The organism is Anaerosporobacter sp. (genome assembly GCF_031551385.1).
Lineage (GTDB): Bacteria > Bacillota > Clostridia > Lachnospirales > Lachnospiraceae > Anaerosporobacter.
In genome coordinates, this window is record NZ_JAVBNS010000090.1 from 1 (window position 1) to 57,671 (window position 57,671).

Sequence of the window (57,671 nt, forward strand, 5' to 3'; positions counted from 1 at the left end):
GTTGCGGAAACTAATCTATGCAGAGTGAAAAATATCAAAAGATTATCACTTCTCTCAATAGAAGATAATATATTAAATTTTCAAGGAACAATATGACAAAGAGGCAGATTTATAATACCTCATTTGTCGGGCAACTCATAAAATGATACAAGGGTCAAAAGGTCATACGTTTCATGCTTGCATGAAAAAGTATGACTTTGAGACCAACATTATAAAATTAATAAGGGAAAGGGAGATAAGAATGAAAAATCATTGTAGATTGCTAAAAGCACTTCTGGCGATTGTTCTATGTATTACAATGCTTCCATTTAATTTAACGCCACAAATTAAAAAAGCAAAAGCAGCTTCCACAGGATTTACAGAGGATGATTTTCTTAAAACAAATGGAACAACGATACGAAATTTATCTGGTCAAGGGGAAACAATTTATCTAAGAGGAACGAATGCAGGTGGTTGGTTAGTACAAGAATCTTGGATGAACCCATCAAATGCATCGGATCAAAAAACAATTATGAATACGTTCAGTAAAAGATTCGGCAACACAGTAAGGGATGAGTTGCTTGCTGTATACGAGGATAACTACTGGACTGAGAAAGACTTTGATAATTGTGCGGAACTAGGAATGAGCGTAATTCGTGTGCCATTCACATATATGAATCTATGTGATGATAACGGCAATTTAAAAGCAAATGCATTCAAAAGATTAGACTGGTTTGTTGAAAACTGCAGTAAAAGAGGAATCTATGTAATCCTTGATTTGCATGGAACATTTGGCTCACAAAATGGTATGGACCATTCAGGCGAGATAAATGATGGATATCAATTATATTGGAATAACTATAATCGATCTAAGACAATATGGCTATGGGAGCAAATAGCAAACCACTATAAAGGTAATCCGGCAGTCGCTGCATATGACTTATTGAATGAGCCAGGAATTAAAGCTGGTACTACATATGATTTACATTGGAATTTATATGATGAAATCTACAAAGCAATTCGTAAGATAGATGCAGATCATATTATCATTATGGAATCTTGTTGGGGAACAAGTAATCTTCCAAAACCAACAACATATGGTTGGGAAAATGTAGTGTATGAATATCATCATTATACTTGGAATTCTGTTAGCGATTATAATGGACAGGTAAATTCATGTAATAGTTTTGTAAATGGTATTAATAACGCAGGCTATAATGTACCAAGTTTTGTTGGAGAATTTACTTGCTTTGCATTATCCAATGCATGGGACTATGTGTTAAACAGTTTTAATAAAAATGGTTTACATTATACTTCTTGGAGTTATAAAGTAACAGGAAACAGCTCGTGGGGAATCTATAATCATAACCCAAGCAAGGTAGATATCTACAATGATAGCGCAGCAACAATTCGTACAAAATGGTCAACGGTAGGTGCAAACCAAGCATGGGCAAACACACAGATTTACAGTGCAATGAAGTCAAAACTTCCAGGAACTGTAACACCATTTAACAAGCAGATAAGCGAATATGTTAGTATACAATCAAGTAGTAATAGCAAATACGTTTGTGCGGAAGATACAGGTGCAAGCCCATTGGTTGCGGATAGAGCAAATGCAGCAGGTTGGGAATCGTTCAAGATTGTTAACAATACAGATGGCACAGTTTCATTCCTATCTTCTGCAAATGGAAAATATCTATGTGCAGTAATTGATGAAAAGAATCAGTTACTTGCTAGAAGCAGCAAGATTAGCACATGGGAAAAATTCAATGTTACAACAACAGGCAATAACGAAGTGGTTCTTCAAGCAATAGCGAATAATAAATATGTTGCAGTGAATGCAAGTGATTCTATACTGTATGCTAATGCGTCTGCAACAACTAGTTCTAATGTGAAGTTTACTGTAAGAAAAATCTCAGATGGAAAAGTATTTTCATTATCGAGTACAGGTAACGAGGCAGTAGTTGTACCTCCAACAGAAGATACAACACCAGATAAATCAAATACAACAAATGCGTTTGATTCCTTTAAGAGAGTTGCATATTTCCCTGATTGGTATGGTGATGTTGTAAACAACGTACAATTCAGTAAGTTGACTCATATTAACTATGCATTTGCTATTCCAACTACAGATGGAAACATTCGTGATTTAGCGAATAAAACGGTAGTGAATAAATTAGTATCAACAGCACATAACAGTGGTGTTAAAGTATTAATTGCTGTAGGTGGTTGGTCTTATAATGGGGTTGAATTAGAGAATACATTTGTTCAAGCGACTAATACAGATGCAAAATGTAAAAAGTTGGCTGATAGTATTCTTGGTGTAGTTGATACATATGGATTTGATGGTGTTGATATCGACTGGGAATATCCAAGATCGAATACAAGTGCACAATATGAAACATTTATGACATACCTCAAGCAAGGGTTAAAGAGCAGAGGAAAGTTATTAACAGCAGCAGTTGTAGGTAACGGTTCTACGGGATATGGTCAAACAGATAAAGTACTTCAGATGTTAGACTGGGTTAACGTAATGGCTTATGATGGCAATGCAGGTTCTGGTCATTCACCATATAATTTTGCAGTTCAATGTGGTGAGTATTGGACAAAAACAAGAGGATTAAGCAAAGATAAAGTTGTGTTAGGTGTTCCATTCTATGAAAGACCAAATTGGGCTTCCTATGCTGACATCGTAGCGAAAAATTCAGAGAATGCATATAAGGATTCTGCAGTAATCAACGGTACAACGGTTTACTATAATGGAATTAATACAATGAAAGATAAGACAACATGGGCATGTAATAATGCTGGTGGTATCATGATTTGGGAGATAACACAGGATTCAAAAAATGCACAGTTTAGTCTACTTAATGCCATCTATGATACAGCAAAAGCATTGCTTGATAAGGAGGCAGAACAACCTTCAAAACCTAGTGAGCCAACACCAGATCCAGAGCCAGAAAAACCATCTACGTATGCAGCATATGATAGTGCTAAAATCTATGTAGCAGGTGATCGAGTAAGCTATAATGGAAAAATATTTGAAGCAAAATGGTGGACACTAGGTGACGCACCAGATGAATCACAACAATGGGGCGTATGGAAAGTAGTTACGAACTAGGTAAAGTAAGAACTAAATAAAAAGAAATAAAATAAAAAGAAATAAAATAAAAGTAATAAAATATTCGTAAGCAAATAAGAAAACAACTTCTCTACTGGTTGAATGAAATAAATTGTGTTTGGGGAACACAGTTATGTCAAAAACCAGAGAGAAGTTGTTTTTTTATTGAAAAGCAAAGAGTTATCAAAGAAATAATCTTCTCCACCGATAGTTATAAAACGACAGATTATTCAAAAATAAGCGCCTTTTTAAAGCTGTACAAGAGAAAAAACAGTGACAGTGCACAAAAATATTGTTATACTAAGAAAAAAGTATTAGAAAATGTATAAGAGGATAACAATGAAAACAGGGGAAAGTGTTGGGAAAATTAAATTTACAAAAAAGCTAAAAAAAGGACTTACAATAAGACGAAAAATGTTTCTTATCTATATTATCGGAGGTTTTTTTCCGATGTTGTTTGTTAGTTTGTATTTGATAAACGGAACGAAAAATATTCTGATACAGCAAAATAAAAGTTCAGAAATATCGGAACTGCAATTAATTGCAGAAGGAATCCTTGAGAATGTTCGGACGATAGCGGAAGCATCACAGCGACTATATTTTATTGAGATTATAGAAAAATTAGGGACGCATTATTATGATGTATCAGAGGAGCTTTTTAATGACTATAATACGTTGAATAAGCGATTGCGTGAAGAATGTTCCATCTATTATAAAAGAGAAATTGAAAATATCTGCTTTTACTTTAATAATCCGTCGTTATCACAGAATCTGAAGGTGGCAATTATTAATGATGAAGTAGCAAGTTTACCGTGGTTTAAGAAGACAATAAATGCAAATGGGCGGTTAATATGCGCATTCCATGAGGACTCTATGAACTATAAGAAGTATCTATCCTTCTCGCGAATAATACGAACGAAGGAAGGTGAGAACGTTGGTATTGCAGTTATTGCAATGAAGGGGGAACGAATTCTGTTTCCGATTCGAGAACATGCAACAGAAACGGTAGTAATATTAAACGATGAGGAGATTATCTACAGGAATTCGAATGATACCAATGATGAGGAGCTACTAAAGATATATAACGAGATGCCGAAGAAAGAAAAGTGTAAGAATGTTATTTACCAAGGGGAAGAGGCAGTTTTGACAGTAATACCGATTACCTATGCGGGTCTTGATGACCATATTTCTGTAGTGAGTATTCATCCGTATGAAGACATTCTAAAAAAGGCGAACCAACAAAGTCAAAAAAGTATAATGATTATTATGGTGAGCTTTGTAATTGCAATTTCGGTTATAACAATATTTGCATGGAATTTTAGTAGTCGTATTAATACATTTAAAAATCAGATGCATAAAGCTTCAAGGGGGCAGTTTGATATTGCAGAAAAGATAGGTGGAGAAGATGAAATCAGTTATCTTTATGAAGATTTAGGATTGATGATAGAGAGTATCGAAACATTAATAACCCAAGTATATGAGGAACAAGTGCAAAAGGAAATGCTATATAGTAGGCAGAAAGAGATGCAGTTTAGTATGCTTGCAAGTCAAATTAATCCACATTTCTAATATAACACATTAGAAACAATTCGTATGAAAGCAAGGTCGAAAGGACAGGAAGAGATTGAAGATATCGTAAAGATGCTTGCTAAGATAATGCGACATAACTTGCAAGTCATGGATAAGCAAGTAACATTGAAAGAAGAGCTTAACATGGTTGAATCGTATCTGCGAATACAGAAGTATCGATTTGAAGATCGAGTTACCTATGCAATTCAAATAAATTGTGATGTGGAGGAAATATATATAATACCACTTATTTTGCAGCCAATTGTAGAGAATGCGATGATACATGGTATAGAGATGAAGAAGGGAATTGGACATATAGCAATTCAAGTAGATGAGATTGACAATACAATCTGCATACAAGTAATTGATAATGGAATTGGAATAAATGAAGAGAAATTAAGCGAGATGAAATCTTGTATCAATTCATCGGCAGAGCTGACAGGAAGTCATATCGGGTTAAGAAATGTAAATCAAAGGATAAAGTTATTGTATGGAGAGGAGTATGGAATTACAATAGAAAGTGAACCGTTAGTGAAAACAATTGTACAAATTGTGATACCAAGAGGAGAGTATCAGGGGTAATTGTTATAGAGGAGAGGGAAAAATGTATAAAGTAGTAATTATTGATGATGAGCAAACGGTTAGAGAGGGAATTCGCACGTTGCTTTCGTGGGAAGAGATGGGATTTACCATAGTGGAAGAAGCATCTGATGGAGAAGATGGATTGGCTGTAGTGCTGAAACGGCAACCTGACATGGTACTTGTGGATGTAAGGATGCCTGCTATGACAGGGTTGGAGCTTATAGAAGCGGCAAGGGAAGCGGGATATAAAGGACATTTTCTTATTCTAACAGGTTATTCTGACTTTGAATATGCAAAATCAGCGATATCATTAGGAGTTAGAGGGTATCTACTAAAACCAATTGATGAGGATGAATTGTATCGATATGTTTGCGATATTAAGAGTGATTTAGATAAAGAAATGGAGAAAAAAGAGAGGGAAGGTTTGGTTCAAGAGGAGAAAGCAAAGAATCGAATAAAGGCAAGACAGAATGTCATATATAATCTGTTGATGAAGCAAGAAACAATTGAGATTATTGAGAAGGAAATTAAGAAGTTTGAATTTGATTATAATTACAAAAAGTTTCATGTTATCATACTTAGTAACGAAAGATTTTATATGGATGAGGATTACAAGGAAAAGACAAGGCTGATACTAGCAGGACTAAATAGATATGAGTATCTTGTGTTAGGTGAGAGAATAGCCCTAATTATAAAGGGAGATACTCTGCAAACGAATGTTGCTAAGCTTGAGGAAAACAATACATATGTAAAAGAAAGATATGGTGAAGGCTTTCTCATAGTAATTGGACAAGAAGTAACTTGTCTGAGAGATATTTGCTATAGTTTTGAATGTGCACAGTACTTGGCAGGACAAAGATTTCTGTATGGTACAAAAAATATTATCTCTATGAGGTTGCTTCAACAGGAGATAGAAAACAAACAGGAAGATACGTTAATAAGTTTGAGTGATTGTATGGAAATTGGTGATTTGACTGGAATAGAAAAGTGCATACATGGTATGTTGGAAAAATGCAGATACCGATTAATGAAGGAATCGCAAATAAAAATAACGGTTATTAATAATACAATTTTACTTCTTAATAATTTAAAGTCTAGCTATGAAAGTCAAATTGAGGGAGTAATTGATATTGATAGTTACACAAAAGAAGTAAATCAAACAAAGTCAATAGCAGAACTGGAATCATTAATTGTTGAGTACAGTAAGAAAATAAGCGAAAAACTAGGTAATGCGGGAACTGATAGTATTGTTAAGAAAATGGATATATTTATCCAGAAGAACTATAGTAAGGATTTAAAATTAGAGGCTATTGCTAAGATGTTTGGCTACAATAGTGCGTATCTTGGAAAGACGTATAAGAAGGTGACGGGAGAAAGTTTTAATACTGCACTTGATAAAGTACGGATAGAGAATGCAAAGAGGCTGTTGCAAGATACAAATCTGAAAGTATACCAAGTATCAGAGAAAGTGGGTTATTATAATATTGATTATTTCTATTCAAAATTCAAAAAGTATGTAGGAATGACACCAAAAGAATTTAAGAAAAATGAAATATAGATGAAAATTGATTGATAAAAAGAGGGTTTCTGAGATGGTTTCAAAGAAATTCTCTTTTTTCTATACAAAAAAACACCTTATAAATCTAACATTGTAAAAACAGGGGGGTGAAAAAATTACAGTTTTTTATTAAAATATGAGGGGTATTTTATTAATTTAAAGTTAGATATAATAACGATAAGTTAATGAAAGGGGCAGGGAAATGAGTAAAAACAATAAGAGTTTAGCTATAAAAAAAGAGAAATTTAGCTTCAAATTGATGTATAAGCAAAGATATCTACTATTAATGTCCGTTCCATTTGTTATTTGGTTGATTATCTTTAAGTACATACCACTGTGGGGGTGGACAATGGCTTTTCAAGATGTTAAGCCGAAAACATTTGCATTATCGGTATGGGAGAGAACGTGGGTTGGTTTAGACCATTTTAAAGCATTATTGCATGATGCGAGCTTCTTTAATGCATTGCGGAATACGCTTGGAATCAGTATTATCGGAATTGTATTAGGATTTGTAACTTCCGTTGGATTCGCGCTCTTGCTAAACGAGTTACGTATGCAGCGTTTTAAGAAAGTAACACAAACAATATCTTATCTACCACACTTTGTTTCTTGGGTTATTATTGCAAGTATAGCAAAAATGGTATTAGGAGATTCTGGTGTGCTTAATGAAGCACTTGGGAAATTAGGCATAGAGCCAATTAAGTTTATGACGACAAATGGACCAGCGTTTTGGGTTATCACTTGCGTAATTAATATATGGAAAGAAACTGGCTGGGATGCGATTATCTATCTTTCTGCGATGACAGGAATTGATCAGGGATTGTATGAAGCAGCGAAGGTAGATGGTGCAGGAAGATTTCGAAGAATGTGGCATATTACACTTCCGGGAATTCGACCTACAATAATTGTGCTAGTAATTATGAGTATCGGTGGTGTACTTGGCGCTGGTATGGAACGTCAGATGTTACTTGGAAATGGTATTGTTCAGGAATATGCAGACGTAGTGTCTTGGTATGCATACCGTTTTGGTATTGGAAATAATAACTATGGTTTTGGTACAGCAGTAGGTGTGTTCCAATCAGTAATCAGTTTGGCGTTATTATTTATCGCAAACAAAGTAGCTAGTAAGTTTAGCGATAGCAAATTAGTGTAGGAGGAGAGTATGAAGAACAAACGTAAGAGTTCACTAAACAAATATACGGGATTTGATATATTTTTGGCTGTTTTCTTTCTAATAATCGTATTCATTACTTTATATCCTTTCCTAAATGTTTTAGCAATTTCATTTAATGATTCATTGGATACGATAAAAGGAGTTAACTTTATTATTCCGCGTAAATTTACATTAGATAACTATAAATATGTATTTGAGAAAAAGGATTTATTATCTCCTTTGACAATGTCGGTAGCAAGAACGGTAGTTGGTACAGTAATAGGTACAATCTGTACAGCAATGTTAGCATATGTATTAAGCCGAAGAGATTTCTATTTTAATAAACTATTTACTATTATGTTTATTATTACAATGTATGTTGGTGGTGGATTGATACCAGACTACTTGTTGATTGGTAGAACATTGAAGATGACAAATAAATTCTCAGTGTATATTATTCCAGGATTGATTGGAGTATTCTTCTTAATCTTGATGCGTTCCTTTATTGAAGGACTTCCAGAAGCATTGCAAGAATCAGCAAGAATCGATGGGGCATCAGATTTTAGAATTTGGTATAAGATTATTCTTCCACTATGTAAACCAGTGTTAGCTACGGTTGCATTATTTATCGCAGTAAGCCAATGGAATTCATTTATGGATACCTACATTTATGCAAGAAAGATGAAGACATTACAGTATGTATTGTATGAAGTATTGAATGAGTCATCAATTAAAGTTTCCAATATTCATGATACAACAAATCTACAAAATGCGATTGGAAACGTAACACCACAGTCGATTCGTATGGCGATTACAATTATTGCAACAATTCCTATCGTAGTTGTATATCCATTCTTACAGAAGTACTTTGTAGGTGGAATGACACTTGGTGCAGTAAAAGATTGATGCATATATGAAGTTGATGTATTATGATTGTTTTACAATCATTAATATATAAGATGTGTTATGAGAGATGTCAAGCAGCGCAAGAAAATTGGATATAGGGGGAAATTAAGTTTATGAAGGTATTGAAAAAAAGAAGAATCGTTTCACTATTAGTAATAATGTGTATGGTAGTATCTATGCTATCAGGGTGTAAGAGTTCAAATTCTAAAAACAAAAATGTAGCAACAGACGCAAACGAAACAAAACAGGATGCAACAGATACAAAGGATACAACAGCAGATGATAAGACTGCAGACACAGTAGATACTGCTGAAGATTTAGAGCCAATTACATTTACATTCTATAATGCAGATGGTTCAAGAGAAGATCCATGGACAGATCCAATAGCACAAGAAATTACAAAACAAACAGGGGTAAAATTAGAAATGGATTATCCAGTAGATGGAGATGATCAAAGAATTTCTCTTATGATTGCTTCAGAAGAATATCCAGATCTTATCTTTGCAAAGGGAGATGTAGATGCTCTTGTTGCAGCAGGCGCTATGATTGATATGTCAGATTTGATTGATCAATATGGCCCTAACATCAAAGCGTTATATGGAGAAGAATACAATAAATTACGTTATACAAAAGACGATCCAGGTATCTATCAATTATGTAGTGCTGGTGTAGGAAATATTCCTTACAGAACAAGCGGTACTGCACAATTACAATACGCAGTATTAGAAGCAAACAACTATGAAATTCCAAAAACATTAGCTCAATATGAGAAGATGATTAAAGATTATAAAGCAGCAAATCCTACTATTGATGGATTAGATACAATTGGTATTACATTATCTTGTTCTGATTGGCACTGGTATATTACATTAGCAAATCCATCTGGATTTATTGCAAATGCTTCACCAGATAATGGTCAATGGATTGTAAATGATGCAAATGGTTACGAAGCTACTTACAAACATGCATCAGAAGGACAAAAAGAATACTATCAATGGTTAAACCGTATGTATCTTGAAGGTATCCTTGATCCGGATTTTGCAACACAAACACATGATGATTATATTGCAAAACTTTCAACAGGTCGTGTACTTGCTATTATGGATGCAGACTGGGATTACGCAGATGCGGAAACAGTATTAAAGTCAGAAGGTAAATCAGAAAGAACATACTGTGGTCTTCCTATCACAATGAATGAAGATCAAAAAGCTCCTTCTCTAATGAACCAAGGTCTTACTGTTGGTTGGGGTGTTGGTATCACAAAAGCATGTAAAGACCCAGTTAGAGCCGTTAAATATTTAAACTGGTTATGCTCTGATGAAGCACAAGTTCTTGTTGGTTGGGGTATTAAAGATGTGAACTATTTTCTTGATGAAGAAGGTCATAGATACAGAACAGCAGAAGAAGAAAAACTTTCTCAAGAGGATACAGAATATAGATACAACACAGGTATTGGTATCCACAACTACCCATTCCCTACATATGGTGATGGTGTTGTAGATCCTACTGGTTCAACATATACAACAAACTCAAAAGAAAATGTTATTAAGAACTATACAGATGCTCAAAAGAAGGCAGTTGATGCATGGGGTGTTGAACTTTTAACTGAAATCTTCCCACAAGCAGATGAATTTGATATTCCAGACTATGCACCAGTTTACAAACAAAACTTAACAGAAGAGTTTAATGCATATGCAACAAAATTAGACGAAATTGCATGGTCAGGTCTTATCTCTTGCGTTATGGCAAAAGAGGGCGGATTTGATAAAGCTTGGGATAAGATGCAAGCTGATTTTGAAAAAGCTGGAGTTGTAAAAGCAAGTGAACTTTTAACTGAACAAATTCAACAACAAGTTGATTTTTGGTCAACTAGCAACTAAGTTGTATCGTTAAACGTATCGTTATTCATAACACAATCAAATAGGTTTAATTAGTTAAGAATCCTCCCATACTACCATAATAAGCAAATTTTATTGAAATAGATATTGCGCTGAATTTCAATAAATGGCTTTTATGGTAGTATTTTTTTGGGCTTCTTGAACGAAATTGGAGTACTTGTGTATCGGAGGTTTATGATGCAAAACTTTTTTGTTTTCTCAGGCTTCTTCGTTGCCGTCCTATAATACGAAACACGCTACACAACTAAGTACTTCTAAGTGTGTATGGATATGTTGTTGATATGTTACGGAAACGCCCTCGATTCGGCATCCTGCCTCACCTAGGGCTGGCTCGGCGTCCATGCCTCGCCTTCCTAGGTTGTGATTATACACACTAAGAAGTACTATAGTTGTTTCGCTATCGTTTCTTAATTATAGGACGGCAACGAAGAAGCTAGGAGAGGTAATGAAGTTTTGCATATTTATGTTGTTGATACACAAGTACGGGGAATTTGTTGGCGAAAAAATACGACCATAATTCAGAGAAGAATACTATTTCAATTGTTAAGACATATGATTCATTTGATGATGTTAAGAAAGCAGGAGAAAAGATATATTATAAAAATAAAGATTTTTCAGGATATTTAGTCTTTCAATCTGCTTATGTGAATTATGCTCCTAATTAAGAAATAACCTGCCTAAGGCATTTGTAGTTGGACAATTCGGTGGTACATACCATGCGTAAGTAGGAATATTCATAGATGCGTGGTATAATTACATCAACAAATTACATTTTTGATTTGGCTTAGGAGGAGAGAAGTGATAATTAAAAATGATAACCAATTTAACATGTTTCCTTCACGTATGGAAATGAGGAAATATGTTTTATATTACAACATCGTATTTCCTAAGGGTGATACATTCATACCACAATACACGCTCATGCCTAATGCTTGTGGAACATTGTCGCTTGCTTTTGACGGAAACTCTATAATTGCTGAACTATGGGGAACATCTCTTACCCCTGTTTTGTTGGGGAGCGAACCTAACAATTATCTTGTCCTGTTACTTATTCAGCTTTCGCCCTATGGTTTATATCAAATCACACGACAAAGTCAGGCGGAGTTTGCGGATAAACGTCTTTTGCTTGCAGATATTGACTATGAACTGTTTCGTTCATTACAACATGCATTTGTAACATCAAAGACGGTAATAGATTTAGTAGATGCTTGTGAGAAAATTTTATATAGACGCATGGAAAAGCAAGTTGTTTCGGCTGCCTTATTGCAGGCGACAGAAGTGATTTCTAATAGTTATGGTCAAGTACTAGTGAGAGAAGTGGCTCGGCAAACCAGTTATAGTGAAAGACAACTAAACCGCTTATTTCTTACACAAATCGGGATGAATATTAAAAATTTTGCTCGGTTAACTCGCTTTAACTATGTGTTGAATAACATTCAGAAATCACCTTGCTTCTTTGCGACGTTGTCACAACAAGCCGGATATTTTGATCAAGCTCATTTTGATAAAGATTTCAAGGCGATTAGTGGTGTTACTCCTCAAAAATATTTGACTACGATGTCGGATTTTTACTATGACGGAATGGATATATATAATACAATATCCTCGAAGGAGTAATAAAATATATAACGGGTGTTATGCCTCGTTTGTGCCAATACATTCTAAAGAATAAGGAGATTGCCTATGAATTGGGAACCATGGACTGGTTGTTACAAAATAAGTGAAGGTTGCACGAATTGTTATTTTTACGGACCACGTGCAAAACGCTATGGTCAAAATGCTATTCAAAAGACAGATAAATTTGACTGGCCAATAAGGACAAATGCAAAAGGCGAATACAATATTAAAGGTAATAAGATTCTTGCGACCTGCTTTGCAACGGATTTTTTTCTTCCCGAAGCGGATGAATGGCGTAAAGAGGTTTGGCTTATGATAAAAGAAAGAACAGATATAGATTTTTTGATTTTAACTAAAAGAATTGACCGTTTTCTTGTATCACTCCCATCAGATTGGGGGGAAGGCTATAACAATGTGAATATCGGTTGTACTGTCGAAAATCAAAAAGAAGCCGATTATAGACTTCCACTTTTTTTATCCTATCCGATAAAGCGTCGTTTCATTGCCTGCGCACCACTTTTAGAACCAATAGATATATCACCGTATCTTCATGGTGTTGACCACGTTACCGTTGGTGGTGAAACGGGACGAGATGCCCGTGAATGTGAATATGATTGGGTGCTTAATATTCGTGAACAATGCATAAAGGCAAATATAACATTTTGGTTCAAAAATACAGGGTCATATTTTAGGCGAGATGGTGTAGTGGAAAAGATAAATCCATTTAAACAAACTGGTGCGGCGAAGGCACTTGGTATAGATATATTAGATGGGAAAAAATTATTTTGATAAAAATGAGGAAGCAGGAAGGTAAAGCGTCATAGTCATGAAGGAGTATACCATTTTGAAGAAAGGTATTTACTATGGCGTGTCTGAAAATTGAGCTTTCAGACCGCTGAGTGGAGAGTGCAGAACATGGCAATGAATTTTCAGACACAACATAGAAAGGGTGATAGAGCTAAATTTAAGTTGGCGAATTTACCAACATAGGTATATTCAACAATTTAAAAGCTTCATATTCCTCTTGCTTTAAGAAAAATGCAATGTTGCGTTCATGCGAGGAAATTGCACATTTTATTTCTTCTCCATTATAAAACACTGGGTCTTCTAACCATTCTAGATTTTTAAATGTGTTAAATTTTATTAAATCTCCTGTATTGTATAAATACGCAATTAAATTTTCATCTAATCGGAAGCGAAATTCCTTATATAAACCACCAAATGTGCAATGTGAGACTTGAGTATATGTACTATCGATGAAACTAGTTTCTGGTAAAATACCTTCATTTTTCACATTAGTGGGTGGAGGTGTAATCGGTTTTTGAATAGAATAAAACCAGCGTAGTTCTTTAATAATACGTTCTTTATCTTTAATAATAGGTTCAGTTTCTTCATAACCATCCAGTTCTTCGTATTTAATTAAAGCCATCTCATTCGATTTTTTTAGTTTTAATAAATGGTCTTGAAATTTCTCTTTATCAACTTCGCCTGTCAAATCTTCAATTGCTTTTGTTAAATCTTCCGCTGTTAAATAGTAATATTGTAGGATTACATAGTAAGTTAACTCCGTACATTTTGGTATTAAAAAATCAAGTATTTTTTTATAATTTGATTTGTCTAACATATCTGAATATTCAATAAAAACTTCATACATTTTTAATGCACTCCTTGCTTTCAGTTTTTGGGATTGCAATTCCGATTGCACTATGCCTGTTTGATTCAAAAAAGTTTCGGTAATTCCGTTGCATCTTTTAAATAGATTCCAATCGGTTTGCCCTTGACGGACGAGATATATCATAATAGTTTGTACCCATTTCTTATGCATTTCTTTAATAAGTATATCATAAAATCATGGGTGCTTCAAAAAATAGTAAATGGCTATCTAAAGACAGCACGACGACATGATGAAGTTCCGTTTCGCCTAGTCCGACGCAGATTGTAAGTAGATAATATAACAAAACGGTGCAACTTAAGTCACACCGTCTTGTTATATTATTTACTTGCTTTGTTATGTCCTGCTTTGGCTTTGCCTTGGATTTCGGGAACTGGTTCTACGTCATTCTTTTTTGTATGCATCTTTTTATTACTTTCTGTTCCGTGTGCTTCTTTGGGATCGGGTCTTCTCATACCTGCTTTTGCCATGGTTAGTATACCTTTCTTGTCTAAAAGTTTTGTCTTATTATCATCTGTTGCCTACGGTATTTTTATACCAATGGATACTATTTCTTTATAAAGTCTTTGTTTGGAGATGGAATTGTGCTGTGTTGCGGCATGAAAAATGTGTTAAATGATACTCTTGGTGATAGAGAATATATGTGCAATGTGATGAGTAGAATTATAAAAGTAAAAATCAGAATAACAAAAATGATAAAAATAAAAATATATATTGAAAAAATATGTGCAATATGCTAAACTGAAAAAAGTTAAAACGTTTCAATTGAAAAACGGGTGTTATTACATTTGTTTTTATAGATTGATTTGTTTAATTTGAAATATATAATTGGGGCTGGAAAATAAAAAAGTTCTTTGTTTATCACATTTTTCTTTTACTGGCTTGCAGAGGAATAATATAATAGCTACAGAAATTATGAAGTTAATACAATTTGAATTAATATAATCAGATACATTTATTAAAACGTTTTAATAAATGTATGCTTTGGAATTAGGATTTTCAACTTAATTATCAATGTTTTCATACTTTTTCACCAATTTGTACCAATAAAGTTAATATGCAAAACTCAACAACCTCTCCTTGCTTATTCGCTAGTGTTCTCTAGCTAAAAAACGATAGCGAAGCACCATAGAACTTCTTAGGTGCATAGCGTGTTTTGTGCTAGAGAACACCAGCGAATAAGCATCGAAAACGTAAAAAGTTTTGCATTGAATACATTAGGAAATTATTATCTGAAAACTTTTCACTTTAGCTATAGAAACCAGTATGGAAGGAGTGAAATTATATATAAAAATGGGGTGTGAAAAAAACAATATCCCTTTATACAATTAGTGAAAAGTTATAAAAAAGAAGGTATAAGAGAGTAAGGAGGATTTCAACAATGAAGTTTGGTAAGCTATTAAAAACGGGGTTAAGTGTTGCATTATGTGTGTCAATGTTAGCAGCAAGTTTTGTACCAAGTCCTAAAAAGACAGAGGCGGCAACAACAGGGTTTACACAAGATGATTTTTTGAAAACGAACGGAACAACAATTCGTAACTTATCTGGACAAGGGGATGTCGTTTATCTAAGAGGAACGAATGCTGGTGGTTGGTTAGTACAGGAAGACTGGATGAATCCAACGAATGCAAAAGATCAAAAAACGATGATGAATACGTTCAAAACTCGTTTTGGAACAACGGTAAGAGATGAATTAATCAATGTTTATGAGAGCAACTATTGGACAACGCAAGATTTTGACAATTGTGCAGCTCTTGGTATGAGTGCAATTCGATTACCATTTACTTATATGAATCTATGTGATGATAATGGGAATCTAAAATCGAATGCATTTGAAAAGTTAGATTGGTTCGTTAATAACTGTAACCAAAGAGGAATGTACGTAATTCTTGATTTACACGGAACATTTGGTTCACAAAATGGTATGGATCATTCCGGTGAAATTAACGATGGTAAGCAATTATATTGGAATAGCTACAATCGTTCAAAGACTGTATGGCTATGGGAAGAGATTGCAAAGCATTACAAAGGAAATCCAGCCGTAGCAGCGTATGACATACTAAATGAGCCAGGAATTAAAGCTGCTAATACATATGATTTACACTGGACTTTATATGATGAAATCTATAAGGCAATTCGTAAAGTGGATTCGGATCATATTGTGATTATGGAATCATGCTGGGGAACAAGTAATCTTCCAAAGCCAACGACATATGGTTGGACAAATGTAATGTATGAATATCATCATTATCCTTGGAATGCAGTTAGTGATTACAACGGACAGGTAAGCGCTTGTAATAACTTTGTAAATAGTGTTAAAAATGCAGGTTATAATGTACCAACTTTCGTTGGAGAATTTACTTGCTTTGAATTAGCAAATGCATGGGATTATGTACTTAATAGCTTCAATTCAAATGGTTTACATTATACTTCATGGGCTTATAAAGCAACTGGAAATAGTTCATGGGGAATCTATAATCATAATCCAAATAAAGTTGATATCTATAATGATAGTGCAGCAACAATTCGTACGAAGTGGTCAACAATTGGGGCAGGTCAGTCATGGGCGAATACAACGATTTACAATGCTATGAAGTCAAAACTTCCAGGAACAGTAACGCCATACAATAAGCAATCTAGTGAATATATTAGTATACAATCAAGTGCAAATGGAAAGTATGTATGTGCAGAAGATGAAGGAGCAAGCCCATTAGTTGCAAATAGAGATTCTGCAGGAGGATGGGAACAGTTTAAAGTAGTGTATAATTCAGATAATACGGTATCCTTCCAGTCAAGTGCTAATGGAAAGTATCTATGCGCAGTCATTGATGAAAGCAATCAATTGTTAGCACGTAGTGCACAAATTGGTACATGGGAAAAATTCAAATGTACAGCCTATGGAAGTAATGAGGTAATTATACAGGCGGTTGCGAATAACAAATACATCTCTGTTAATACGGGAAATTCTATCTTATATGCCGATGGTAGCAATACATCAAGTGCTAATGTAAGATTTACAATGCGTAGTAATGGTGCTATCTATATGCCAACTGGAAATAGTATCCCAGATCCAGTTCGTATCGAAGCAGAATCTTATAGCAATATGTATGGAGTACAGAAAGAAACTTGTTCAGAAGGCGGACAAAATGTTGGATATATTGATGCTGGAGATTGGATGGAGTATAAAGTAGAAGTACCAAAGAACGGTTCTTATATGATACGAGTACGAGGCGCAGCATTAGGTACAACAGGAAATGTTGATATTCTATATAATAATACGTTAATGGATACGGTAACAATTCAGGCAACGGGTGGTTGGCAAACATGGAATACATTTAGCGGTAAAAAGACATTTACATTATCAAAGGGAACATATACAATGCGAGTACAGTCACAAAATGGCGGATGTAATATTAATTGGTTGGAACTTGTATGTGTACAATAGTTTGATAGGGATACAATTAGAATAATATTTATAAATCTGCTCTATGCTAAGTACCAAAATGGAATTAGCATAGAGCTATTTTATGTTTCCATTTATGAACAATCTATGATAGAATGATAATTAGGCTAATCATTTGTTGGTTTTGTAACAACTTTGCATTGCTTGTATTTTAAAAAAAGGATAAATAACTATATATAATCGTGACGAAAGAATATATTCTGAAATCGTCGCAAAAGATTTAGATAGAGAGGTTAACAATGTTTATAATAGTAGGACTAGGAAATCCATCAAGAGAATATACTGCTACAAGACACAATATTGGTTTTGATGCAATTACAAGAATAGCAGACGATTATGATATCTCAGTGGATATGAATAAACACAAAGCAATTTGTGGAACAGGCTATATAGAAGGACAGAAAGTAATTCTAGCAAGACCTCAGACATATATGAATCTAAGTGGAGAGAGTGTGCGTGAATTAGTTGATTATTATAAGATTGATCCAACGGAAGAACTTATTGTAATTTATGATGATATTAGTTTAGATGTAGGGCAATTGAGGATACGAACAAAAGGTAGTGCCGGTGGTCATAATGGGATTAAGAGTATTATATCTCATCTAGGAACACAGGAATTTTTGCGTATTAAAGTAGGTGTAGGTGATAAGCCAAAAGGTTGGGATTTAGCAGATTATGTACTTGGAAGATTTAATAACGAAGAGCAGCCGATTGTTAGGGAAACGCTTGCGCATGTTTCGGAAGCTTGTAAAGAAATTATTACAGAAGATGTTAATAGCGCAATGAATATATATAATAAGAAAAAGTAGCAAGTAGTGATTTATTAAATATAAGAAGATATAGGTGGGATTGAACATGAAGACATTCATGGAACCTTTAGAGGAACTAAAGGAGTACAATAGTATTAGACAAGACCTTGCACTGAAGGAGACACCAATCCATGTAGCTGGTTGTATAGATTCTCAGAAATGTCATCTAATTAGTGGGCTTAGTAAGAGTTACAAATGGAAATTAATCGTAACGTATAATGATATAAAAGCAAAAGAAATCTATGAGGATTACAAATTATACTCAGAGAATGTATGGCTATATCCTGCGAAAGACGTTATTTTCTATAGTGCTGATATCAGAGGAAATGTAATTGTAAAGGATCGTTTAATGGTTCTAAGACAATTGATAGAAGCAGAGGAAGCAACGATAATAACGACGATTGATGCAGGATTTGATCGCATCCTTCCTCTTGAATATATTCGAAAAAGAATCTTAACAATAGAAGCAGCAGCTACCATTGATTTAGAGAAGTTAAAGGTAGAATTAGTGAATCTAGGATATGAGAGATGTGGACAGGTCGGAGGTCCGGGAGAATTTGCGATACGTGGTGGAATTATAGATATATTTCCACTGACAGAGGAGTGTCCATATCGTATTGAGTTATGGGATGATGAAGTAGATACGATTCGTATGTTTGATATTAGCAGTCAACGTTCTATTGAGAATGTAGAAAAGGTTATAATCTATCCAGCAGCAGAAATTATCTTAGATGAACAGACGATACGTGATGGTGTACAAAAGTTAGATGAAGAGACAAAAGAGTACGTACATGGTTTACGTTCTCAGATGAAGACAGAAGAAGCGCATAGAATCAAGCAAATCGTAGAAGAATTTAAGGAAAACTTAGAAGCATATAATGGTTCACTTGGTATTGATAGTTATATCAAATATTTCTATGATAATACGGTGTCTTTATTTGATTATTTTGCAAATCAAGAATCGGTGATTTACTTAGATGAGCCAAATCGATTGATTGAAAAAGGTGAAGCCGTAGATCTTGAATTTAGAGAGAGTATGATTGGAAGAATTGAGAAAGGCTATATCTTACCAAGTCAGGTTGACGTAATCTTTCCATATAAGAGCATACTTGCTAAGTTCAATACAATGCGCTCCGTTTTGCTTAGTACAATGGATTATAAGCTGACATCATTTGCATGTAAACGAAAATATGATTTTAGTGTAAAGTCAGTGAATCCATATAATAATAACTTTGATATTCTTGTTGAAGATTTAAAGAAATGGAAGAGTAAAGGATATCGAGTAATCTTACTATCCAATTCTACGACAAGAGCAAAGAGATTAAGTGAGGATTTAGGAGAAAATGAATTAATTGCATTCTACAGTGAAAATTTAGATCGAGTACTTAAGTCAGGTGAGATTATGGTAGCACGTGGCTATGTTCATCGTGGCTTTGAATATCCATTAATAAAATTAGTTATCATCTCAGAGGGGGATATCTTCGGTGCTGAGAAGAAAAAGAAGCATCGCAAGAAGAAAACATATGAAGGCAATAAGATACAGAATTTTAGTGATCTTAATGTGGGAGATTATGTTGTCCATGAGAATCATGGGCTTGGTATATACCGAGGTATTGAAAAGATTGAAGTAGAACATGTAACGAAGGATTATATTAAGATTGAGTATGCATCAAGTGGAGTTTTGTATATTCTGGCAACAGGGCTGGAAGTTATTCAAAAGTATGCAGGTGCAGAGGCGAAGAAGCCAAAACTTAATAAATTAAATTCCGTTGAGTGGAAGAATACAAAGACAAAAGTAAAAGGTGCTGTTAAGGAAATAGCGAAAGAATTAGTTGAACTATATGCAAAACGTCAGGAAAAGCAAGGATTCCAATTCGGACCAGATACCGTATGGCAGCAGGAATTTGAAGAAATGTTTCCGTATGATGAAACAGATGATCAGCTAAATGCCATTGAAGCTACGAAAAAGGATATGGAAAGCAAGAAGATTATGGATCGCCTTATCTGTGGGGATGTTGGATATGGAAAGACAGAAGTTGCTATCCGTGCAGCATTTAAAGCAGTATCTGAGGGAAAACAAGTTGTATTCCTAGTGCCGACAACGATTCTTGCACAACAACATTACAATACATTTGTACAGCGTTTGATGGATTTTCCAATTGCTATTGATATGATGTCGAGGTTTAAAACGGCATCGGAAATTAAGAAGACAGTCGAGAAAGTAAAGAAAGGTAGTATTGATATATTAATTGGTACTCACCGTGTATTATCAAAAGATGTGCAGTTCAAGGATTTAGGTTTATTAATCGTGGATGAGGAACAGCGATTTGGTGTTGCACATAAGGAGAAGATTAAGCAGATAAAGACAGATGTTGATGTTCTTATGCTTTCTGCTACGCCAATTCCAAGAACGATGCATATGAGTTTAATTGGTATTCGTGATATGAGTGTATTAGAAGAGCCGCCAGTTGATCGTATGCCAATACAGACGTATGTTCTTGAACATAATGAAGAAATTATACGAGAGGCGATTAATCGTGAGTTAGCGAGAAATGGTCAAGTATATTACGTATATAACCGTGTAAATGGTATTGATGAAGTTGCAAATATGGTTGCTAGATTAGTGCCTGAAGCGAATGTAGCATTTGCACATGGCCAGATGAATGAACGAGAATTAGAAAAAATCATGTTTGACTATATCAATGGAGAAATAGATGTTTTAGTATCAACAACAATTATAGAAACAGGGCTTGATATTTCTAATGCGAATACAATGATTATTGATGAAGCAGATAAACTTGGTTTATCCCAGTTGTATCAATTGCGTGGACGTGTTGGAAGATCAAATCGTACTTCCTATGCTTTCTTAATGTATAAGAGAGATAAGATGCTCAAAGAGGTTGCAGAGAAGAGATTACAGGCAATAAAAGAGTTTACAGAACTTGGTTCAGGATTTAAAATTGCTATGAGAGACCTTGAGATTCGAGGTGCTGGTAATCTACTTGGAGCAAAACAGCATGGGCATATGGAAGCAGTAGGATATGACTTATACTGTAAGATGTTGAATGAAGCAGTAAAGGCTCTGAAAGGGGATACCTCAGAGGAAGAGACATTCGATACAACAGTAGATCTTGATGTAGATGCATTTATTCCGTCTACGTATATTCGAAATGAGTTCCTAAAACTGGAGATGTACAAACGTGTTGCGGAGATTGAGAATGAAAATGAATTCTTGGATATGCAAGATGAGATACTAGATCGTTTTGGTGATATACCAAAATCGGTTAATAATCTGCTCAATATTGCATTGATAAAAGCGATTGCACATAAATCTTTTGTAACACAGATTACTCATAAGGAACTGAATGTGAAGATGATTATGTACAATAAGGCAAAGATTAATGTGGCAGGTATTCCATCTGTTGTAGAGAAATTTAGCCCACAATTGACATTTGTACCAGACACCAATCCATACTTTGTATGGAAGATTAAAGAACGTTCCAAGACAGGAAAGATTGATGTTATTGCATTGTTTGATGCATTGAAGAAAATTCTAATAGAATTACAAGGACTTGTTGAATCGTAGAAGAACTTAGCCTGCCAAAGTTTGCAGGTTACGAGAAAGGCATGGTTATTAAGATGAAAAACAAGAGAACGAAATATATAGGAATAATAGTCGTACTGCTTATGCTTACCTTGGTAGCGTGTTCGGGGAAAAAAGATAAGAATGCGAGTAATAATGAAGCAGTTTCGCAGTCAGGGGATGACGATTCTGATAAAGCAAATGATAAAAAAGTAACAGATGCTGTTATATTAACCGTAGGAGATATTAAAGTATCTTATAATGAAGTTATGGTGTATGTATTGTTATTAAGGGAACTATATGAGCCAAACTTCACAGATGTAATTTGGGATTACAAATTGGATACAGGTTCAACATTCGGTGAAATGGCAAAGGAAGAGATTCTCAACCAAATCATACAATTGAAGATTATGAATCTGGAAGCAAAGAATCGTGACATTGTATTGACAGACGACGAATTAATTGAAATTGAGAATTACGCGAATAAATATATTGCAGGAATAACAACGGAAGATCAAGAGAAGTATGGTATTAATTACGATACGGTATTTGGAATCTGTAAGGATAATTATTTAGCAGAGAAAGTCTTCGATGTTGCAACAATGGATGTGGATACTTCTATCTCGGATGAGGAAGCAAAGCAAGTAACTGTTTGGCAAATAGCCGTTCTTACTTCTTCAAAGGATAAGAATGGAGAGGTTATTGCGTTATCTGACGAAGAGAAGGAAGCTGCTCGCAGCAAGGCAAAGGATCTTCTTAAAAAGGTTAAGAAGGAAGAGGATTTCTATACATTTGCTTTGAGTAAGAGTGATGACCCACAAGTTGAATATACAATTGGTAGCGGAGATAAGAGTGATGAGTATGTTGATGCTGCATTTGCACTAAAAGAAGGTAAGCTTAGTAAAGTGATTGAAGATGAGACAGGATTCTATATCTTGTATTGTGTGAATCCTTTTAATGAAGACGCAACTGCTCAGAAGAAAGAAGAGATTATAAGTCAAAGACAAGATGAGGCATTCCAGAAGTTGTATAAAGAATGGTTAGAAAATTATAAAATCAAAATAACACAAGAGAATTGGGATGGGATTCAATTTTAGATTTTGGGAAAAACGTTGTGGTGCAAAACTTGGACGTTTTCGAGGCTTATTCGCTGCTGTTTTCTAGCACAAAACACGCTACGCACCTATGAACTTCTAAGTGTGTACGGGGGAGATATCGAAAAGTTGCGGAACCGCACTCAATTCGGCATCCTGCCCTCGGGCATGTCTGAAAAATCATTGTACTGTTCGGCACCCTCCACTCAGCGGTCTGAAAGCTCAAAATTCAGTCAACGTAGCCCGCTACGCCTCCTGAATTTTGAACTTCCACCCCACTAAGTGGAGTGCACAGCCCAGTACAAGCATTTTTTAGACACACCCTAGCTCGTGCTGGCTCGGCGTCCATGCCTCGCCTTCCTAGCTTACTAATGTACACACTAAGATGTTCTATAGGTGCTTCGCTATCGTTTTTTAGCTAGAAAACAGCGGCGAATAAGCAGGGGAAGGTTATGAAGTTTTGCATATCTACGTTGTTGAAAAATATTGCAATTGATAAAATTGAATTATGAATGGAAGTAGTATTCGAGATGTCGGTCAAGATACTGGTTAGATTGTTGGGGAAGATGAAGAAAAATGGTTAATATAAAATATATTGGTCGAGGATTCCATGGACATTGGGAAATAATAAATTAAATAAGATAATGTATATTTATATACCTCTGAGTGGACTGTTTAGAAAACAGACACTTGGAGGTTTTTCTTTTGGTATAGTTAGCGTGTACTATAGAATCTTTTGCCCTAAGAATGTCGACATTATTTCACCTAAATTTCATATTAAACCTATATAATATAGAAAATAATGGTGACTTGAGGGGCGATGTCTTGAATAGTTGCAAATAATGAGACAAACGAAGGAAGAAGATATGAGAAAATGTTTGAAATGTGGTTTACCAGAGAATTTTCAGGGAATTATAATTCATGAGGACAATGAATGTAATTATTGCAAGTTTTATGAGAAACAGAAGGAGGTTTTGAATGACAATGATTTTCTACATGAACGATTTGTAGAACAGCTTAACCAAGCTAAGGCGAAAGCAAAAGAGAATAATGCAGAGTATGACTGTTTAGTTGGGTTAAGTGGTGGAAAGGATAGTACTTATATTATCTATCAATTGAAACATAGATATAATATGCGTGTGTTAGCATTTACATATGATAATGGTTTTGCGACGGAATACGGAAGAACGAATATTCAGATTGCACTAGATAAATTGAATGTAGACCATATTAGCTTTGCCATGAACAGGGAGAAGTTAAGAAAATATAATCAAATGTGTACATCGTTGTTCAAAAATTTCTGTATGATGTGTTTTCATTTAACACATTATTACAGCCATCAGATAGCAGCAGAGAAGAACATACCGCTTATTGTAAATGGAAGAACGAAAGGGCAGATTTTGCAATTTGCAGATTCTACCCATCTTTTAGAGCCATTTGAATATACAAGTTGTTTTGAAGAGTATGAATACCAGATGTTTAAGAAATCCGCAGAGAAGACGGCTAAGTTATGCAGAGATTTACCAAAGATAGAAGGTGAAGTTCGAGCATTATCGTACTTTATGTATCATGATTATGACCCACAAGAGGTTATGGATTTCTTAGAGGAAAGACTTGGTTGGGTAAAACCCAAAGCTGGTGTGGCACACGCAGATTGTTGGGCGCATCCAGTTGCAGAACAGTTGCAGATGGGTGCAAAAGCATATCCAATTATGACAGGTGAGCTTGCTTATATGGTGCGTTCCGGTGAAATCAGCAAGGAAGAGGCACAAAGGAGAATAGAGAAAGAGAGTGTAACTGGAAAAACAGTAGATAATAAGATTACAGAACGATTTAATAAAGAGATGAAAATGCAGACGAAGGAGGAAGATAATGCAAAGGAATGTACTAGAGTATCTTGAGGCAGCGGTAGAAAAATGGCCTGAGAAGATAGCATTTAGTGATGTGAATACATCAATTAGTTTTCGGAAGCTATATTCTAAAACACAAGCGATTGCAAAAGGGCTTCTAAGGCAAGCAGGTGTTTCGAAGAAAAATCAACCAGTTGTTGTATTGATTGATCGTAATGTAGATAGTATTGTGGCTATGTTAGGTGTTGTTTATACAGGATGTTTCTATGTGCCAATTGATAGAACACTTCCAGTAGAGCGAATCACCAAAATCATAGATAACTTGAAACCAATGGCGATTATTACAATGGATAAGGAAAGTTTGAGCTTTCCTGAATATAAAAAATGTACCTATACAATAAATGAGTTATTGCAGGAAGAAAATGTGGAATATGATTTAGAGATAATTCGGAATCAAGTAATTGATACAGACCCACTCTATGCAATATTTACATCTGGTTCAACAGGTGACCCGAAAGGTGTTTTAGTTAGCCATCGTTCGGTTATCGATTTGATTGATAATTTTAAAGAGGAATTTCATCTAAATGAGGAGACGGTATTAGCTAATCAAGCACCTTTTGATTTCGATGTTTCGGTTAAGGATATCTATTCTACTTTGAAAAATGGTGCAACAATGCATATCGTACCAAAGATATTGTTTGTATCTCCGGCAAATCTGATACCTTATCTGAATGAATGCAAGGTAAATACAATTATATGGGCAGTATCGGCTTTGAGAATAATAGAGAACTTTAAAATATTTGGAGAGATGCTTCCTGAGTACCTTCACACGGTGATGTTTTCGGGAGAAGTAATGCCAAATCGAGTACTTAATTATTGGCGTAGATATCTTCCTGATGTAGCGTATATTAATCTATATGGACCAACAGAAATCACTTGTAACTGTACATTCTATAAGGTAGATAGAGATTACAAAGATGAGGACAAGCTTCCGATAGGAAAACCATTTAAAAATACGGATGTATTTATCTTAAATGAAGAAAATGCGTTGGCACAATCAGGTGAACTTGGCGAAATCTGCGTTAGAGGGACTTCTCTTGCATTGGGATATTACAATAATCCAGAGAGAACAGAAGAAGCCTTTTGCCAAAATCCATTGAATCCATATTATCCAGAGAAGATATATCGAACTGGGGATATTGGTTATATGGATGAAGAGGGGCTTGCCTATTATGTTTCAAGAAAAGATTATCAGATTAAGCATATGGGACATAGAATTGAGCTTGGTGAAATTGAAAATCTAGTTAGTGCTGTACCTGTGATTGATGCATGTTGTTGCTTATATAATCAAGCAAAAGAAAAAATCGTGTTATGCTACCAAGCAAATAAGAAATGTGAACAGGAGATTTTACAGTCACTTGGGAAACAACTGCCGAAATATATGTTTCCCAATAAATTTATTCAAGTTGATACATTTCCGATAAACAAAAACGGGAAGATTGACAGAAATGAATTGAAGGAAAGATATCTTGTAAAATGAGTATAGGAACAGAAGAATATATTGGATATGATAATGTAATATTGGTTGGTGGCAGTACGCTGATGGAACATTGTATTAGGGTAATTCGTAAGAGCTATGATAGACAAATTACACTGTTAGATATTGATGCAGATCGTGGGCAAAGAATAATAAAGCTATGTGAAGAATACCAAGTTATTCATACTAAGGCAGATAAAATGCGTGTTATGAAGACTCTGCTAGAGCAGAAATCGAGAACGTTGGTATTTAGCATTATGTCACCATATATATTTACGAAGGAAGTTGTGGATAATAAGAATCTAACGATTATAAACCTTCATCATGCATTGCTCCCAGGGCATAGAGGACGTAATGCGACGGCTTGGGCAATCTATTATCAAGAGAAGTACGCAGGGATATCATGGTGTATTGTTGATGAGGGTGTGGATACAGGTGGAGTACTTTGCAAGAAAGAGATAGAGATTGTGGATAATGTGACCTCAATTAAATTATTTCAGCTACAGAATACGTTGGCGGTATCTGCACTTGAGGAACATATAGAGGAGTGGCTTGCAGGTAGAATAGAACCTATGGAATATGAGCAAGGGCAAGATTATCTGCATCTAAGTAAGGACGTTCCGAATAACGGAGAATTAAATCTGGAATGGGACATTCAAAAGCAGAGTGCCTTCTTGAGCGCGATGGATTACGGAATTATGAAGACTTTGGGCGATGTGTTCTTTCGATTAGAGGGGAATACTTATATAGTGAAGTCTTATAAAATCAGGCAAAGTCAAGAAGAGGGTTCGTATTGCAGGCTTGTTGAAAATGCTCTTTTAATTAATAAAGAAGGATATAGGATAGAAATAAAATGTAAGTAGTAGGGTATTAAAAATATGTTTAAATAGAGGAGAAAGATGAATATGAGAGAACAGGTATTAGAAATAGTAACAGGGATAAGACCAGACGTAGATTTTTCAGTGGATGCGAAACTTGTTACAGATGGTGTGTTAGATTCGTTTGATATTGTAACATTAATTAGTGAATTAAATGATGTGTTTGAAATAGAAATTGGAGTGAAGGAATTAGTTCCAGAGAATTTCGATTCTATTACAAGTATGGTTGTGCTAATTGAGAGATTAAGGGACGAAGAAGAATGAGTATCGTTTCCGCAGCATTTGTAATATTTATTACGGTAGTATTCTTACTATATTTTATCGTTCCGAAAAGATGGCAGTGGAAAGTGCTATTAATAGCTAGTTATTGTTTTTACAGTTTCTCGGACTTTCGATATATTGTATTTCTTCTTTTGACAACCATGTCAACCTACGTATTAGCTCGTTATCTTGAACGAATTGCGATAGAGGGAAAGGCATATATAAAGGAAAACAAATCTACATTAAGTAAAGAAGAACGAAAAGAGTATAAGGATACGATTAAGAAGAGAAAGCAAAAAACAGTTTTGATAGCGGTAGTATTTAATTTACTAATATTAATTGTATTAAAATATGGAAATTTCATATTATTAAATTCTGTTTCTGTTCTTAAATTACTATGGCCAACCTTAAAAGTATATCGTCTTAATCTGTTTGTTCCACTAGGAATCTCTTTCTATACATTACAAGCGATTGGTTATGTTGTTGATGTGTATAAAGAACAGATAGAAGCAGATAAAAACTTTTTTCAGTATGCATTGTTTTTATCGTATTTTCCACAGATTATTCAAGGGCCAATTAGCAGACATAACCAGCTTGCGCACCAGTTATATGAAAGCCATAGTATAGATTATGACCGTATGACAAAAGGGATACAGTTAATTATATGGGGATTTATTAAGAAGCTTGTAATTGCTGATCGAATTGGAATTATTGTTGATGAGATATTCAAACATTGGACAGTTTATTCTGGAGCATATCTATTCTTTGGAGTTGCGGCGTTTGGTATGCAACTGTATTGTGATTTCTCTGGTGGTATGGATATTGCAAGAGGAGTATCGCAAGTACTTGGAATTGAGTTGACGCTTAACTTTAGACGACCTTATTTTTCATGTTCTTTGGAGGAATTTTGGAGAAGATGGCATATTACATTGGGTGCATTTATGCGAGAATATATATTCTATCCCGTGTCATTGTCAAAAGCGAGTGGTCGCCTTGGTAAGAAGGCAAGGAATATATTTGGCAATTATATAGGCAAAAAGCTACCGACTTTTCTTGCGATGTTTCTTGTATTTATATTAGTAGGAATATGGCATGGCCCACAATGGAAATATATCGGATATGGATTATATAATGGTGCAATTATCGTAAGCAGTATCTTACTAGAACCTATATATGAGAGCGTTGCAGCACGATTACACATAGATAGGGAAAGTAAAGGTTGGCGTTTGTTTCGGATGGTTCGAACATTTGCAATCTGTAGTATGGGACGTTTCTTTTCAAGGGCAAAATCATTTAAAATTGCTATTAAGATGATGTTAGCTACCGTATTACATTTTAATATGCCATCGCAAACATTGTCTCTAACAGAACTTGGTATCGTGAGAGAAGATGTGATTATGCTTATTGTAATGCTTTGTATTTTATTAATCGTAGGAATTCTACAGGAAAAAGAAATCCGTATAAGAGATAGCATTGCAAGCAAGAATATTGTCTTTCGTTGGACTATCTACATCGGAGCAATCCTTCTTGTTGCATTATATGGAATGTATGGGCCTGGAAATTCTGGAGAGGGATTTATATATGAGCAGTTTTAGGAGGAAATATGACAAAGAAACAGATAGTTAAAGCGATAGGATTTCTAATTCTTCTTTCTACTGTACTTTATATAGTAAACAAGATTTACAGTATACCAGAGGAGTATGCGATTAATAAATTACGATATCAGACAATGTACACTGAAGAGGAGAATACATGGGATGCTATTTTAATAGGTACAAGTGTAGTAGACCGTGCATGGGCAGCACCATTAGCATATAATCAAACAGGATTAACAATGTACCCATTATCTTCAGATAGTCAGCCAATTGCTCTTACGACCTACATAATTGAGGAGGCAAAAAAGAGTCAGGATATACAATTGGTGGTAGTTGATTTACATGGTATTCGAAGTAATAGTATGAATATGAAAGATAGTAGCCTTCGCAGAGTTGTTGATACTATGAAATTATCTGCGAATAAGGTAGACGCAATCCAATATGCTTTTGAGTACTCAAAAAATCTGGGTGGAAAAGAAGACAAGCTTCGAAATAAAAGTATATGGGATTACTATGTTCCATTCTTTAAATATCACGAGAGAAGAGATATACAATTAAGTGATATCCTAAAAGAGGAAGACGTTATGAAAGGTGTCAATACAAGAGGTGCTTTTAAATCTAAGAAGCAGGTGAAACCAATCTTAACGACAACATCAGGAGTATTGAGTGAATTGCAGAAAGAGATTCTTACGAACATTATTGATTATTGTGAAGAGAATGATATAGAGCTATTGTTCATGTCTGTACCGTCCTATTTAACAATTATGGAGCAGTATGAGATTAATGCCGCTTTTGATTTTGTGAAGGAAATGGGTTGCGATACACTGAATATGAATACAAAGGAAGCCTATGAGGAATTAAAAATCAATTATAACAAAGATTTTTATAACGACATTCATATGAATTCAAAAGGAGCACGTAAGGTAACAAAATATTTAGCAAGTTATATTGATGAATTATATGAATATGCTGACCATAGGGAAGATGAAAGGTATGTGGATTGGGAAGAGGCATATAAGAGTTATGAAGTGTATTATGAGGAAGGTTGGAAATAGGTGACCTTGTAGAAGAAAAGGATAGGTATTGTGATAAATAAAATCACGATATCTATCCTTTTTTTTGTTAATAAATGTACGATAAACCAGTACAAATGGATGATTGACAGTTATATACTGGAAAGATAAAATATGGTAAACAGGGAGAATGAGAGAAGATGAGGGATAAATTAGTTGAAATAGAATGAAAAATTGGAATTTTTTTCTTTGCGGTGTCGTCTAATGTATATAAGGTTAGGAAATTAGGGAGGATAATATTATATGCTGCATGGCCAAAGTTTATACTACCCAATGTAATAGATGATTTAAATAAGAATAGCGAGATTCTATATAATTTTGGAACACCGATGATAAACTATACTATTGATATAGCGTGGTTGGATCTTTGCGATGAAGAATCTTTTTACGTTAAAATAGGTGAGAATGATACATATGGATTTTATGGATATCCAAATGATGCTTCAACATTTAAATTTTCATATTACTCTACAAGTGTTCCTAAAAGATCTCTTTTTAGGTTTAAAGTCGGTGATAGTATGAAAAAGGCAGATAAGCAACTTGGAAAACATGGATATAAATGTAAAGAGATTAATCGGGATTGTGCAGTATATCAAAGAAGACAAGTTACAATTCGGATTTATATGCAGAAAACACAAGATTGTTACAATAAAAGAGAATATATTAGGAATGGGGTAGTATCAGGGTATACTGTTGAGTTAAAGAAACGGATTAATATCATAAAGGTTATAAATAGAATAATGAAAAATATTACAAGTAACACATAGAATAACAGTTGGATAAAAGCGTGTTATGTATAATGGGAGGAATAAGAATTGACAGAGAATAAGTCTGGAATAGAAAAGAAAGTAGGCAATACACAAAAAAAGAAACAAAGCATAAGATTAATGTTTATATTATTGATGGTGTTGACAATGGTATATGTAGTGGTATGGTCTATTAAAACACCATCAGCAATAGAAGATTTAAATAATAATATTGATTTGCCATATAAATTTACTGCATTAATGGCGGAATATGATATTGATAAGAAGTGGATTGATCTTGGTGATGAACATGCTATTTATGTTGAAACACAAAAGAGAGAGAGGTATGGTTTTTATGGATATCCAGACTATTCTTCATCATTTAAGTTTGCATACTATTCTACAAGTGATTCAAAAAAGGCATTGTTTGGTTTTGAAGTAGGGGATAGCATGGAGAAAGCGGATAAGCAACTTAGGGAGCATGGTTACAGATGCTGGGAGATAGATTGGGATTGTGCAAGGTATAAGAGAGGACAAGTAGATATCAGGGTTGATATGCAACAAACAAAAGAAAGTAACAATAAGAGTGGATATATTAGGAATGGGGTGGTGCAGGGGTATATTATACAACTAGAACGTACAGATAAATATCATAAAGGATATTATAAATAGATATATAGAAAAACGGGTTGCTAAAAGAGTGCTATGTATAACGAGGGAGGAATAAGAATTGACAGAGAATAAGTCTGGAATAGAAAAGAAAGCATGCAATACACAAAAAAAGAAAAAAAGCATAAGATTAATGTTTATATTATTGATGGTGTTGACAATGGTATATGTAGTGGTATGGTCTATTAAAACGCCATCTGCAATAGAAGATTTAAATAATAATATTGATTTACCATATAAATTTACTACACCAATGAGTGAATGCGATATTGTTGAGAAAAAGATTGAAGATGAGTATGAGTATGGTGTTTATGTTGAGACATATAATGGAGATTCGTATAGATTTTCGGGATATCCAGATATGTCATCTTCTTATAAACTTACATCTTACTATACAAAGAACACAAAAGTATCTTTGTTTGGATTTAAGGTAGGAGATTCGCTAAATGAAGCAAATAAGTTGCTCAGAAAGCATGGATACATATCTCGTGATAAAGATACATGCTATTATGAATATAGGAACGGAGGAATTGTTGTATTAATTACAGTGAAGCACGGAGACGGTAGTAGTAATGATTATTTTAAAGATGGAGTCATAGTTAATTATATGATTAAATTAGAAAGCACAGATAAGAAACATATAGGGTATTATAAATAGTCTGAAGACAATATTGATAAGAAGTGGATTGACCGTGGGTATACTATTAAAGGATAGCATACTAATTGAAATGCAAGAAAATTGTATAAAATAATGTATATATATTGAAAAATCAAGTTGTTTTATTGACAATTATATACTGAAAAGATAAAATATGTTAGTATAGGGGAAATAAAAAAGAAAAATGGAGTTATATATAAGCAAGTGAGTTTAAAATCTATGCAAAATAATAAAGAAGGGGAGGCATGAGGTGGAACTAAAAATGTAGATATACTACATTAAAAAAATTGCAAATAACACATAGAAAAACGGGTGGATAAAAGAGTGTTATGTATAACAGGGAGGAATAAGAATTGACAGAGAATAATTTGGAAGTAGATGAGAGGGAAGAGGTAATTAAAAAACGGAGAAAGAAGTTTAAAATATCAATAGGAGTAATAGCAGTAGTGTTGTTAGTAATAGCTACGCTATATACATTTGTGCGGTCGCATTATAAATTGCCAAATGAAATAGATGATTTGAATAATAATATTGATTTACCATTTAAATTTAATACGCCCATATCGGAATACGATATTGATGAGGAGCATATTGAAGATGTCGAAGAAGGTGTTATCTGGGTTGAGTTAAATGGTCAGAAATATGGATTTTTTAGCTGTTTAGACGAGGATTCTTCAACATATAAATTTGCATATTATTTTACAGATATGCCTAAAACCTCCTTATTTGGATTTAAGGTAGGGGATAGTATGGAGAAAGCGGATAAGTTGCTGACTGAACATGGTTATAGTTGTGAAGATGTGGATTCAAATTATATTATCTATAAAAGAGGACGAGTTACTATTTTGGTTTATATAAGTTGGAAAAAAAATGGGAAAAATGAGAGGCACTATATTACAAATAGGGAAGTTGAAGGATATTTTATTGATTTAGAATCAACAGATGAAATGCAAGGATACATATATTAAATATAAATAAATAAAGGAGATAGTAATGAAGATAAAAAAAGAAAAAATAGTTTTTTTGATAATAATATGCTTATTAGTACAAATACTAAATCCTGCTTTTATTACTGTGCAAGGTAAAGGTGGTAATAAATTAGTTGTAAAGGGGAAAATAAAAGTAGAAATAAAGAGTTTTTATAGTCAGGGTACAAAGCTAATAGAACAGGAGTTAGAAAATTATCCAGCGACTATATATTATCTAGATGATAACGGAGTAAAAAAACATGAGGATATCATGACAGATAACTTAGGTAACTACAAAGTGTCACTGCCATCACAATCAGGGATAAAAAAGGTATGGTTAGAAGTAGAGGCTGATAATGAGGCATGTACAGTATATTCAGCCTATAAGAGTGGAAAATGGTGTGGAGAATATAAATACAAAAATAAGGAAGTTATAGTTGACCTTGCTAAACAAAGCAATATTACAATGGATTATACGATTACAGGCAATGATGCAGGGGCAATTAATATAGCAAGAGTCGTTAATAATGCAAGAGCTTATATGAAAGAGGCTTGTGGTTTAATTGTTTCCAAGACACCAAAGGCTACGATTCAGTGGTTATGTGGGCAAGGAAGTAACTCCTATAATGGGACAAGAGGCGGAAATGAATTCATATTTATAAATGGAGGAAATCAAAGGGAGTTTAGTGATTCTGTAATTTGTCATGAGTACGGGCATTGGATATATAATGGTTTTCGTGAAGGAAATCTAAAAGGAGGAAAACATTCCCATGAAAAAGATTTAGATGTTCGATTAGCTTATTCAGAAGGATTGGCTACATATTTTGGACAAATGGCTATCAATTCGCCTAGATATATGGCTGGTGGCAATGCTAATGGGAAAAATATTACATATTCGATTGAAAATCCTGGGATTAATTATCAAGGTAAGGATGGAAAACTAAATGAACTCTATGTAGCAGCATCATTTTGGGATATTACAGATAAATATAGTTCAAATGAATCATGGGACAAACTCAATGATAAAGCAGAACAAGTTTTTTTATGCAATCGAGATGTAGTAATGGAGGCTGATTTGGAGAATGGAATTTTTGATTGTACTATAGAAGACTTCTACAATAAATATATAGAAATGCATGTTCAAAAAAACAGTGAACGAGCATATGATTTTTGGAGGGTATTTAAAGAAAATCATATGGAATTTGACAATGAACCCCCCCAAATAATAAACGCGCTTTCAAATAAACAATTAAATATTAGACTCTATGACAATGTAAAAGTTTCTAAAGTGGAAATATATATTAATGGTAAAAAAGAGTATACAAAGAATAATCCACCTGATAATGTTTCTTACACAATTTCAGATAATAAACTTCAAATAGGACGTAATTGCATAGCAATTAAGGCATATGATTATGCAGGAAATGATGTTTTACTAGGAATGTTAAAATCTGATATAAAATCAAATAATACTAGTAAATCAACAATCGGTGCATTCACCCAACCCTACACCGTATCCTACTGCGACTACTACTACGAAGGCGACGAAACTACAACAGACGAACCCCTAATAACTGCACTCTCTACAAATCGCATAGACTTAGAATCATTTGAGGATTTAGAATCATTAGAAGATCCTGATTCCCTAATAGATGAAGTAGACACAGAAGCCACAATTATAGAAGAACTAGCCAATCTATATGAGTTAGTTTATCAAGATAGTAAGTGCGGAACATTAGGAGACGAGGAAACATCAGAGCTTCGAGAGTTAACGATTGCAGATGGAACAGATTTTTCGTTACTACTTAATGATACATTAGGTGATTATGAGATAGCACTGACAGATCCAGAGGGCAATATATACACGAATTATGAAGTGACAGATGAAGATATCGCAAATGAAATAGCAGAAGACGAGTTGCTTGAAGAAGAATTATACGGAGCAATGGGCGATGCAGTAATAGACAAAAATCAAAGTCGTCAAAATGTCTTAAACCTTGGAACAAGGGGTCTGACAATATTCTATCCAACTGCTGGAACGTGGACATATACAATAAGAAACAAAGGAACAGAAGGCGACTATCAATTGGGTGTGTATACGAAGTTGTCAGCTCCAATCATTAACAATGAAGAAGCATTGACAATGCTACAAGATGGAACTGCTGTTACGGTAAATGCTTCCGTTGCAGTATCTGGAAGTGCTATTACAATAAATGCAAATGCAGATACCTATGCTTATGCAAAACCGGCAGAAGTACATATTGAACTACAGGACAACCAAGGAGAAGTTCTAATCGAGGATACAATCAAAGATGGAATTAATGAGACTGGAGACTTCTTATATACATTTAACAACTTAGAAGACGGTCATTATAATCTGGAATTGTACTCCGTAGCATCCGATGGAACAAGAAGCTTTACAAGAACAAGCGAAATGGTTGTAAATTCACGAGAGCCAGAGATAGAGATGAGTGATGATTGTGAATACTATATCTATTCCCAAGAAGCAATGTTAGATGGACGAATCACGAATGCAGACAGGGTTGAGATTCTAGTCAATGGGGAAGAAGTACCTTATGATGTGGGATGTGGCAGTTGCGATGATACATTTGGCTTTGGATGTTATGCGGAACTGAAGGATGGAGATAATACCGTAAGAATAACATCAGAGTCGGAAACAGGGAAAACAGTGGTGAAAGAGTTTGTATTACACTCGATACCAGAGGAAGAGTATGATCAAGAGAAACATCAACCAGAGATAGAAAGTGTGACATTTGACGGAAAAGAAGAACCAGTAGTTAATAAGCGTTCTACTGTTGAGGTGAAACTTACCGATAAGAATGCAGCAGATTATAAAGTGTATGCAGTATGTAATGATACAATCTATGATTTTACGCCTGCAGGTGATTGCTTCACGTTAGATTTTAATCCTACTGATTACTATAATGATAATTATGAATTTGTAGTATGTGTTATAAGTAGATGGCAATTTTATTCTGAGAAAGCATTAGATATCGAGGTTACAGGTGTTAAAGATGGCATTCGTATAAAGAATGACCCACAAACTATGTTTCTAAATGTAGGTGATACAGCAACGTTGGATATCAGTAGTATCATTGATGGCGATGATTGCAGCGTAGAAGTGAATTGTGGAACAATTAAGGACGGAATTTGGAGTTTTACATCAAGTGAACCAGGTGATTTTGAGATTATACTGAGATTTACGAAAGGTGATATAGAAAAAGAGGTTACATTTGATACTGTGTATGAATACTCAAAAGAGCATAAACTTACATTTGTAACAGATGGCGATGAGCTGGAGGAACAAGAGTATTCTGTTTGTGAGGATGAGGAATATGGTGAATTACCGCTACCGACAAAGAAGGGTTATGAATTTGTAGGTTGGTTTGACAAGGAAGAGGGAGGCAATCAAATCTTAGAGGATACAATTGCGAAAAAAGATGATTCCTTTACTCTATATGCACGTTGGAAAAGTAAAACCTTAACGATTACATTTAACCCGAATGGTGGAAGTGTAGAAAATAAAAGTAAGGAAGTAACATATGGCAAGAAGTATGGAGAACTTCCAGTGCCAACATGGGCAAACGCAGAGTTTCTTGGTTGGTATAGCGGAATAGATGGCGGACTTAAGATAACGGCAGAAAGTATTGTTAAGGAAGAAGAGCCCCAGACATTATATGCACAATGGTCTACTAGAAGATATCGAGTTATGTTGGATTCAAATGGTGGAGAGCTAGATGAATATACTTTTTTCTTGTATAAAGGTGATAAGTATCTAGAAATGCCAACACCTACTAGAGAAGGTTACACATTCAAAGGCTGGTATACGGGAAGTGCAGGTGGAACGAGGATTATGCCTGGTTCAGTAGTGACAGTATTAGGAAACCATTATTTATATGCCAATTGGGAACCTAACAAGTATACGGTACATTTTGACTTTGCTGGTGGATCAATAAAAGGGACAAAAGAAATCTACGAACAGGATATTGATTTCCCTTATGAGAGTGCATATGGTTGGATGCCAACTCCTCAAAAAGCAGGCTGTGTGTTCCAAGGCTGGTACACGGAAGAGACGGGCGGAACATTAATTACAGGAAGTGATATTCTCAAAGTAAGGCATAATCAGACGTTTTATGCACATTGGAAATATGCAGAGTATCAAGTAACATTTGTAACAAATGGTAATGCTATAGATGTGAAGAATAAGAAAGTAACCTATATGAGCGAATATGGCGAATTGCCAGTACCGACAAAGGCAAACTATGATTTTGTAGGCTGGTCAACTGCGAATGTAAATGGAACGATGGTTGATTCAACATCACAGGTAGCAATAGCAGGAGCACATACCTTGTATGGTATATGGAAAGGTAAGACATTGGAGGTAAGCTTTGATGCCAATGGCGGAGAAGTGATTGATGAGAAGAAAACTGTTTTTTATACTGAGGCATATGGCGAACTGCCAGTTGCAGTAAGAGAAGGATATACGTTTGCGTATTGGAGCTATACTCCAACAGGAACAAGCGTAGCTTCAACAACGAAAGTAAGTTTGACAAGCGATCATACATTATATGCTCGTTGGAATACAAATGCGTATAAGACAATATTTGTCCCAAATGGTGGAAAGATTGTTGTATCAAAAACAGAATATAACGATAGTAATCTTTACGCTGTTAATTTTTTCTATGATAATCCTTATAGAACTCTGCCAACCCCTACAAAGGCAGGTTGTGAATTTACTGGCTGGTATACCGAAAAAGAAGGCGGCGAGTTAATAACGGTTAACTCTATTGTAGATGTAGCAGAGGAACAAAGACTATATGCACATTGGAAATACAACGAGTATCAGATAACATTTGTAACAAATGGCGATGTTATGGATGTGAAGAACAAGAAAGTAACCTACATGGGCGAATATGGCGAACTGCCAGTACCGACAAAGGCAAACTATGATTTTGTCGGGTGGTCAACTGCGAATGTAAATGGAACGATGGTTGATGCAACATCGCAAGTGACAATTGCAGGAGGGCATACCTTATATGGTATGTGGAAAGGCAAGACGTTGGAAGTAAGCTTTGATGCCAATGGTGGAAAAGAGATTGACGAGAAGAAAAGTGTTGTTTACTATGATGCATACGGAGTGCTACCTGTTGCAGAACGGGAAGGATATCGATTTGCTTACTGGAGCTATAAACCAACAGGAGGTTCGAATATAAATGCATCTACGAGGGTAGTTACGGCAGAGGATCATACTCTATATGCCTATTGGTCGCCAAACAACTATAAGACATTATTATACCCGAATGGTGGCAAAATTGTTTTATCAAAAGTAGAATATAACGACAATAATCCTTACTGGTTTAATGCTACGTATGATAGCACATACATGAGTTTGTACACCCCTTCGAGAGCTGGATGTGAATTTCTTGGTTGGTATACCGAGAAAGAGGGCGGTGAGTTAGTAACGCCTGCTACTATTGTGAAGATAACAGAGGAACTAAAATTGTATGCACATTGGAAATGCAATGAATTCCCAATATATTTTAGTACAAATGGTAATCCGATTGATCTAAAGAGTAAGAATGTAACGTATCTTGGCGAATATGGTGAATTACCAGTCCCTACGAAAGAAAACTATGTATTTTTGGGGTGGTCAAGTCATAATTCGAAGGAATCTATGATTGATGCTACCTCTCAGGTAACAGTAACTGGTGCACATTATATATATGGAATGTGGGAAGGCGAAAAATCTGAAGTAAGTTTCAATGCGAATGGTGGAGGAGAGATTAACGAGAAGAAAACGGTTACTTATAGTGAAACATATGGAGTACTACCAGTGCCAGTAAGAGAAGGTTATACTTTTTCGTGGTGGTGCTTGGGTTCGGAGACAGGAACTCCCGTAGGGTCAACTACAAAAGTAACGTTAGCAAGTGACCATACCTTGTATGCACGTTGGAGTGCTATACGATGTAGAAGACTGCTTGATCCAGTCGGTGGGAAAATTGTAGTGGCGAAGACAGAGTATAACAGCACAAATCTTTACTATACTGCTCCCGATTATGGTACTCCATATCGTAATTTGCCAACACCTACAAAAGCAGGATACGAATTTCTTGGCTGGTATACTGAGAAAGAGGGGGGCGAGCAGATAACGGTTGATACAATTTTACGTGATACAGAAGAACGGACAATATATGCGCATTGGAAACCAGCAAAGATTAAAGTTCTTTTTTATGGCTACGGAGGAACTGTTCCGATTAGCGAGAAGGAAGTGCTATACACAGGAACATATGGTGATTTACCAATAGCAAATCGAGAAGGGTATTCTTTTGTAACATGGCGAGCCACAGCTCCTAATGGTGTGGTGATTACACCTGAAAGTGAAGTGACGATAGCTACTACACATTATCTGTATGCAGAATGGAAGGGAAATACGTATACCATATCGTTTGATACAGAAGGCGGTGACTTCTTACCAGAGAAAAGGGAAGTTACATACGGCAGCGCATATGGGAAATTGCCGGTTCCAACAAGGACAGGCTATGTATTTTCATGTTGGGTTAATCGAGAACCAGGAAAAGGAAATGTACTTGAGACGACGATAGTGTCTACAGCAAAAAATCATACGCTTTATGCTACATGGTCACCACTGCTCTACACAACAACATTTGACTGTACTGGTGGAAGCTATAATAATTATAGCCGATACGATGGCAGATATTATTTTGAGAAACAATACGGTACATTAAATGTACCTAGAAAGCTAGGATATGATTTTGTTGGTTGGTTCACACAGGAGTATGGTGGAAAAGAAATAACCAATACAAGCATTGTCGATGTAGCTGGTGAACGAACATTATATGCACACTGGAAACCTTCCACGTATACGGTATATTTTAACGCTAATGGAGGTACGATTAGTGGAAGTAATTCCAAGACAGTTACGTATAAGGAGTCTTATGGAACGTTACCAGTTCCAACACGTGATCGATATGAGTTTGAGGGCTGGTATACGCAGTCCACTGGTGGTACAAGGGTAACATCATTAACGCAGGTGGAAATTACGGGAAACCAGACTTTATATGCAAGATGGAATGGGAAAAAGTATAATGTAACCTTTAATGCAAACGGTGGAAGTTGTTACACTAGTAGCACGGTGGTTACATACTATGAGAAATATGGAGAACTACCAACACCATCGAAGACGGGATATAGTTTTGCGGGCTGGTATACGGATATAACAGGAGGGTATCTTATTACGAAGGATACAACAGTAACAATAGATAAAAATCAAGTATTATATGCTAGATGGAATGCTAATTATTTTACAGTAACGTTTGTTACAAATGGAGGAACTGTAGCATATAGTAGTAAGCAAGTTCTTCTTGATGAGAAGTATGGTTCTTTACCGACTCCTTATCGTGCAGGATACACATTTATGTATTGGTACAGAACGAGTGATAATGGAACAATAGAAATCGTTAATGAAAATTCAATTGTGCCACGAGATGGTAGCCATTATAGATATCTGTACGCAAGATGGTATTAAAATTAATTAAGAGAATAGTACCTAATAACGTAGAATAGCTAAGAATCCAGCCCCTTCGCCAAAGGCGAATTTTAAATGGGCTGGATTCTGTTGCTGTGACCTTTTGACCCTCGTATTATGGATAATTGTAAAATATAACAATTCACTATTGACATGAAATAGAAAAGATGCTATCATCAATGTATCGAGTGACGATATAACGACAAAAGATATATCGAGTGATAATATAGTAAGCTCGGATAAATTATTTATATACCTTGGAATATGGTGATGAAGGGAGGAATCATATGGCTAAAAGTAATGAGCCATTAACAGAAAGTTATTTTTATATATTACTTTGCCTCTTTAACGGACCGAACCATGGTTATGCCATAATGCAAGAAACAGCTACACTAACAGGTGGTCGTGTCAAGATAGGCGCAGGTACCATGTATGGTGCATTTACCAACTTGTTAAAGAAAGAATATATTGTTGAATATTCAGGTGTGGAGAATGAAGATAGGCGTAAATTATATGAATTGACTGACTTAGGTAGGGAGATTCTGCAAGGTGAGATTCAAAGATTAAAGCAATTGACACAGAATGCAATAGAAGTAATGAGTAAAGAGGAGGATTTATAATGATTGAAATTAATAATTTAACCAAAATCTATAAGCTATCAAAGAAGCAAATGCAAGAACAAAAAACAAAGAAGAATATGAAAAAGGCAGCAGACAGCATTTCTTTAACTGCACAGCCAGGACAAATCTACGGTTTACTTGGACCAAACGGTGCAGGTAAAACAACAACACTTCGTTGTGTTGCTACTTTATTAAAACCAACAGAAGGTGATATCAAAGTATGTGGTTTTGATACTGTAAAACAAGGCGAGAAGGTTAGAGATAATATCGCATTTTTAACAAATGAAATTAAACTAGATCCACATTTTTCATCGAAATATATGTTCACATTCTTTGGACATTTGCATGGAATGAGTGATGCAAAGATTAATGAGAGAAGAGAAAAATTATTCGATTATTTTGGAATTACAGATTTCCAAGATAAGAAGATAGAAGAATTATCAACTGGTATGAAACAAAAGGCAGCAATTGCGGTAAGTTTAGTACATGATCCTAAAGTAGTAATCTTTGATGAACCAACAAATGGTCTTGATATTGTAACAGCAAGAAGTGTTACAGATTATCTAAAAGTATTGCGTGATGAAGGGAAACTAGTAATTATCTCAACACATATCTTATCGGATGCAGAAAAATTATGTGATAACATTGGTATCATTATCAAGGGTAAGAAAGTAATTGAAGGTACATTAAAAGACATTCTTACTAAGACAAATACAACAGATTTAGAAGATGCGTTCTTTGAACTATATAAAGAATATAATGTAGAGGAGGATTAGGAATGAGAGGAGCAAGAGAAATAATCAAGAAAGAAATGGTTCGTGTGTTTGGTGATAAGAAATTAATCTTTAGTTTATTCATATTGCCAGTAGCACTTGTCGTTGGTATGTGTTTCTTAATGGGAAATCTTATGGAGACTATGGAGAATGATGTAGATGCACATATTCCTAGTGTTTATATACAGAATGCACCAGAAGGAATTGAAAATGTAATTGAAGCAGCAGGGTTCCAAGGAGACATCACGTATCTAAAAGCAGGAGAATCCCTTGATATAATTAAGGATGATATTGTAGATGGAAAAAAAGATTTATTAGTATATTTTGAAGAAGGGTTTGTAGAATCGATTCAAAACTATACAGAAGGAAGCGCAATTCCGGAAGTGAAGACGTATTATAATCCTTCAGAAGATTATTCGGCAACAGCACGTAATATCTTTGTTGCAACAGTACTTGAGCCAATGAGACAAGCATTGCTTACAAGCCGTATTGGAAATTTAGATAATATTACAGTGTTCAATATAGATTTAAACTATGAAGAGTCTCGTTTGATGGATACACAAAAAGCTTCTGGTAAAGCGCTTGGTATGATGATGCCTTACTTTATTGTAATGATGCTGTTCGCTGGTGTTATGTCAGTTGGAGTAGATGCAATTACAGGAGAAAAGGAAAGAGGAACACTTGCAAGTATGTTAGTATCACCAGTGAAGAGAGTTGATATTGTAATTGGTAAGATAACATCTATAGCAATTTTATCGTCAATATCTGCAGTTATCTATGCAATAAGTATGGTGTTTGCTCTACCTCAAATGATGGGTGAAATGGCAGGCGAAATTTCGATTTCGTTATCTCCATTACAAATCATACAATTGCTTGTAGTTATGTTATCACTTGTGTTCTTATACGTTGCTCTAGTGTCAATCGTATCGGTATTTGCTAAGACAATGAAGGAAGCGAACACATATGTTACACCAATGTATATTGTTGTAATTGTAGTTGGTATGATTACAATGCTTAGTGGAAACTCAAAACCAGACACAACAATGTTTGCAATCCCAGTATATGGGAATGCGTTATGTATCCAGAATATCTTAACAGGTGAACTGCTTATGCCACAGTTTCTATTAGCAATCGGTGGTACAGTACTAGTGGGAGCTATCGTAACAGCAGGAATTGTAAAAGCATTTAATAGCGAAAAGGTAATGTTTAATGCATAGAAGGAATATTCGATTTCATGTTTCCTATGATGGAACGAGATATCTTGGGTGGCAACGCCTAGGAGGTAACCAAAAGGACTTGTCCATACAAGGATTGATTGAGGGTGTATTATCCAATCTTCTGAATGAAAATATAAAAATCATGGGCTCTGGCAGAACAGATGCTGGGGTCCATGCCTTTGCGCAAGTAGCGAATTTCTATACACACACGAATGATTCTATACATGAGTTGACAAAGAAACTTGGGGATTCTATGCCTGAGGATATCGTAATCTATAATATAGAAGAAGTGCCTGAGGATTTTCACAGCCGATTTAGTGCAGTAGGTAAAGTGTACGAGTACTATATTGATAATGTAGAACGTGAAAATGTTTTTACAAGAAAATATGCATATCATGTGGAGAAAAAACTTGATATAGAGAAAATGAGAGAAGCGGCTTCCTATCTAGTAGGTACACATGATTTCTATTCATTCTCGACAGATAGAGGGAAGGACGATACCGTTCGAACGTTATATGCAATAGATATTGAGGAAACACCATTTTCTTTGGGTTCTGCCGATGAATCAAGAGATGAGAAACAGGCATTACTAAGAATTCGTTTGCATGGAGATGGTTTCTTATATAATATGGTTCGGATTATTGTAGGTACTTTACTTGAGGTAGGAGCAGGTGAAAGAAAGATAGACTCTATACAGATAGCAATAGACAATAAAAAGCGTGACTTGGCAGGGATAACAGTCCCACCGCAGGGGTTGTTTTTGAAGTCAGTTGAATATAAGTTCTAGTTTGGAATAGGGAATGTTCCAATAATTTAGACAAACAAAAATTTCAACAAACAAAGAGGAGAGGTAAACAAGATGATTCTTGCGTACCTCTCCTTTTTTGTTATTCTTCTGTCTCATCCTCAGAAGTTTCATCTTCATTACTATCTACTTCTACAGAAGTGTCAGAAGAGTCAGATGCCTCTGGCATAGTCAAAGTTACATAACCTCTTGTATCGGAAGAAGAGTTATCGTCTCTCTCTTCGTCAGTATCGTCATCTTCGATGTCATCAAATTCGTCATCAAAATCATCAAAGTCATCTGTAGAATCTTTGTCAACAACGTTTTTTAAGAAGTAAATCACACCGCCTACTAAAGCTACTACGGAAAGTGTTCCAGCTATAAATTTACCAAATTTCTTCATGATACCGTCATCCTTTCTTACTTATATTATGACCTCATTTTAATATTATAATTCGAAATGAATAAAAAGAAAAGAAAATTTTATTTTAAAGGATATCTAGTAACCTGTATACATTATATTATTGGTAGTATAATAGTATTACTTTAAAAAAAGGAAAAAGTTTGTTATAATGTGACTTATGGAAAACAACGAAGTGATTTTTCTGGTATGTTTTTCAGGGATTGAAACTTAATTACAATGGTAAAAATGAGGAGGAACATATGCAGGTATCTACGTGTCTAGAACGCAGTGGAAGTATTAAACAGGACATATTAAACGCAAAGGGGAAGTTAAGAAATATACATTTTTTGATTTTTGCGTGTAGCTATGACCAAATTGAGGAATATACAGCGGAGATAAAGAAAGAGTTTTCAGACGTAAAATTCATTGGAACTACAGGGATCGGGTTCCTAGATAAAGAGTCATATCAAAAAGGCATTGGATTTATTGGTTTTGGTGAAGGAATAAAAGTAGAGACAGGGCTTATCAGAAATCTATCTACTTGTCCTCTTTCAAGTATAATGGAACTAGATCGTGCAGTGAGAAATGTGAATCCTAGCAGGGATAATACAATTTGTCTTGAATATTGTACAGGCCATGAAGAACGTTTAGTGTCAACAATGAATGTAGTTTTAGAGAAGCAACAAATTCCTTTAGTTGGAGGAACAACAGGAAATACACCAGAGAATAAGAATAAAGTGGTTGTATGTGATGGTGAAGTTGTTGAAGATGCAGCAGTATTTGCAGTGATTAAGAATGTAAATGGAAAGATTGCGGTTATTAAGGAGAATATATTCAGCCCTAGAAAGACACAATATACTGCAACAAAAGTTGATGAAAAGAACAGAAAAGTGATTGAACTGAATAATAGAAAAGCATCTGAGGTTTGTGCAGAGGCATTAGGAATTCGTGAAAACCAAATTGCAGATCATGCACTTACAAATCCTTTATGTAGAACAGTTGGAAAAGAAAATTATATCTGTGCAATTAAGAACGTTAACTCAGATGGAAGTTTGTCTACATATAAGATTATACAGAAGAATGATATCGTACAAATAATGGATATTGATGAGAATGTTAAAGCGCATGTGTTAGAAACAATTAGAGAACAGAGAAATAAAGGTAGAAAGATAGAAGCAATTGTATCAGTTAACTGTATTCTGCGATATCTGTATTTTGAGCAGACCGCATTTACAAAGGAGTATGCAGGAATCTTAGCAGATGTAGCACCTCACTTTGGAATTGTAGGTGATGGAGAACAGTTTATAAACCAACACGTTAATCAAACAATGGTATGTGCAGTATTTACCAACTAGAAGTAGGAGGATTTTATGTTCGGAAGAAAAAAGAATGTGGAGTTAGTGACTGCACAAGAGACTAGAAATGTTCGACAAGACGATACATATGATATTATTAAAAAGTCGGTAGATTTTTTAGAATTACAAACAAACAATTTGTTAGAAGAAGAATCTATGACAGTAAAGGAAACGAAATTGATTCATAATGCAGCGGCAACAATGAAAAAGCAAACAGAGCACATTATGGAAAACATGGAACTCTTCGAAGAGCAATTAGCGGAAATTACAAAGATAGAAGATGATTTTAAGAAATCTACTATCTATATGAAGGATACTGTAAAAGAAGGACGAGAAGAGATAACAAATCTTAATCAAGTTTCTGAGCAGATGAAGAAGAATTTTGATACGATGCAAGATGTTATTAATAATTTTAAAACAGCATTTGATGAGATTAAAGAATATACGGTAGGAATTATCGATATCGCATCACAAACAAATCTTTTGGCTTTAAATGCATCGATTGAAGCAGCAAGAGCAGGCGAAGCAGGAAGAGGATTTGCTGTTGTTGCAGAACAGATAACAAAATTAGCAGAAGGAACGAAGGGATTAGTTGATAATATTAACGGAACACTAGGGACAGCGCAGAAACAATCCGATAATCTAAGTAATAGCTTTAAAGCAGTTCTGGATTCTGCGAGTCAAAACAGTGAGCAAGTTGAAAAAACAGGTGTCGTATTAGAAAGTTTTACGAAAGTTGCTGAGAAGATTGAGAGAAAATCACAAGAATATTCAGAAGCAATTCAGGATACTGCGAATAAAGCGAATTCATTAAAGCTTGAATTGGATAAATCCAATGGATGCTGTGATAATGTATTTAATAATGTAGAAGCATTACAAGAGCAGATTACAAACAAGGGAATTATCTATGAGAATATAGAGAATATCTTGGAACAGTTTAAACCGTTAGTAGAGCAAAATAACAGATAATATCGTTTGAAGAAAGTTGGAGGTATATGCCATGAAACACAATAGACAAGATAATAATAGTTATGATAGATATAGAAAGTATATACCCTTTGTTATCTTGGTAGCTATGATGGCATTAATAATTTCTGTGATTACTGGTGAAGCTGATTCGAATAAAGGAAACAAGAAGTCGGCAGGTACAGTTGGAGCAGCGGGTTTAGCAGAGAAAGAGCAGGTTACGTATGATCGAAAGATCGTTGCCGTAGTGAAGGCAATTGATATGAAGAAAAAGAGTATTACATTATATAATATAGATGGAAATAATGAGATTATATTATATTATGATGGTGCAACAGATGTTAGGGATAACTATAATCAAGTAATTACGATGCCACAATTAGATGTGGGCGAAATTGTAGATGTATATTATATGCTTGATAATAATATAGTAGGAATTCGTATATCACAAGATGCATGGGAATACAAAAAAGTAAGTAACTTAGTTATTAATAATGAAAAGAAAATGATGAGCATTTCCTCAAGGAATTATCAATTTACAGGAGATCTTATTATAGCAAGTGAAAATCAGTTGATTAACTTAATTGATATGAGCGAAAAAGACGAGTTAACATTAAAAGGAATTGGAAGTAAAGTATATTCGGTTATCGTGACAAAAGGGCATGGTTACATTCGATTTTCAAATTACAGTGATTTTGTAGGTGGAAATCTTGAGATTGGTAATGAGAATATGATAGCCATATCAGAGGATATGCTTGTAGTTGTCAGGGAAGGTGACTATAAGCTTACGATGGAAAATAAGGGACTAGTAGGAAGTAAGTTAGTTCGAGTATTAAGAAATCAAGAAATCCTTGTTGATATGGGTGAGTTTAGAAAAGAAGCTCCACAAGTGGGAAAAGTAGAATTTACAGTAATCCCAGATGGTGCTGACTTAACTGTCGATGGAAAAGAGATTGACTATTCAAAACCAATTGAGTTGAAATATGGTGACCATGCAGTTACAGTTACATTAAGTGGATATGAAGAATATACAGGGACAATTACCGTTGATGAGTCAAGTATGCAGTTCTTTATAACATTAGTAGAGCCAGTAAAGACAGAAGATGATTCAACTTCAACGGATACATCAAACGCGAATACTAATTCAAACGATAGTTCAAACGATACTTCGGGTGATTCTTCTACCACAAGTGATGATGAGAGTCTGGAAGAGGAAGTCAAGAACGCAGATACAAGCAATAATTCGGTGGATTCGGAACACAAGATTTACGTACAGACTCCAATCGGTGTTGCTGTGTACTGGGATGGCGAACTTATGGGTACAGCACCAGTTAATTTTACAAAACAAGTAGGAAGCTATACGATTTCTTTAGCAGCAGATGGTTATGAAACAGTAAGTTATCCTGTAATAATTGCAGACGATGGCGAAGATGTTTATTTGAATTTTCCAGTGTTAACAGCAAAATAAATATTTTAATAAAAAATAGAAAGTTTTAGTAGAGTAAAAAAATGATACCATCTTATTAAAAAAATCGAAATTTGTGTATGGAAAAGCGATAAAAAACGTGATATAATCATGATGATTCGAAAATTTTTCGAAAAAACGTGTATAATGTCGATAACGACTAAAATAATGATTCTTGCAATGATAAGAATTTCTTGTTACTATACTGTTAATAGTTTTATGAATTTATAGGAGGATGGATATGGACTACAAAAAGTTATATGAAGAATGGTTAAGCAACCCTTACTTTGATGAAACAACAAAAGAAGAGTTACTTGCAATTAAAGAGGATGAGAAAGAGATTAAGGAAAGATTCTATACAGACTTAGAATTTGGTACTGCTGGTTTACGTGGAGTTATCGGTGCTGGTACAAACAGAATGAATATGTATACAGTTCGTAAAGCAACACAAGGTTTAGCAAACTATATTATTAAAGCTGGATTTGCTAATATGGGAGTTGCAATTGCGTATGATTCAAGACGTATGTCACCAGAGTTTGCAGATGAAGCAGCATTATGTTTATGTGCAAACGGAATTAAAGCGTATGTATTTGAATCATTAAGACCTACTCCAGAATTATCATTTGCTGTTAGAAAATTAAGCTGTATCGCTGGTATTAACATTACAGCAAGCCATAATCCACCAGAATATAATGGTTATAAAGTATACTGGCAAGATGGCGCACAAATCACACCTCCACATGACAATGGTATTATGGATGAAGTAAAAGCGGTAGTAGACTATAGTACAGTTAAGACTATGGAGAAAGAAGCAGCAATGGAAGCTGGATTATATGAAGTAATCGGAGCTGAAATTGACGATGCCTATATCGCTGAATTAAAGACACAAGTAATTCATGAAGATTGCATTAAGCAAGTAGCTGACCAAATTAAAATCGTATACACACCTTTACATGGAACAGGAAATATTCCAGCGAGACGTGTATTAAAAGAAATTGGTTTTGATAACGTATATGTTGTACCAGAACAAGAATTACCAGATGGTGAATTCCCTACAGTAAGTTATCCAAATCCGGAAGCAGAAGAAGCATTTACGTTAGCATTAAAGCTTGCAAAAGAAAAAGATGCAGACCTTGTACTTGCAACTGATCCAGATGCTGACCGTTTGGGAGTATACGTAAAAGATACAAAATCAGGCGAATATATTCCAATGACAGGTAATATGTCAGGCTGTTTACTTGCTGATTATGAAATCAGTCAAAGAAAAGAGAGAGATGGTTCTCTTCCAGCAGATGGTGCATTAATTAAGACAATTGTAACTTCTAATATGGCAGATGCAATTGCAAAGCACTATGATGTAAAATTAATTGAAGTATTAACTGGTTTTAAATTCATTGGTCAACAAATTCTTGGATTTGAAAATAATAACAATGGGACATACCTATTCGGTTTTGAAGAAAGTTATGGTTGTCTAATCGGTACTCATGCTAGAGATAAGGATGCAATTGTGGCAACAATGGCACTTTGTGAAGCAGCAGCTTACTATAAGACAAAGAACATGACCCTTTGGGATGCATTAGTTGAACTATATGACCGTTATGGTTACTACAAAGATGATGTACAATCTGTAACTATGAAGGGTATTGAAGGATTAGAGAAGATTCAACAAATCCTTAATACATTAAGAACAAATCCACCTACACAAGTTGGTGACTATAAAGTATTATCAGCAAGAGACTACAAATTAGATACAATCAAAGATTTAGCAACAGGAGAAGTAAAACCAACTGGACTTCCTTCTTCTAACGTATTGTATTATGATTTGAGTGATAATGCTTGGCTTTGTGTAAGACCATCGGGAACAGAGCCAAAAGTTAAATTCTACTATGGAATCGTAGGAACTTCATTAGAAGATGCAAATGCAAAATCAGCAGCACTTGGTAAAGAAGTATTAGCTATGATTGATCGTATGTAATCAAGATAATAAAATAGATAACATCAAAAAACTCTTTGACGGGACAAGTCAAGGAGTTTTTTTGGTATGTTTTTTGCGAAGCAAACATAATATATAATAAGTGTAATTATTCAGAAGGTAGTAACGCAATGTGTTTTCTGTGAGTGAAAGTCACAGAAAATCCGGGGGTAACAGCGCCAAATCTAGGAGATAATCTATGAGGACATGGTTGAAAGGAAAGCAGTGTAGAGGTGTGTTAATGAAACGATTAGGGATAGTAGCAATGTGTCTAATTACAATTATGTTAGCAGGTTGTAAATCGGAGAAAGCAGACATTAAGAAGATTAAAGACCTAGAATTTACAGTTGTTGAAGATGCCTATGTGCCAGAAGAACTAATGACTATGATTAATGAGAAAAAAACAGATGCATTTAAGATGACATTCAAGAGTGGCGAATATTTCTACATAATTGTTGGATATGGAGCAAAGCCAACAGGAGGATACAGTATTGCAGTAAATGAAGTGTTCTTGACAAGTAATGCAATCTACTTTGATACAGATTTGATTGGCCCAGAGAAAGCGGAATCCGTCTCAGAAGTTGTAACGTATCCCTATATAGTCGTTAAGTTGGAAGAGCTGGGTAAGCGGGTTGTGTTTAAATAGTAGATAACTATTCAGGATTACGTCCTTCAAGTTACAATAATAGTTATAAAAATACATAAGCGAAGAGGTTATATTATAAATGTTGATAACATATGTTAGTGATAGAAGGCAAGGAGGGATTATTTGTGGAGCTACTAAAAAAGAATATCCATATGAATAAATTAAAATGTAAAAGTAGTGTACAATTAACATTGGACGATGATTTTAACGTTCCAGATGTAAAGCCAGATATTTCGAGTATGATTAAAGAGCAGGGAAATATAATAATTTATGAGATTAAGCCCATGAACGGCAAATTAGCGGTTAAAGGTGCTTTGCAGTTTAATGTTCTCTATATTAGTGAAGAAGATACAAGACCTGTTCACCATCTTTCTGGAGAGATTCCATTTGAGGAAAGCATCAACATGGATGACGCTTGCGCAGAAGATAATATTATTGTGAAATGGGAATTAGAAGATTTAAATACAGGCCTTATTAATTCGAGAAAGGTAAGTGTTAAAGCAATCGCTTCTTTTTCATTTGCAGCGGAAGATGTGTACGATGAGGAAACAGCAGTTGCAGTAGAAGGTGACGATAATCTGCAGAGTAAGACAAAGCAGATGAATATAACACAACTTGCAGTAAATAAAAAGGATACATTTCGTATCAAGGATGAGGTATCAATTCCATCGAATAAGCCAAATATATTCGAAATCCTATATAGTGAAGTGGATTTAAGGAATACAGATATCCGTATGCAGGATGAGAAGATTAGTTTGAAGGGAGAGCTGATGCTATTCGTTCTATATGCTTCTGAGGACGAAGAACACCCAATTCAGTACATAGAAACAGAAGTTCCGTACAACGGGACAGTTGATTGCAATGGTTGCTTGGAAGAGATGATACCAGATATTGATATTACAATTAATAGCAAGGACATTGAAGTGAAGCCAGATACCGATGGAGAGGAAAGAGTTGTAGATGTAGAAGTTGTTCTTAATATGGATATTAAGGCTTATGAGGAAGATGAACTTGAGATATTATGTGACGTTTATTCTACAGCAAAAGATGTAATACCGACTTATAAAGAAGCGTTCTATGAGAATTTACTTGTTAAGAATAACAGCAAAGCCAGAATTACGGATCGTATCAAGAAATCGGATACGCAGCCAGGCATTATGCAGATATGCAATGCATATGGTAGTGTAAAAGTTGATGAAATGCAGATTGTAGATGGAGGAATTGAAGTAGATGGTGTAATTGAAGTTCAGGTGATGTATATCACAGATGAAGACCGTAGACCATTGAGTTCGATAAAAGGTATGATTCCATTTACGCAAACAATAGAAGTGAAGCAGATTAATGAAAACAGTTCCTTTGATGTTAAGCCAAATCTGGAATCGATTAGTGTGATTCTTCTTGATAGTGATGAGATTGAAGTTAAGACAGGTGTTAATCTAGCTACAATTGTATTCGATCGTATTGCAGAGCCTATTATCACGGAAGTTGCAGAACAGGATATTGATTTTGCAAAGTTACAGGAGATGCCAAGTATTGTAGGATACACTGTAAAACCAAATGATTCGCTGTGGTCAATTGCGAAGAAGTATTATACAACAGTTGATACAATTAAGGAAATCAATCAATTAGAGCAAGAGAGCATTAGAGTAGGAGAAAAGGTTTTGATTGTAAAGGCTGTAGACGCTATTCTATAAGAAGAGATAACAAAGGCTTTTAGATACGGTGGTTAAAACCGATATCTAAAAGCCTTTGTATGTTCTTAATTTAGAATGTCTGACGAATTCTGAGATGTTACAGAAAACTATTCAGTAGTTCCGTTTTTCCACTTATTAAATTTCTCGATTGTAGCATCATAAGTACGTTGGCAGATATCAGGAAGTTTGTCTCCCCATGCCTTTGTAGCTTGTTTAAACCCTTTCATAAAGGCATTCATCATTTCGTCTGCTTTGTCAGGATCTCCACCAGATAATGCTTGTGCAAAAGAAACGATTCTGTCAGAAGTTTGTTCAACTCCCCAGTATCCATCTTCTGCAATATCTTTTTTCGCTTGTGCAGCAGTTTGAGCATCTACTTCGACTTTACCTTCACGTAATAGTTTGTACATGTCCTCTTCGTTGGCGATTGAATAAGTACTACCTTGTTTTAATAGTAACTTTTCTACAAGAGAACGAAGTTGTGATGTGCGGTTTTCCGCATCTGCTTTCATCTTAGCAACCATTTCGGTGTTAGGAGTATACGTTGTTTTTTTTGTACTTGATGATTTCTCGTATACGGCAGCAGAGTCAGTTGATTTGCTTGTTTTTGCGCTGCTATCTTTCTTGCTTTCTGTAGAAGCAGTAGAAGTTGATGTAGCAGCGTATGTTTGTGATGATGTTGTAATTCCATTTACACTCATGACAGTTCCTCCTTGATTTTGAAATTAATACAATTAGTTATCTATTAACTATATCGGCATATTTTACTATTATATAAAGGGTATTTGATGATACTTGCAATTTTATTATCTGATGTGTATAATATTATGTATACAAGATACAAGTGTAAGAAATGGATTGGTAGTGTCGCAAAACAATATGTTTGAAAATGCGAAAGAGACGCTTAGGAGAGATATGAATACGATAATGTTAAAGGCTTACGCGAAGATAAATTTAGGGTTAGATGTCCTTGGGAAACGAGAGGATGGCTATCATGAAGTGCGTATGATTATGCAAAACATTCGCCTATATGATAAGCTCACTATGAAGAGGATAAATGAAGATAAAATTATACTTAAAACGAATCTTACGTATTTGCCGACGAATGAAAATAATTTGGTGTATCGAGCAATTCAATTGCTTAAAGAGGAATTTCATATTAAGCAAGGTGTGCATGTAGAGTTACAAAAGCATATCCCTGTGGCAGCAGGTTTAGCAGGGGGAAGTTCAGATGCAGCAGCAACCCTTATTGGAATGAACCGATTGTTTCATCTTAAACTATCAAAGAATGATTTGATGGAGCGAGCAGTAAAGCTTGGAGCAGATATTCCGTACTGCATTCTTGGAGGAACGGCATTATCAGAAGGAATTGGAGAGGTGCTTACCCCATTAGCACCTATGCCAAATGCATATGTTTTAATAGCGAAGCCACCTATTAATGTATCAACAAAATATGTGTATGAAAATCTAAAACTTGATGAGCAAACAAAACATCCAGACATTGATGGAATTATAAAGGCTATTGATTCGAAGGATTTACATGGGGTTACAGAACGATTAAATAACGTACTAGAAAGCGTGACAATAGAGAAATATCCAGTAATACAGGAAATAAAAGAAACAATGATTCAATTTGGTGCGATGAATGCACTTATGAGTGGAAGCGGGCCAACAGTTTTTGGCATTTTCGAGGATTTAAATTTAGCAAGAAAAGCTTTTTATCAATTAAAGATAGAGGGAAAAGCGAAGCAGATTTATTTGACGGACATATTTAATAGAAAAAGGGGGTAAATCCAAGTGAACGATTTGAAAGTTACGATGAATGAATACCTACCACTTAGAGATGTGGTATTCAATACATTAAGACAGGCAATATTAAAGGGCGAGTTAGAACCAGGGGAAAGATTAATGGAGATTCAACTTGCAGAGCGTCTGGGCGTTAGTAGAACACCGATTCGTGAAGCAATCCGTAAGCTTGAATTAGAGGGACTTGTAATTATGGTACCTAGAAAAGGTGCTGAAGTTGCAAGAATTACAGAAAAAGATCTAAACGATGTACTTGAAGTACGTTGTGCGCTTGAAGAGCTTGCAGTAGAGTTAGCTTGCAAGAAGATATCAAAAGAACAAATTGAAGAATTAGAGTCTACGTTAGTGACGTTCAAAGAAGCGATTCGTGGAAAGAATCTAACAGAGATGGCAGAGATGGATGAAAAATTCCATATGGTAATCTTTGAAGCAACAGGAAATGCAAGATTAATGCAAATATTAAACAATCTACGTGAACAGATGTATCGTTACCGCGTGGAATACTTAAAAGACAAAGAAGTATATGATAAACTTGTGGAAGAACATGAATCCATTGCGAAGAATATAATAGAATCAAATGTAGAATCTGCTAAGGATGATATTAAAAAACATATCTATAACCAAGCAATGACAATAAGCAAAAACATTAATTCTTCTGTGGAATAAAGATAGGTAAAAATTGGTAAACTGCGTATAATGTTTTTAAAAAAGGTAATACTCTGAATATGAAAATCATAGGAGGAGTATTATGAACAAGAAACAACAAAAACAGAAAGCAGTGGTTAAAAAATATATGATACGAATTCTTTTGTGCTATGTAGCATTTCTTATAATTGATTTCTCAATACATGCGACAAGTGCAAGTGAGATTACAAAAGGAATTTCGGAAAAGATAATTCGTTTGCATGTATTAGCAAATAGTGATGATAAATCGGATCAAGCACTAAAACTTAAGGTAAAGGATGCCGTTGTAGAGAGATTTGGGGCTGTATTAGCAAGTGCAAAGAATAGAGAAGAAGCAGAAGAACTGGTACAAGAGAATTTAGATAATATACATAGAGTGGCACTTGATGTCATAAAAGCGGAAGGATATAATTATGGTGTGAATGTATATCTCACAAATTGTATGTTTCCAACGAAAGTATATAAAGATTTAACGTTCCCTGCAGGAATGTATGAAGCGCTGCGAATTGATATTGGAACAGCAGAGGGAAAGAATTGGTGGTGTGTGATGTATCCGCCATTATGTTTTGTAGATCAGACGTATTCTATTGTTCCAGATGATTCTAAGAAGCAATTAGAAGATTTGCTGACAACAAGAGAATATGAATCTTTATTTACAGATGGGTCTACGAAGATTTCATATCGTTTTAAAATAGTAGAGATAATTGAAGATATGTTTCGTATCGGAGATTGAAAGAATTAAGAAGAAGAAGGGGTCAGGCATATGAGTAAGAAAAGCATAGCAATAATTTTTGGCGGAAAATCTTCAGAGCATGAAGTATCTTGTGTATCAGTAGTAACAGTTATTGAAAATATTGATACAGATGCCTACAATCTTGTATTAATAGGAATAACAAAAGAAGGAAAGTGGTTAAAAGTAGATTCTGCTAAGCAGATAACATCTGGTGAGTGGTATAACAGCAAAGAAAGTGCAATTTTATCACCAGATTCTTCACATAAAGGGATTTTAATTATCAAAGATAATAAAGTAGAGAAAGTTGCAGTTGATGTAATATTTCCGGTATTACACGGACTTAATGGAGAAGATGGTACAATTCAAGGTTTGTTTGAACTGTCTGGAATCCCATATGTAGGTTGTGGAGTACTATCGTCTAGTATCTCTATGGATAAATTATACACAAAAATAGTAGTTGATACATTGGATATTCGCCAAGCAAAATATGTTGCTGTATTAAAGAGTGACATGAAAAATATTGATGAAGTAACAAAAAGAGTTGAGGAATCTCTTGACTATCCAGTATTCGTAAAGCCTTCTAATGCGGGCTCTTCACAAGGGGTGTCGAAAGCGCATAACCGGGAAGAATTGGTAGTAGGTCTACAAGAAGCGATGAAGCATGATAGAAAAGTATTGGTAGAAGAGACGATTGTTGGAAGAGAGATTGAATGTGCAATTCTTGGAGGAAATGAACCAAAAGCTTCAGGTGTAGGTGAAATTCTTGCAGCAGCAGATTTCTATGATTATGAAGCAAAGTATCATAATGCAGAATCAAAGACTGTTCTTTCACCAGATCTTCCAAAAGAAGTAGAAGATAAGATTCGTAAATCAGCGGTTAACATATTTAAGGCAGTTGATGGATATGGATTATCCAGAGTTGATTTCTTTGTTGAGAATGGAACAAACGATGTTGTCTTCAATGAAATTAATACATTACCAGGATTCACTGGAATTAGTATGTATCCAATGCTATGGGAAGCAAAGGGTATTAGCAAGAAAACGTTAATTGAAAAAATCATTCAATCTGCTTATTCAAGAAAAGGAGAATAGGAGGAACAATCATGGATAAGAATGCTCCAATAGGCGTCTTTGATTCTGGTGTTGGTGGATTGACTGTAGCACGTGAGATAATGAAACAATTGCCCAATGAGAGAATCGTTTATTTTGGCGATACAGCTCGTGTTCCTTATGGTAGTAAATCAAAAGAAACGGTTATAACGTATGCGAGACAGATTACGAAGTTTTTACAGACAAAAGAGGTGAAAGCCATTGTTATTGCATGTAATACAGCATGTGCATTAGCTTTTGATACAGTAAAAGAGGAAAGTGATATTCCTGTAATTGGTGTAGTAAAACCAGGAGCGAAAGCGGCAGTAGCTTCAACGAAGAACGGAAGAATTGGTATTATTGCAACAGAAGCGACGATACAAAGTGGAATCTATGAAGAATTCTTGAGTCAGAGAAATCCAGAAGTGCAGGTATATGGTAAGGCTTGTCCTCTAATTGTACCATTAGTAGAAGAAGGATTGCTAGACGACAGCGTTACAATAGAAATTGCAAGTAGATATCTACAACCTTTAAAAGAGTATAATATAGATACATTAGTGCTTGGCTGTACACATTATCCGCTGATTCGCGATACATTACAAAAAGTAGCTGGTGATGAGGTTGTTCTTGTTAATCCAGCATTTGAAACAGCGAAATC

At 34.9% G+C, this 57,671-nt stretch carries 45 protein-coding genes and 1 pseudogene (1 of these 46 running past the window's edge); 41 read left to right on the plus strand and 5 right to left on the minus strand.

Annotated elements, in window-relative coordinates:
* Positions 1 to 241: 241 nt before the first annotated feature.
* From RMR19_RS08240 to RMR19_RS08275, 8 genes and pseudogenes are all read left to right on the plus strand, one after another.
* Entirely contained in the window at positions 242 to 3,100 is a 2,859-nt protein-coding gene (locus RMR19_RS08240; RefSeq protein WP_310603013.1) for a glycosyl hydrolase family 18 protein, read from the plus strand.
* Positions 3,101 to 3,439: 339 nt separating this feature from the next.
* Entirely contained in the window at positions 3,440 to 4,669 is a 1,230-nt protein-coding gene (locus tag RMR19_RS08245; RefSeq protein WP_310603014.1) for a cache domain-containing sensor histidine kinase, read from the plus strand.
* Between the two features lie 12 nt (positions 4,670 to 4,681).
* A pseudogene (locus RMR19_RS08250) lies at positions 4,682 to 4,852 on the plus strand (sensor histidine kinase); the annotation flags it as partial.
* Positions 4,835 to 5,251: a sensor histidine kinase gene (locus RMR19_RS08255; protein ID WP_442871532.1), complete on the plus strand. Its 417-nt coding sequence runs from the start codon at positions 4,835 to 4,837 to the stop codon at positions 5,249 to 5,251. The pseudogene RMR19_RS08250 and the gene RMR19_RS08255, both read left to right, overlap by 18 nt.
* Positions 5,252 to 5,273: 22 nt before the next feature.
* Positions 5,274 to 6,809 (plus strand): response regulator transcription factor, encoded by a 1,536-nt coding sequence (locus RMR19_RS08260; RefSeq protein WP_310603015.1) that lies wholly within the window; start codon positions 5,274 to 5,276, stop codon positions 6,807 to 6,809.
* 202 nt (positions 6,810 to 7,011) lie between these two features.
* Positions 7,012 to 7,962, plus strand: coding sequence for an ABC transporter permease (locus tag RMR19_RS08265; protein ID WP_310603016.1), 951 nt, complete (start codon positions 7,012 to 7,014; stop codon positions 7,960 to 7,962).
* Between the two features lie 9 nt (positions 7,963 to 7,971).
* On the plus strand, positions 7,972 to 8,868 hold the full coding sequence (locus RMR19_RS08270) for a carbohydrate ABC transporter permease (protein ID WP_310603017.1): 897 nt from the start codon (positions 7,972 to 7,974) through the stop codon (positions 8,866 to 8,868).
* A gap of 113 nt (positions 8,869 to 8,981) precedes the next feature.
* Complete coding sequence (locus tag RMR19_RS08275) at positions 8,982 to 10,748, plus strand: extracellular solute-binding protein (protein ID WP_310603018.1); 1,767 nt, start codon at positions 8,982 to 8,984, stop codon at positions 10,746 to 10,748.
* Positions 10,749 to 10,985: 237 nt separating this feature from the next.
* Here RMR19_RS08275 and RMR19_RS08280 read toward each other — a convergent pair whose 3' ends face one another.
* Positions 10,986 to 11,108 carry a hypothetical protein gene (locus RMR19_RS08280; protein WP_310603019.1) on the minus strand — a complete coding sequence of 41 codons (123 nt, stop codon included), beginning with the start codon at positions 11,106 to 11,108 and terminating at the stop codon, positions 10,986 to 10,988.
* Between the two features lie 152 nt (positions 11,109 to 11,260).
* Between RMR19_RS08280 and RMR19_RS08285 the strand changes: the two genes are divergently transcribed.
* The 3 genes from RMR19_RS08285 (at position 11,261) to RMR19_RS08295 (ending at position 13,172) form a co-directional block, all read left to right on the plus strand.
* A complete protein-coding gene (locus RMR19_RS08285) occupies positions 11,261 to 11,431 on the plus strand; it encodes a hypothetical protein (RefSeq protein WP_310603020.1) in 171 nt (56 codons plus the stop codon).
* A 133-nt stretch (positions 11,432 to 11,564) separates the two neighbouring features.
* Positions 11,565 to 12,383, plus strand: a complete 819-nt coding sequence (locus RMR19_RS08290) for a helix-turn-helix domain-containing protein (RefSeq protein WP_310603021.1) — start codon at positions 11,565 to 11,567, stop codon at positions 12,381 to 12,383.
* A 66-nt stretch (positions 12,384 to 12,449) separates the two neighbouring features.
* Positions 12,450 to 13,172 carry a DUF5131 family protein gene (locus RMR19_RS08295; RefSeq protein ID WP_310603022.1) on the plus strand — a complete coding sequence of 241 codons (723 nt, stop codon included), beginning with the start codon at positions 12,450 to 12,452 and terminating at the stop codon, positions 13,170 to 13,172.
* 175 nt (positions 13,173 to 13,347) lie between these two features.
* Here RMR19_RS08295 and RMR19_RS08300 read toward each other — a convergent pair whose 3' ends face one another.
* Positions 13,348 to 14,208, minus strand: coding sequence for a histidine phosphatase family protein (locus RMR19_RS08300; RefSeq protein ID WP_310603023.1), 861 nt, complete (start codon positions 14,206 to 14,208; stop codon positions 13,348 to 13,350).
* Between the two features lie 167 nt (positions 14,209 to 14,375).
* Entirely contained in the window at positions 14,376 to 14,525 is a 150-nt protein-coding gene (locus RMR19_RS08305) for a hypothetical protein (protein WP_310603024.1), read from the minus strand.
* A 911-nt stretch (positions 14,526 to 15,436) separates the two neighbouring features.
* Between RMR19_RS08305 and RMR19_RS08310 the strand changes: the two genes are divergently transcribed.
* From RMR19_RS08310 to truA, 19 genes are all read left to right on the plus strand, one after another.
* Positions 15,437 to 17,500: a cellulase family glycosylhydrolase gene (locus RMR19_RS08310; protein ID WP_310603025.1), complete on the plus strand. Its 2,064-nt coding sequence runs from the start codon at positions 15,437 to 15,439 to the stop codon at positions 17,498 to 17,500.
* Positions 17,501 to 17,757: 257 nt separating this feature from the next.
* Positions 17,758 to 18,327: an aminoacyl-tRNA hydrolase gene (pth, locus tag RMR19_RS08315; protein ID WP_310603026.1), complete on the plus strand. Its 570-nt coding sequence runs from the start codon at positions 17,758 to 17,760 to the stop codon at positions 18,325 to 18,327.
* Between the two features lie 46 nt (positions 18,328 to 18,373).
* Positions 18,374 to 21,913 (plus strand): transcription-repair coupling factor, encoded by a 3,540-nt coding sequence (gene mfd, locus RMR19_RS08320; protein WP_331654678.1) that lies wholly within the window; start codon positions 18,374 to 18,376, stop codon positions 21,911 to 21,913.
* Between the two features lie 53 nt (positions 21,914 to 21,966).
* Complete coding sequence (locus RMR19_RS08325; RefSeq protein ID WP_310603027.1) at positions 21,967 to 23,007, plus strand: peptidylprolyl isomerase; 1,041 nt, start codon at positions 21,967 to 21,969, stop codon at positions 23,005 to 23,007.
* An 839-nt stretch (positions 23,008 to 23,846) separates the two neighbouring features.
* Positions 23,847 to 24,905: a hypothetical protein gene (locus tag RMR19_RS08330; RefSeq protein ID WP_310603028.1), complete on the plus strand. Its 1,059-nt coding sequence runs from the start codon at positions 23,847 to 23,849 to the stop codon at positions 24,903 to 24,905.
* Positions 24,877 to 26,394, plus strand: a complete 1,518-nt coding sequence (locus RMR19_RS08335; RefSeq protein WP_310603029.1) for an amino acid adenylation domain-containing protein — start codon at positions 24,877 to 24,879, stop codon at positions 26,392 to 26,394. Before RMR19_RS08330 ends, RMR19_RS08335 begins: the two co-directional genes overlap by 29 nt.
* Complete coding sequence (locus RMR19_RS08340; protein WP_310603030.1) at positions 26,391 to 27,254, plus strand: formyltransferase family protein; 864 nt, start codon at positions 26,391 to 26,393, stop codon at positions 27,252 to 27,254. The genes RMR19_RS08335 and RMR19_RS08340 overlap by 4 nt, the downstream gene beginning before the upstream one ends.
* A 42-nt stretch (positions 27,255 to 27,296) precedes the next feature.
* Positions 27,297 to 27,533, plus strand: a complete 237-nt coding sequence (locus tag RMR19_RS08345; protein ID WP_310603031.1) for an acyl carrier protein — start codon at positions 27,297 to 27,299, stop codon at positions 27,531 to 27,533.
* Entirely contained in the window at positions 27,530 to 29,125 is a 1,596-nt protein-coding gene (locus tag RMR19_RS08350) for an MBOAT family O-acyltransferase (RefSeq protein ID WP_310603032.1), read from the plus strand. Before RMR19_RS08345 ends, RMR19_RS08350 begins: the two co-directional genes overlap by 4 nt.
* Before the next feature lie 8 nt (positions 29,126 to 29,133).
* A complete protein-coding gene (locus RMR19_RS08355; protein WP_310603033.1) occupies positions 29,134 to 30,180 on the plus strand; it encodes a hypothetical protein in 1,047 nt (348 codons plus the stop codon).
* A 212-nt stretch (positions 30,181 to 30,392) separates the two neighbouring features.
* The gene (locus RMR19_RS08360) at positions 30,393 to 30,965 is read left to right on the plus strand and encodes a hypothetical protein (RefSeq protein WP_310603034.1); all 573 of its coding nucleotides are present in this window, start codon (positions 30,393 to 30,395) and stop codon (positions 30,963 to 30,965) included.
* A gap of 48 nt (positions 30,966 to 31,013) precedes the next feature.
* The gene (locus tag RMR19_RS08365) at positions 31,014 to 31,616 is read left to right on the plus strand and encodes a hypothetical protein (RefSeq protein WP_310603035.1); all 603 of its coding nucleotides are present in this window, start codon (positions 31,014 to 31,016) and stop codon (positions 31,614 to 31,616) included.
* Positions 31,617 to 31,674: 58 nt separating this feature from the next.
* On the plus strand, positions 31,675 to 32,271 hold the full coding sequence (locus tag RMR19_RS08370; protein WP_310603036.1) for a hypothetical protein: 597 nt from the start codon (positions 31,675 to 31,677) through the stop codon (positions 32,269 to 32,271).
* A 353-nt stretch (positions 32,272 to 32,624) separates the two neighbouring features.
* On the plus strand, positions 32,625 to 33,239 hold the full coding sequence (locus tag RMR19_RS08375) for a hypothetical protein (protein ID WP_310603037.1): 615 nt from the start codon (positions 32,625 to 32,627) through the stop codon (positions 33,237 to 33,239).
* Between the two features lie 25 nt (positions 33,240 to 33,264).
* Entirely contained in the window at positions 33,265 to 40,806 is a 7,542-nt protein-coding gene (locus RMR19_RS08380) for an InlB B-repeat-containing protein (protein ID WP_310603038.1), read from the plus strand.
* 287 nt (positions 40,807 to 41,093) lie between these two features.
* On the plus strand, positions 41,094 to 41,426 hold the full coding sequence (locus RMR19_RS08385; RefSeq protein ID WP_310603039.1) for a PadR family transcriptional regulator: 333 nt from the start codon (positions 41,094 to 41,096) through the stop codon (positions 41,424 to 41,426).
* Positions 41,426 to 42,202 (plus strand): ABC transporter ATP-binding protein, encoded by a 777-nt coding sequence (locus RMR19_RS08390; RefSeq protein WP_310603040.1) that lies wholly within the window; start codon positions 41,426 to 41,428, stop codon positions 42,200 to 42,202. The genes RMR19_RS08385 and RMR19_RS08390 overlap by 1 nt, the downstream gene beginning before the upstream one ends.
* Before the next feature lie 2 nt (positions 42,203 to 42,204).
* Complete coding sequence (locus RMR19_RS08395; protein WP_310603041.1) at positions 42,205 to 43,416, plus strand: ABC transporter permease; 1,212 nt, start codon at positions 42,205 to 42,207, stop codon at positions 43,414 to 43,416.
* Positions 43,409 to 44,203: a tRNA pseudouridine(38-40) synthase TruA gene (gene truA, locus RMR19_RS08400; RefSeq protein ID WP_310603042.1), complete on the plus strand. Its 795-nt coding sequence runs from the start codon at positions 43,409 to 43,411 to the stop codon at positions 44,201 to 44,203. The genes RMR19_RS08395 and truA overlap by 8 nt, the downstream gene beginning before the upstream one ends.
* Before the next feature lie 100 nt (positions 44,204 to 44,303).
* Here the strand turns inward: truA and RMR19_RS08405 are convergent, their stop codons facing one another.
* Positions 44,304 to 44,603 (minus strand): hypothetical protein, encoded by a 300-nt coding sequence (locus tag RMR19_RS08405; protein WP_310603043.1) that lies wholly within the window; start codon positions 44,601 to 44,603, stop codon positions 44,304 to 44,306.
* A 260-nt stretch (positions 44,604 to 44,863) separates the two neighbouring features.
* Between RMR19_RS08405 and RMR19_RS08410 the strand changes: the two genes are divergently transcribed.
* The 6 genes from RMR19_RS08410 to RMR19_RS08435 all read left to right on the plus strand — a co-directional run bounded on the left by RMR19_RS08410 (position 44,864) and on the right by RMR19_RS08435 (position 52,701).
* Positions 44,864 to 45,958 carry an FIST signal transduction protein gene (locus RMR19_RS08410; RefSeq protein ID WP_310603044.1) on the plus strand — a complete coding sequence of 365 codons (1,095 nt, stop codon included), beginning with the start codon at positions 44,864 to 44,866 and terminating at the stop codon, positions 45,956 to 45,958.
* A gap of 15 nt (positions 45,959 to 45,973) precedes the next feature.
* Complete coding sequence (locus RMR19_RS08415) at positions 45,974 to 46,927, plus strand: methyl-accepting chemotaxis protein (RefSeq protein WP_310603045.1); 954 nt, start codon at positions 45,974 to 45,976, stop codon at positions 46,925 to 46,927.
* Positions 46,928 to 46,958: 31 nt separating this feature from the next.
* Complete coding sequence (locus tag RMR19_RS08420) at positions 46,959 to 48,392, plus strand: PEGA domain-containing protein (protein WP_310603046.1); 1,434 nt, start codon at positions 46,959 to 46,961, stop codon at positions 48,390 to 48,392.
* A gap of 238 nt (positions 48,393 to 48,630) precedes the next feature.
* Positions 48,631 to 50,364: a phospho-sugar mutase gene (locus RMR19_RS08425; RefSeq protein WP_310603047.1), complete on the plus strand. Its 1,734-nt coding sequence runs from the start codon at positions 48,631 to 48,633 to the stop codon at positions 50,362 to 50,364.
* 196 nt (positions 50,365 to 50,560) lie between these two features.
* Positions 50,561 to 51,007 carry a protease complex subunit PrcB family protein gene (locus tag RMR19_RS08430; RefSeq protein WP_310603048.1) on the plus strand — a complete coding sequence of 149 codons (447 nt, stop codon included), beginning with the start codon at positions 50,561 to 50,563 and terminating at the stop codon, positions 51,005 to 51,007.
* Between the two features lie 125 nt (positions 51,008 to 51,132).
* Positions 51,133 to 52,701: a DUF3794 and LysM peptidoglycan-binding domain-containing protein gene (locus RMR19_RS08435; RefSeq protein ID WP_310603049.1), complete on the plus strand. Its 1,569-nt coding sequence runs from the start codon at positions 51,133 to 51,135 to the stop codon at positions 52,699 to 52,701.
* Positions 52,702 to 52,808: 107 nt separating this feature from the next.
* Here the strand turns inward: RMR19_RS08435 and RMR19_RS08440 are convergent, their stop codons facing one another.
* Positions 52,809 to 53,402, minus strand: a complete 594-nt coding sequence (locus tag RMR19_RS08440) for a hypothetical protein (protein ID WP_310603050.1) — start codon at positions 53,400 to 53,402, stop codon at positions 52,809 to 52,811.
* A 214-nt stretch (positions 53,403 to 53,616) separates the two neighbouring features.
* On the opposite strand from RMR19_RS08440, the gene ispE reads away from it, so the two are divergent.
* The 5 genes from ispE to murI form a co-directional block, all read left to right on the plus strand.
* Positions 53,617 to 54,492, plus strand: coding sequence for a 4-(cytidine 5'-diphospho)-2-C-methyl-D-erythritol kinase (gene ispE / locus RMR19_RS08445; RefSeq protein WP_310603065.1), 876 nt, complete (start codon positions 53,617 to 53,619; stop codon positions 54,490 to 54,492).
* 27 nt (positions 54,493 to 54,519) lie between these two features.
* Positions 54,520 to 55,173 carry a GntR family transcriptional regulator gene (locus RMR19_RS08450; protein ID WP_310603066.1) on the plus strand — a complete coding sequence of 218 codons (654 nt, stop codon included), beginning with the start codon at positions 54,520 to 54,522 and terminating at the stop codon, positions 55,171 to 55,173.
* 82 nt (positions 55,174 to 55,255) lie between these two features.
* Entirely contained in the window at positions 55,256 to 55,924 is a 669-nt protein-coding gene (gene spoIIR, locus RMR19_RS08455) for a stage II sporulation protein R (protein ID WP_310603051.1), read from the plus strand.
* A gap of 30 nt (positions 55,925 to 55,954) precedes the next feature.
* Complete coding sequence (locus RMR19_RS08460; RefSeq protein ID WP_310603052.1) at positions 55,955 to 57,016, plus strand: D-alanine--D-alanine ligase family protein; 1,062 nt, start codon at positions 55,955 to 55,957, stop codon at positions 57,014 to 57,016.
* Positions 57,017 to 57,027: 11 nt separating this feature from the next.
* On the plus strand, positions 57,028 to 57,671 hold the 5' portion of the coding sequence (gene murI / locus RMR19_RS08465) for a glutamate racemase (protein ID WP_310603053.1). 169 nt of this gene lie beyond the right edge of the window; only the first 644 of its 813 coding nucleotides appear in the window; its start codon is at positions 57,028 to 57,030; its stop codon lies off the right edge, out of view.

Bases quoted from the DNA above. Each gene is read 5' to 3' on its own strand.
- RMR19_RS08450 (WP_310603066.1), top strand. From the start codon at position 54,520: ATGAATGAATACCTACCACTTAGAGATGTGGTATTCAATACATTAAGA.
- RMR19_RS08390 (WP_310603040.1), top strand. From the start codon at position 41,426: ATGATTGAAATTAATAATTTAACCAAAATCTATAAGCTATCAAAGAAG.
- RMR19_RS08340 (WP_310603030.1), top strand. From the start codon at position 26,391: ATGAGTATAGGAACAGAAGAATATATTGGATATGATAATGTAATATTG.
- RMR19_RS08415 (WP_310603045.1), top strand. From the start codon at position 45,974: ATGTTCGGAAGAAAAAAGAATGTGGAGTTAGTGACTGCACAAGAGACT.
- RMR19_RS08385 (WP_310603039.1), top strand. From the start codon at position 41,094: ATGGCTAAAAGTAATGAGCCATTAACAGAAAGTTATTTTTATATATTA.
- RMR19_RS08460 (WP_310603052.1), top strand. From the start codon at position 55,955: ATGAGTAAGAAAAGCATAGCAATAATTTTTGGCGGAAAATCTTCAGAG.
- spoIIR (WP_310603051.1), top strand. From the start codon at position 55,256: ATGAACAAGAAACAACAAAAACAGAAAGCAGTGGTTAAAAAATATATG.
- RMR19_RS08240 (WP_310603013.1), top strand. From the start codon at position 242: ATGAAAAATCATTGTAGATTGCTAAAAGCACTTCTGGCGATTGTTCTA.
- pth (WP_310603026.1), top strand. From the start codon at position 17,758: ATGTTTATAATAGTAGGACTAGGAAATCCATCAAGAGAATATACTGCT.
- RMR19_RS08305 (WP_310603024.1), bottom strand. From the start codon at position 14,525: ATGGCAAAAGCAGGTATGAGAAGACCCGATCCCAAAGAAGCACACGGA.
- RMR19_RS08425 (WP_310603047.1), top strand. From the start codon at position 48,631: ATGGACTACAAAAAGTTATATGAAGAATGGTTAAGCAACCCTTACTTT.
- RMR19_RS08300 (WP_310603023.1), bottom strand. From the start codon at position 14,208: ATGCATAAGAAATGGGTACAAACTATTATGATATATCTCGTCCGTCAA.
- mfd (WP_331654678.1), top strand. From the start codon at position 18,374: ATGAAGACATTCATGGAACCTTTAGAGGAACTAAAGGAGTACAATAGT.
- RMR19_RS08310 (WP_310603025.1), top strand. From the start codon at position 15,437: ATGAAGTTTGGTAAGCTATTAAAAACGGGGTTAAGTGTTGCATTATGT.
- RMR19_RS08345 (WP_310603031.1), top strand. From the start codon at position 27,297: ATGAGAGAACAGGTATTAGAAATAGTAACAGGGATAAGACCAGACGTA.
- RMR19_RS08295 (WP_310603022.1), top strand. From the start codon at position 12,450: ATGAATTGGGAACCATGGACTGGTTGTTACAAAATAAGTGAAGGTTGC.
- RMR19_RS08335 (WP_310603029.1), top strand. From the start codon at position 24,877: ATGCAAAGGAATGTACTAGAGTATCTTGAGGCAGCGGTAGAAAAATGG.
- RMR19_RS08260 (WP_310603015.1), top strand. From the start codon at position 5,274: ATGTATAAAGTAGTAATTATTGATGATGAGCAAACGGTTAGAGAGGGA.
- RMR19_RS08270 (WP_310603017.1), top strand. From the start codon at position 7,972: ATGAAGAACAAACGTAAGAGTTCACTAAACAAATATACGGGATTTGAT.
- RMR19_RS08420 (WP_310603046.1), top strand. From the start codon at position 46,959: ATGAAACACAATAGACAAGATAATAATAGTTATGATAGATATAGAAAG.
- RMR19_RS08430 (WP_310603048.1), top strand. From the start codon at position 50,561: ATGAGGACATGGTTGAAAGGAAAGCAGTGTAGAGGTGTGTTAATGAAA.
- RMR19_RS08395 (WP_310603041.1), top strand. From the start codon at position 42,205: ATGAGAGGAGCAAGAGAAATAATCAAGAAAGAAATGGTTCGTGTGTTT.
- RMR19_RS08330 (WP_310603028.1), top strand. From the start codon at position 23,847: ATGAGACAAACGAAGGAAGAAGATATGAGAAAATGTTTGAAATGTGGT.
- RMR19_RS08380 (WP_310603038.1), top strand. From the start codon at position 33,265: ATGAAGATAAAAAAAGAAAAAATAGTTTTTTTGATAATAATATGCTTA.
- ispE (WP_310603065.1), top strand. From the start codon at position 53,617: ATGAATACGATAATGTTAAAGGCTTACGCGAAGATAAATTTAGGGTTA.
- truA (WP_310603042.1), top strand. From the start codon at position 43,409: ATGCATAGAAGGAATATTCGATTTCATGTTTCCTATGATGGAACGAGA.
- RMR19_RS08355 (WP_310603033.1), top strand. From the start codon at position 29,134: ATGACAAAGAAACAGATAGTTAAAGCGATAGGATTTCTAATTCTTCTT.
- RMR19_RS08280 (WP_310603019.1), bottom strand. From the start codon at position 11,108: ATGGACGCCGAGCCAGCCCTAGGTGAGGCAGGATGCCGAATCGAGGGC.
- RMR19_RS08405 (WP_310603043.1), bottom strand. From the start codon at position 44,603: ATGAAGAAATTTGGTAAATTTATAGCTGGAACACTTTCCGTAGTAGCT.
- RMR19_RS08440 (WP_310603050.1), bottom strand. From the start codon at position 53,402: ATGAGTGTAAATGGAATTACAACATCATCACAAACATACGCTGCTACA.
- RMR19_RS08245 (WP_310603014.1), top strand. From the start codon at position 3,440: ATGAAAACAGGGGAAAGTGTTGGGAAAATTAAATTTACAAAAAAGCTA.
- RMR19_RS08410 (WP_310603044.1), top strand. From the start codon at position 44,864: ATGCAGGTATCTACGTGTCTAGAACGCAGTGGAAGTATTAAACAGGAC.
- RMR19_RS08325 (WP_310603027.1), top strand. From the start codon at position 21,967: ATGAAAAACAAGAGAACGAAATATATAGGAATAATAGTCGTACTGCTT.
- RMR19_RS08265 (WP_310603016.1), top strand. From the start codon at position 7,012: ATGAGTAAAAACAATAAGAGTTTAGCTATAAAAAAAGAGAAATTTAGC.
- RMR19_RS08350 (WP_310603032.1), top strand. From the start codon at position 27,530: ATGAGTATCGTTTCCGCAGCATTTGTAATATTTATTACGGTAGTATTC.
- RMR19_RS08275 (WP_310603018.1), top strand. From the start codon at position 8,982: ATGAAGGTATTGAAAAAAAGAAGAATCGTTTCACTATTAGTAATAATG.